The sequence below is a fragment of the Vibrio sp. B181a genome (assembly GCF_030248375.1).
GTDB classification, from domain to species: Bacteria; Pseudomonadota; Gammaproteobacteria; order Enterobacterales; family Vibrionaceae; genus Vibrio; species Vibrio campbellii.
This window is the reverse complement of sequence record NZ_JAHGAD010000002.1, coordinates 57,672-98,629: the sequence shown is the minus strand read 5'-3', so window position 1 is coordinate 98,629 and position 40,958 is coordinate 57,672. Positions and strand designations below refer to the sequence as shown.

Annotated in this window: 44 protein-coding genes and 1 tRNA gene (1 of these 45 only partly in view); 24 read left to right on the top strand and 21 right to left on the bottom strand. The window is 45.5% G+C overall.

All coding sequences use genetic code 11. From position 1 onward, the window contains the following. Positions 1-440: 440 nt before the first annotated feature. The 7 genes from KIO97_RS01085 to KIO97_RS01055 all read right to left on the bottom strand — a co-directional run bounded on the left by KIO97_RS01085 (position 441) and on the right by KIO97_RS01055 (position 7,130). The gene (locus tag KIO97_RS01085; protein WP_285380558.1) at positions 441-1,691 is read right to left on the bottom strand and encodes an HD-GYP domain-containing protein; all 1,251 of its coding nucleotides are present in this window, start codon (positions 1,689-1,691) and stop codon (positions 441-443) included. 141 nt (positions 1,692-1,832) lie between these two features. Next, a complete protein-coding gene (locus KIO97_RS01080) occupies positions 1,833-2,831 on the bottom strand; it encodes a LacI family DNA-binding transcriptional regulator (RefSeq protein ID WP_285380557.1) in 999 nt (332 codons plus the stop codon). A gap of 105 nt (positions 2,832-2,936) precedes the next feature. Then, entirely contained in the window at positions 2,937-3,692 is a 756-nt protein-coding gene (gene chbG, locus KIO97_RS01075; protein WP_050905274.1) for a chitin disaccharide deacetylase, read from the bottom strand. A gap of 17 nt (positions 3,693-3,709) precedes the next feature. Next, positions 3,710-5,032 carry a 6-phospho-beta-glucosidase gene (locus KIO97_RS01070; RefSeq protein ID WP_285380555.1) on the bottom strand — a complete coding sequence of 441 codons (1,323 nt, stop codon included), beginning with the start codon at positions 5,030-5,032 and terminating at the stop codon, positions 3,710-3,712. A gap of 10 nt (positions 5,033-5,042) precedes the next feature. Continuing rightward, entirely contained in the window at positions 5,043-5,354 is a 312-nt protein-coding gene (locus KIO97_RS01065; protein WP_005432874.1) for a PTS lactose/cellobiose transporter subunit IIA, read from the bottom strand. A 47-nt stretch (positions 5,355-5,401) separates the two neighbouring features. Further along, positions 5,402-6,736 (bottom strand): PTS sugar transporter subunit IIC, encoded by a 1,335-nt coding sequence (locus KIO97_RS01060; protein ID WP_010450374.1) that lies wholly within the window; start codon positions 6,734-6,736, stop codon positions 5,402-5,404. 88 nt (positions 6,737-6,824) lie between these two features. Then, the gene (locus KIO97_RS01055) at positions 6,825-7,130 is read right to left on the bottom strand and encodes a PTS sugar transporter subunit IIB (RefSeq protein ID WP_274290812.1); all 306 of its coding nucleotides are present in this window, start codon (positions 7,128-7,130) and stop codon (positions 6,825-6,827) included. A 248-nt stretch (positions 7,131-7,378) separates the two neighbouring features. Here KIO97_RS01055 and cod point away from each other — a divergent pair, with 248 nt between their 5' ends. Next, positions 7,379-8,662, top strand: a complete 1,284-nt coding sequence (cod, locus tag KIO97_RS01050) for a chitin oligosaccharide deacetylase (protein ID WP_285380551.1) — start codon at positions 7,379-7,381, stop codon at positions 8,660-8,662. A 465-nt stretch (positions 8,663-9,127) separates the two neighbouring features. Here the strand turns inward: cod and KIO97_RS01045 are convergent. Both KIO97_RS01045 and KIO97_RS01040 read right to left on the bottom strand, forming a co-directional pair. Continuing rightward, positions 9,128-9,212: transfer RNA gene (locus KIO97_RS01045), tRNA-Leu, on the bottom strand. Between the two features lie 177 nt (positions 9,213-9,389). Then, positions 9,390-10,055: an SDR family NAD(P)-dependent oxidoreductase gene (locus tag KIO97_RS01040; RefSeq protein ID WP_285380549.1), complete on the bottom strand. Its 666-nt coding sequence runs from the start codon at positions 10,053-10,055 to the stop codon at positions 9,390-9,392. 236 nt (positions 10,056-10,291) lie between these two features. On the opposite strand from KIO97_RS01040, the gene KIO97_RS01035 reads away from it, so the two are divergent. Beyond that, positions 10,292-10,771: an RDD family protein gene (locus KIO97_RS01035; protein ID WP_005432836.1), complete on the top strand. Its 480-nt coding sequence runs from the start codon at positions 10,292-10,294 to the stop codon at positions 10,769-10,771. 73 nt (positions 10,772-10,844) lie between these two features. On the opposite strand, the gene lptG is transcribed toward KIO97_RS01035, so the two are convergent. Together lptG and lptF are read right to left on the bottom strand one after the other, a co-directional pair. Further along, positions 10,845-11,915: an LPS export ABC transporter permease LptG gene (gene lptG / locus KIO97_RS01030; RefSeq protein WP_005432857.1), complete on the bottom strand. Its 1,071-nt coding sequence runs from the start codon at positions 11,913-11,915 to the stop codon at positions 10,845-10,847. A gap of 3 nt (positions 11,916-11,918) precedes the next feature. Further along, positions 11,919-13,019 carry an LPS export ABC transporter permease LptF gene (gene lptF / locus KIO97_RS01025; protein WP_005432848.1) on the bottom strand — a complete coding sequence of 367 codons (1,101 nt, stop codon included), beginning with the start codon at positions 13,017-13,019 and terminating at the stop codon, positions 11,919-11,921. A 200-nt stretch (positions 13,020-13,219) separates the two neighbouring features. Between lptF and pepA the strand changes: the two genes are divergently transcribed. From pepA to KIO97_RS01000, 5 genes are all read left to right on the top strand, one after another. Continuing rightward, the gene (gene pepA, locus KIO97_RS01020; protein ID WP_005432840.1) at positions 13,220-14,728 is read left to right on the top strand and encodes a leucyl aminopeptidase; all 1,509 of its coding nucleotides are present in this window, start codon (positions 13,220-13,222) and stop codon (positions 14,726-14,728) included. 115 nt (positions 14,729-14,843) lie between these two features. Then, entirely contained in the window at positions 14,844-15,293 is a 450-nt protein-coding gene (locus tag KIO97_RS01015) for a DNA polymerase III subunit chi (RefSeq protein ID WP_005432852.1), read from the top strand. 94 nt (positions 15,294-15,387) lie between these two features. Beyond that, a complete protein-coding gene (locus KIO97_RS01010; protein ID WP_005432830.1) occupies positions 15,388-18,246 on the top strand; it encodes a valine--tRNA ligase in 2,859 nt (952 codons plus the stop codon). 226 nt (positions 18,247-18,472) lie between these two features. Next, positions 18,473-18,871: a DUF2061 domain-containing protein gene (locus KIO97_RS01005; protein ID WP_005441986.1), complete on the top strand. Its 399-nt coding sequence runs from the start codon at positions 18,473-18,475 to the stop codon at positions 18,869-18,871. A gap of 115 nt (positions 18,872-18,986) precedes the next feature. Next, positions 18,987-19,892: a bifunctional helix-turn-helix transcriptional regulator/GNAT family N-acetyltransferase gene (locus tag KIO97_RS01000; protein WP_077262168.1), complete on the top strand. Its 906-nt coding sequence runs from the start codon at positions 18,987-18,989 to the stop codon at positions 19,890-19,892. Positions 19,893-19,908: 16 nt separating this feature from the next. Here the strand turns inward: KIO97_RS01000 and KIO97_RS00995 are convergent, their stop codons facing one another. Next, positions 19,909-20,709, bottom strand: a complete 801-nt coding sequence (locus KIO97_RS00995; protein WP_038891168.1) for a hypothetical protein — start codon at positions 20,707-20,709, stop codon at positions 19,909-19,911. A gap of 171 nt (positions 20,710-20,880) precedes the next feature. Continuing rightward, the gene (gene rraB / locus KIO97_RS00990; protein WP_005432867.1) at positions 20,881-21,297 is read right to left on the bottom strand and encodes a ribonuclease E inhibitor RraB; all 417 of its coding nucleotides are present in this window, start codon (positions 21,295-21,297) and stop codon (positions 20,881-20,883) included. Positions 21,298-21,881: 584 nt separating this feature from the next. Here rraB and arcA point away from each other — a divergent pair. The 6 genes from arcA (at position 21,882) to KIO97_RS00965 (ending at position 26,513) form a co-directional block, all read left to right on the top strand. After that, on the top strand, positions 21,882-23,102 hold the full coding sequence (gene arcA, locus KIO97_RS00985) for an arginine deiminase (protein WP_005432859.1): 1,221 nt from the start codon (positions 21,882-21,884) through the stop codon (positions 23,100-23,102). 157 nt (positions 23,103-23,259) lie between these two features. Further along, positions 23,260-24,264: an ornithine carbamoyltransferase gene (locus tag KIO97_RS00980; RefSeq protein ID WP_285380547.1), complete on the top strand. Its 1,005-nt coding sequence runs from the start codon at positions 23,260-23,262 to the stop codon at positions 24,262-24,264. A gap of 69 nt (positions 24,265-24,333) precedes the next feature. Then, positions 24,334-24,459, top strand: a complete 126-nt coding sequence (locus tag KIO97_RS26925; protein ID WP_005432831.1) for a hypothetical protein — start codon at positions 24,334-24,336, stop codon at positions 24,457-24,459. A gap of 90 nt (positions 24,460-24,549) precedes the next feature. Continuing rightward, a complete protein-coding gene (gene pyrB, locus KIO97_RS00975) occupies positions 24,550-25,479 on the top strand; it encodes an aspartate carbamoyltransferase (protein ID WP_285380545.1) in 930 nt (309 codons plus the stop codon). A gap of 17 nt (positions 25,480-25,496) precedes the next feature. Beyond that, on the top strand, positions 25,497-25,958 hold the full coding sequence (gene pyrI, locus KIO97_RS00970; RefSeq protein WP_005432849.1) for an aspartate carbamoyltransferase regulatory subunit: 462 nt from the start codon (positions 25,497-25,499) through the stop codon (positions 25,956-25,958). 165 nt (positions 25,959-26,123) lie between these two features. Then, positions 26,124-26,513: a RidA family protein gene (locus KIO97_RS00965; RefSeq protein ID WP_005432832.1), complete on the top strand. Its 390-nt coding sequence runs from the start codon at positions 26,124-26,126 to the stop codon at positions 26,511-26,513. Between the two features lie 86 nt (positions 26,514-26,599). Here KIO97_RS00965 and KIO97_RS00960 read toward each other — a convergent pair whose 3' ends face one another. The 8 genes from KIO97_RS00960 to mlaF form a co-directional block, all read right to left on the bottom strand. Next, complete coding sequence (locus tag KIO97_RS00960) at positions 26,600-27,325, bottom strand: 1-acylglycerol-3-phosphate O-acyltransferase (RefSeq protein WP_038891164.1); 726 nt, start codon at positions 27,323-27,325, stop codon at positions 26,600-26,602. Positions 27,326-27,472: 147 nt separating this feature from the next. Then, a complete protein-coding gene (murA, locus tag KIO97_RS00955) occupies positions 27,473-28,738 on the bottom strand; it encodes a UDP-N-acetylglucosamine 1-carboxyvinyltransferase (RefSeq protein WP_005432829.1) in 1,266 nt (421 codons plus the stop codon). 9 nt (positions 28,739-28,747) lie between these two features. Then, positions 28,748-29,002 (bottom strand): BolA family iron metabolism protein IbaG, encoded by a 255-nt coding sequence (ibaG, locus tag KIO97_RS00950; protein WP_005432865.1) that lies wholly within the window; start codon positions 29,000-29,002, stop codon positions 28,748-28,750. Positions 29,003-29,005: 3 nt separating this feature from the next. Further along, positions 29,006-29,326, bottom strand: coding sequence for a lipid asymmetry maintenance protein MlaB (locus tag KIO97_RS00945; RefSeq protein WP_005432856.1), 321 nt, complete (start codon positions 29,324-29,326; stop codon positions 29,006-29,008). Next, a complete protein-coding gene (gene mlaC / locus KIO97_RS00940; protein ID WP_005535407.1) occupies positions 29,326-29,964 on the bottom strand; it encodes a phospholipid-binding protein MlaC in 639 nt (212 codons plus the stop codon). The genes KIO97_RS00945 and mlaC overlap by 1 nt, the downstream gene beginning before the upstream one ends. A gap of 3 nt (positions 29,965-29,967) precedes the next feature. Continuing rightward, on the bottom strand, positions 29,968-30,465 hold the full coding sequence (gene mlaD / locus KIO97_RS00935) for an outer membrane lipid asymmetry maintenance protein MlaD (RefSeq protein WP_005432853.1): 498 nt from the start codon (positions 30,463-30,465) through the stop codon (positions 29,968-29,970). A gap of 2 nt (positions 30,466-30,467) precedes the next feature. Then, positions 30,468-31,259, bottom strand: coding sequence for a lipid asymmetry maintenance ABC transporter permease subunit MlaE (gene mlaE / locus KIO97_RS00930; RefSeq protein ID WP_005535409.1), 792 nt, complete (start codon positions 31,257-31,259; stop codon positions 30,468-30,470). After that, positions 31,249-32,052: a phospholipid ABC transporter ATP-binding protein MlaF gene (mlaF, locus tag KIO97_RS00925; protein WP_005432866.1), complete on the bottom strand. Its 804-nt coding sequence runs from the start codon at positions 32,050-32,052 to the stop codon at positions 31,249-31,251. The genes mlaE and mlaF overlap by 11 nt, the downstream gene beginning before the upstream one ends. 399 nt (positions 32,053-32,451) lie before the next feature. Here mlaF and KIO97_RS00920 point away from each other — a divergent pair, with 399 nt between their 5' ends. From KIO97_RS00920 to mgtE, 11 genes are all read left to right on the top strand, one after another. Beyond that, positions 32,452-33,417 carry a calcium/sodium antiporter gene (locus tag KIO97_RS00920; protein WP_005432864.1) on the top strand — a complete coding sequence of 322 codons (966 nt, stop codon included), beginning with the start codon at positions 32,452-32,454 and terminating at the stop codon, positions 33,415-33,417. Between the two features lie 35 nt (positions 33,418-33,452). Then, the gene (gene kdsD, locus KIO97_RS00915) at positions 33,453-34,424 is read left to right on the top strand and encodes an arabinose-5-phosphate isomerase KdsD (protein WP_005432837.1); all 972 of its coding nucleotides are present in this window, start codon (positions 33,453-33,455) and stop codon (positions 34,422-34,424) included. Between the two features lie 90 nt (positions 34,425-34,514). Further along, positions 34,515-35,078, top strand: a complete 564-nt coding sequence (gene lptC, locus KIO97_RS00910; protein WP_005535416.1) for an LPS export ABC transporter periplasmic protein LptC — start codon at positions 34,515-34,517, stop codon at positions 35,076-35,078. Further along, positions 35,059-35,553 (top strand): lipopolysaccharide transport periplasmic protein LptA, encoded by a 495-nt coding sequence (gene lptA / locus KIO97_RS00905; RefSeq protein ID WP_005432860.1) that lies wholly within the window; start codon positions 35,059-35,061, stop codon positions 35,551-35,553. Before lptC ends, lptA begins: the two co-directional genes overlap by 20 nt. A 1-nt stretch (position 35,554) precedes the next feature. Continuing rightward, positions 35,555-36,280, top strand: a complete 726-nt coding sequence (lptB, locus tag KIO97_RS00900; protein WP_005432855.1) for an LPS export ABC transporter ATP-binding protein — start codon at positions 35,555-35,557, stop codon at positions 36,278-36,280. Positions 36,281-36,330: 50 nt separating this feature from the next. Beyond that, positions 36,331-37,806: an RNA polymerase factor sigma-54 gene (locus KIO97_RS00895; RefSeq protein WP_285380540.1), complete on the top strand. Its 1,476-nt coding sequence runs from the start codon at positions 36,331-36,333 to the stop codon at positions 37,804-37,806. A gap of 23 nt (positions 37,807-37,829) precedes the next feature. Beyond that, positions 37,830-38,117, top strand: coding sequence for a ribosome hibernation promoting factor (hpf, locus tag KIO97_RS00890; protein ID WP_005432838.1), 288 nt, complete (start codon positions 37,830-37,832; stop codon positions 38,115-38,117). Between the two features lie 2 nt (positions 38,118-38,119). Continuing rightward, positions 38,120-38,566, top strand: a complete 447-nt coding sequence (gene ptsN / locus KIO97_RS00885) for a PTS IIA-like nitrogen regulatory protein PtsN (RefSeq protein ID WP_005432846.1) — start codon at positions 38,120-38,122, stop codon at positions 38,564-38,566. Between the two features lie 14 nt (positions 38,567-38,580). Then, positions 38,581-39,444: an RNase adapter RapZ gene (rapZ, locus tag KIO97_RS00880; protein ID WP_045403515.1), complete on the top strand. Its 864-nt coding sequence runs from the start codon at positions 38,581-38,583 to the stop codon at positions 39,442-39,444. A gap of 2 nt (positions 39,445-39,446) precedes the next feature. Then, entirely contained in the window at positions 39,447-39,722 is a 276-nt protein-coding gene (locus tag KIO97_RS00875; protein WP_005432843.1) for an HPr family phosphocarrier protein, read from the top strand. 166 nt (positions 39,723-39,888) lie between these two features. Then, positions 39,889-40,958: the 5' portion of a magnesium transporter gene (gene mgtE, locus KIO97_RS00870; protein ID WP_010450444.1), read on the top strand. The gene runs 286 nt beyond the window's last position; only the first 1,070 of its 1,356 coding nucleotides appear in the window; its start codon is at positions 39,889-39,891; its stop codon lies beyond the right edge, outside the window.

The following is a 40,958-nucleotide window of genomic DNA, read 5'->3' as shown; positions in this document are numbered from 1 at the left end:
TTTGAATTGACTGTGCTGAGTCTTTCGACTCAATGGTCACTTCGTATCATTGAAACCTAATTTGAAGCCGAAGCTTCTAATTGGATTATCATCAACGAGTGCCCACACAGATTGATAGGTCTATATTTTTAAAGAGCTTGCTTATCAAGAAGTTTTTCTCTCAAAGCGGAGGTGCATTCTAGCGAGATAATTGAGAGTGTCAAACACTTTTTTCAACTAATTTTTCGTAGAAGCTTTTTACCTCTCCGACTCTGCTGAAGCCTTATGGCGTCTGCCGTGTCGATGGATGCGCATTATAGGGAGAAGATTTTCTTTGGCAATACTAAAAATGCATTTTTTCTAAAAAAACATGCCAAATGGATACTTTCCATCCAACCTTAAAATTACCCAGAAATAACACTCAGGATCTCTACAATTTACCCACAAAAAGCTGTGGATAACTACTCGTCACTATCGAAGAAGTAAGAAATGCGTGAACGCGGATTGAGGTAATCTTTGATTTTTTCCGGCAATTTAGATGGATGAATCGCATTAACTATCTTTATATCCTTTGATGCAAGGTCGATAATTGGCGCTTGAGTTCTGGGAACCGCTGGATCGTAGACCAGCACATTCGGAAACAATAGATGAGATGCATTCACTGAGATAACCAAACCCACCATATTATTAGAAAGCTGAACCACAGTCCCTGGAGGGAACACCCCCATAAACTTAATTAAGATATTAAGGTTCTCTTCTTTATATAGGTGTTTGCAGTTCTTATATAAGTGGGAAAGTGCCGTATATGGGATTTTTTGCTCAGCAGCAACCGGGGTATGGCACAGATTATCAAAAGCGTTAGCTACAATAATCACTTGTGCAAGTTCATCAATCTCATCTCCTTTTAGGCCTTCAGGGTAACCCGAGCCATCACGAAGCTCGTGATGCTGCACTATTACCGTCTTTGCACTTTCTGGAAAGCCTTCAATCTGATTAGCCATATCTAAGCCATACTTGGTGTGCAGCTTTAGATAGTTGCTTTCAGGTTCACTGAGGGGAACTTGCTTCCTTAATATGGCTGTTGGAATTTTGATTTTGCCCATATCATGGAACAAAGCCGCAAAAGAAAGCGCTTTGAGTTGCTCTGCAGAGTAACCCTTCGCTCGCCCAATCATCATCGCAATGACAGCAACGTTGAGAGAATGGAAATAGATATCTTCAAATTCATTCTTTCCGTTCATCAAATGAAGAGTCACATTGTCATCACACATTAACTTCTCAACGATATCGTCGATGAGTTGCTTCGCTTCCCCTACTGCATCAGCAGGACGGTTGCGAATCTTGGTCATAACTGAACGCATGCGAGCAAGCGAGCGTTCGAATTCTTTTTCGCATTGGATGACGCGACGACGATAAGCACTCAACTTTTCAATTCGCTTTTGTTTTTCTTGCCATAGTTTTTGCGCTTCAAGATCTAACGCATGAACTTGCTTTACTTCTACTTGAGGTTGATTCGCCGGTAAAGGGGAGGCATCGCTTTGATCTGGATTAAAATATACGAACTTCACGCCAAGATGACGGATCATCTCCACTTGTTCTTGGTCTTTAATTTTGAAGCTGTTGAGTAGAAACGGGTGATCGTTCCACTTTAGCGGAAGACGGATATGTAATCCGGGCTGAATACGATCCACTGTAAGTTTAATTGCTGCCACTGTTCCACTGCTGATAAGACTTTGATGATAAGCATCTAATACTAGTAGATTTTGTAAATGAATTCATCAATAAGGGGAGTGAATAAAGCAGCTCTGTGCATGCCATCAACAAACTTGCACAGAGTGGAGTTAGAAATAGAGTTAGGAAAGTGTGCGGTCTGCTTTACGAAGTTTTAGTTCCGCTTCAAATACTGGCTTGGTATGTAATTGCTGGTCTTTAATTAAACTCATTAACGTTTGTACAGCGACTCTTGCCATATCACTGATAGGAAAATGAACAGCTGATACCGTAGGGTAGAGACTTTCACATAGGTCCACACTATCGAAACTTACTAATGAGATTTGCTCTGGTACTGATATGCGTTTTTCATGCAAGAACTGCATTGCTCCGACCGTCATCTCTTCACTACATGAAAACACAGCCGTCACTTCAGGATGTCGGTGATAAATAGCGGCCATTGCGTCGTAGCCACTTTGACGTCCGTAATTACCTTCTTCACACCAGCTCTCGTCTATATCAATACCAGCAGTTTTCATCGCATCAACATAGCCGAGCTTTCTCAATAAACTGTTATGACGCTGAGAGGGGCCTGTGATACAGGCAATATTTTTATGACCACCAGCGATTAAGTGCTCGACAGCAATTCGGCTAGCATGATGATGATTGAAGGTAACGCAGCGCTCTTCAATACCCTCGACATAACGATCGAGCAACACAAATGGCGTTGGTTGCTTTGCAAGTTCTCGCAAGTGATCATCAGATAGGTAACGACTGTGCAGCACGTAGCCATCGCAACGTAGGTCATTAAAGCGTTGGATAGCTTCTCGTTCCCCGTCAGCAGAGTGGTGACCTTGCGCAGTAATCAGAAATTTCTTATGCATGTCCAATTCGGTCTGCACTTGTTCCATCATCTCACCAAAGAATCCACCCGTGTAGTAAGTAACCAAGAGGCCGACCATGTTACTAGATGAAGTCGCCAGTGAACGAGCAATAGCGCTTGGGCGATAGTTAAGCTCCGCCATAGCAGCTTCAACTTTCTTTCTCGTCTCATCGCGGAACTTACCTTCCCCATTAATAATGCGAGACACGGTGGAACGGTTTACTCCCGCAAGTTCGGCTACATCTTTTATCCTTGCCATAATACAACTAGATCCAACTACTTATGTTTTATTCGTGGTGATAATACAAAAAAGTGGCTGCCAGCAAATCGTAAGGTGTATAGGGGTCGATGCTGACAGCCTTAATCATACACTGACGACTTTACTTGAAGAAATGAGAGCCGAGTAATCCGTGACTGTCATACCATGCTGAGCAAATTCTTGATTCAGTATTGGAGAAGTCAGCACTTGAAGTTCCAGCTCTCTTTGCAAGGCATAGCTACTTTTCAATAATAAGGATTGATCCGCCTCAGCCGGATGACACATCACTTCAACCACATCATATTTAGCTTTCAAGCTCAACAAATGCTTCATGATGCCATCCAAACTAACTCCTTGATCATAAAACTCATCGGTAAAGTAGTACTTCACCTTACTCTCTGTATGGCACAAGCCGCTGCCGCGCAAAGGCACTTTATATTTCTGAGCAACTTTGCGAATCACAGGAAGCAACTGTGGGTGTGTATGCGCATGGTGATGGCTATCTAAATGACTCAGAGACAATCCCAATTTTAGAAATGCCTCGACTTGAGCGATTGCCTCTTGGTAAACCACCTCTTCTTCGAAATCTTGTTTCTTCCATAGCTCATCGTAACTAACAAACTGCGTTTGACCATTGGTAAGATTCAGGTGCCCTGTTACCGGGGCACCTGCAGTAAAACGCAAATGCACGCCAATCTTTAAGTTCGGATTTTGCTTTGCTAATTCCACGGCATGTTCTTCAGCATCCATCCCCACCATCATAGTGGTTGAACGAACCACTCCTTGTTGATGGGCTTTAACAATGCCTTTATTCACACCGGGAGTTAAACCAAAATCATCGGCATTAAAAATTACTTTCATTGGCGTGTCTCCTCGCTCTATAACGTTGTTAATTTGAATTGAGGTAGATAAGGGGCGTTCACTGCTAAGATCTCATCCAATATGGACTTGGCTCGACCAATATCTGGAACAAGTGGGTTATTGGTTAACGCCATTAGTGCTTTGTCGTAGCTTCCTTCAACTGCTGCTTCGATAGCGAGTTGCTCATAAGCTTTAACTTGATGAAGTAAGCCTTTGATATTGCTTGATAGCTCACCAACCGCAAGTGGCTTCGCTCCCCAACTTCCAATTACAGCACTACACTCGATCACTGCATCATCAGGTAAGCCATTGATAGCCCCATTGTTTAACACGTTCACTACGTGGATACTGTTACGGTTGTTATAAATTGAGTCGACGAGGTTTAATGACGCATCTGAGTAATAGGCACCGCCTCGCTCTTCCAACTCTTTTGGTTTGTGGTCTAAATTCGGGTCTTGATACAGCTTAAATAGAGCACTCTCTGTCGCCATAACTTGCTCTGCTCGCGTGCCTTGCTCACCTGCACTCTGCTTTTCTTCTGCTAACATCGCATCGGTTTGATAGAAGTAACGATGATAAGGGCAAGGAATTGCTCCAAGCGCTTTAAGAAATGCCGGATCCCACGGTTCTTCCCAGATATTCTTCATACTGAAGTTAGCGCCATCCCCAACTTTCTCCAGTACGGTTTGAGTAATGTCTTTGCCTTTAAGCCACGCTTTCAATACCCAAACAAGATGATTTAAACCTGCAAACTCAAGTTGAAGCTCTTTCGGCTCGCAATCCATCATTTCAGCAATCATCATTTCCATAGACACCGGAACGTTACACAAACCAATGCTCTTTACGTTGGTGTATTTACTGACCGCTTCTGATACCAAACCTGCAGGGTTAGTAAAGTTGAGCATCCACGCATTAGGCGCTAGCTCTTCAATGTCTTTACAAATATCAAGAATAACCGGAATAGTACGCAGCGCTTTGGCAAAGCCACCCGGCCCTGTTGTTTCCTGACCTATAACGTCATATTTAATCGGAATGCGCTCATCATTCGATCGCGCAGCCAAGCCACCAACGCGGAACTGAGTCATAACAAAATCAGCGTCTTTAATCGCATCTCGGCGATCAAAGCTCGCTTTGATTTCAATATCCGCCCCTGCCTTGTCGACCATTCGTTGTGCTAAGCCTTTAATGATCTCCAATTTCTCTGCGCCAGACTCAATATCCACAAAGTGCATTTGCTTTACAGGCAAGAACTCCAAGCGTTTTATTACGCCCTCAACAAGCTCTGGAGTATAACTACTACCACCACCAATAATGGCGAGTTTGATTGCATTTCTTGGCATAGCGACGTCCTTATTTTTCTGCTAACTGCTTATTCAACGCGACAATTTCCACTGCCATTTCTTGCGCTAAGATGGTCGTCATCAAATGATCTTGAGCGTGTACCATCACCAAGGTCATTGGCACTTTGCCTTCACCCTGATCTTCTTCAATTAGTTGGGTTTGAATCAGGTGGGCTTTGTTGATGCACTCTCTTGCTTGAGAAAGCTTTTCCTCTGCGGCTGAAAAATCCTTCTCTCTCGATAAACGCAATGCCTCATAGCTCAAACTTCTGGCTTCACCTGCATTACAGATAATTTCCATTACGACTAATTCTTGTTCCATCTTTTCTCTCCAGAAACATGGGCTGCCATGTGACAGCCCAATTACTATTAAGCAGTCACGCCTTCGCCAGATGGCTGTTCAGCATCCTTACTTTCTTTGCTCGTAGGTAACTCTTGTTCCATCACCTGCTTCTCAAACATCTTGAAGAACGGCAGATAAATAAAGAGGTCAAGAATCAGTAGGCCAATCACCAACAGCACAGGTGAGAACGTCCAACCACTACCCCATGAAGCACCAATCAATGCAGGCGTTGTCCAAGGTGTAGTCGCAACCCCCATGCCCACAAAGCCAAGCTGTACTGCAAAGTAAGCAATAGTTGCGTTAACGATTGGCGCAAATACAAAGGGAATAAACAGGATTGGGTTCATTACTACTGGGCTACCAAAAATCACAGGTTCATTGATTTGGAAGAAACCCGGCACAGCACTCATTCGGCCGATACTCTTAAGGTGCGCGGAACGGCTAAATGACATCAGCATCACTAGCGCAAGTGTTGCGCCCGAACCACCAATAAAGATATAGAAATCCCAGAATGGTTGAGTAAATACGTTTGGAATTGGTTGACCCGCAACAAACGCATCAATGTTAGCGCTGATGTTGGTAAGGAAGATTGGCGATAGAAGACCCACCACAATCGCCGCACCGTGAATACCAGCAAACCAAAGTAGCTGACACACCAGCAATGCACCAATGATTGCAGGTAAGGTATTCGATGCACTGATCAGTGGCTTGAACATTGCCATCACCGCATCAGGGATCAGCATGTCATATTGAGTTTGAACAAAAATACTCAGCGGATACAAGGTTAGGAATATAGCGAGTACTGGCAAAAGGACCTCGAAAGAACGAGCGATTGCAGGTGGTACTTGCTCTGGCATGCGGATCGTAATGTTGTGCTTTTTCATAAAGCGGTAGAGCTCAACCGCAAAGAAGGCACACATTACCGCGGTAAAGATTCCGGTACCGCCCATGTGCTTCATAGCTAGTGCGCCATCTTTAGCTGGAGCAGCAACCAAAAGGAAGCTCATCAGTGATAATACCGCGCTGGTGATCCCATCCATTTTGTACGCTTTGGCTAAGCTATAGGCAACCCCAAGCGAGACAAATATAGTCATGATCCCCATCGACATATTAAAGGGCATCATAATGGTATCGAAATGTGTGGTGGCGAAGTCTAACCAGACTCGCCCGAGTGTAAATGTGGTGTCTTCAGCAAATGGTGGGAAAGCAAAAATTAAGATAAAACTACCAACAATAATAAACGGCATTGCCACAATAAATCCGTCTCTCATTGCTCTAACATGGGGTTGATTTCCCACTTTTGCCGCAATCGGGGCTATATGCTTTTCGACTATTCCTATAATCGCATCATAAAGCTTCATAGAGTCCATCCTTATTTTTAGACAAAAGAATCCCGCACCAAATATTTATATTTAGTGGATATTCTTCTTTCTATTTAAAGTTATTGAATTAGTTAATCAGTTCTAATGCTTGTTGTAATACTTCTTCCCCTTTCATCATTCCATAAGCTTGTGGAGAAATAGCATCAATATTTTTGCCGTGCTCTTGTGCGGTTTTACGCAGTTCTTCTAGTTGGAATCGCACCTGAGGACCAAGCAAACACACATCGTACTCTTTGATCGCTTCATCAAATGCGTTGACCGATAACGCATCAATCTTGCACTCAAGCCCTTGCTTTTCAGCAGCTTGCTCCATTTTCCTTACTAGCATACTGGTCGACATACCAGCACTACAGCATAAAAGGATTTTTTTCATAGCCTTACTCCCGTTGTGTAAATTTCAATCTACAAAAACTGTAGCAAAAATAACCAACGCAAAAAAGCGCAACCGGTTGCATTGTTCGTGAACCAAATCCCATTTTGGAAAATACGGCCTATTTTTTATTAATTAATTAGGTCTAGGATAAAAGCCAACAAAATAACAAAAATCATTTAATTACATTTATAACTATCAATATTTCACTACTGACAATGTCATAATTAATTTCAACAAAGGAATAGAAAATGAAATTAACAAAACTGGCTATGGTTACACTTTTAGGCTCTGCGCTATCTCAATTCTCTTATGCCCAAGAAGCACCCAAAGGCACCATTTATTTGACCTTTGATGACGGCCCGATTAATGCGTCTATCGACGTTATTAATGTGCTTAATCAACAAGGAGTTAAAGGTACTTTCTACTTTAACGCTTGGCACTTGGACGGCATTGGAGATGAGAATGAGGATCGTGCTTTAGAAGCACTTAAACTTGCTCTAGACACTGGGCATATCGTTGCTAACCATAGTTATGCCCACATGATCCATAACTGTGTCGAAGAATTTGGCCCAAACAGCGGTGCTGAGTGTAATGCAACCGGCGATCATCAAATCAACTCTTACCAAGATCCTGTTTATGATGCGGGGACGTTTGCCGAGAACTTAGCAGTGTTGGAAAGATACTTGCCGAATATCAACAGTTATCCAAACTATCGCGGTGAAGAGTTTGCACGATTGCCTTACACCAATGGTTGGCGTGTAACAAAGAACTTCAAAGCGGATGGCTTGTGTGCAACTTCTGACGATCTAAAGCCTTGGGAACCAGGCTATGTGTGTGACACCGATAATCCATCAAACAGTGTAAAAGCTTCCATTGAAGTACAAAATATTCTTGCGAATAAAGGCTATCAAACTCATGGGTGGGATCTCGACTGGGCACCGGAGAACTGGGGCATTGCAATGCCAGCAAACAGTTTGACGGAAGCAGAACCTTTCCTAGGCTATGTCGACGCCGCTCTTAACAGTTGTGCGCCAACAACGATCAATCCTATCAACTCCAAAGCGCAGGAATTCCCTTGTGGTACTCCGCTACACGCAGACAAAGTTATCGTGTTAACACATGAGTTCTTATTCGAAGATGGCAAACGCGGCATGGGAGCAACCAAAAACTTACCGAAGCTGGCTACGTTTATCCAAATCGCAAAAGAAGCAGGATACATTTTCGATACCATGGATAACTACACACCAGTTTGGCAAGTTGGCCAGGCATACGTTGCTGGTGATTACGTAACGCATTCAGGTACTGTTTATAAAGCGGTTACAACGCACGTCGCACAACAGGATTGGGCACCGTCTTCAACAACTAGCCTTTGGACAAATGCCGATCCTGCAACTAACTGGACACTAAACGTTGCTTATGAAGCTGGTGATGTCGTGACTTACCAAGGTATCCGCTACCTAGTCAACGTACCACACGTATCGCAAGCGGATTGGACTCCAAGCACTCAGAACACCTTGTTCACAGCTCTATAGGCTGTTCCTACTATCACCATGTAGTAGTTTGCGCGAGGCATACCCCTCGCGCTTTTTTTATTTTGAGAAATCATAACGTCGAGGATCTGCCTTAAACATATGATATCGGTAGGCTGATTTGATTGGACAGGCACTCCTGTCGCCACGCTGGATTTGAATTCACAAACCTCAGATACAACAAAGCCCCGACTTTCGTCGAGGCTCTGTCTTAAAATATGGTACCGGTGGGCGGACTTGATTGGACAGGCATTCCTGCCGCCACCGCGAAAGCAACGCTAACTAACATTCTTCTGCTATTTTCAAACGCCCAAAACGACGAAAGGCCGCTATAAAAGCGACCTTTCTATGTATGGTGCCGGTGGGCGACTTGATTGGACAGGCACTCCTGCCGCCACGCTGGATTTGAATTCACAAACCTCAGATACAACAAAGCCCCGACTTTCGTCGAGGCTTTGTCTTGGAATATGGTACCGGTGGGCGGACTTGAACCGCCACGCCCGAAGGCAACGGATTTTGAATCCGTCGTGTATACCAATTTCACCACACCGGCATCTCTGGGCTATTGCCCTTTGATGGTTGGCATTATACGGAAGCTTTTGACCTGCGCAAGCAGAAAAACCTTAAATAACTATCGTTTGCTGATAATTTCGCCACAAAGTGTGACAAAGGAGATCTCATCTTAGCTCAGTCTGCCATTTCACTTTGTTATAACACCAACCATTAAGCCCTATAAACGATTAACGGTAATATCCGAAACGTAACCATTACCAATATTAGATAGCGCACCATGGATCATTTGCGCCGCATCACCGGCACTCATAAAGCTGCTCGTATCTAATGACTTACCACTCGTTTCCCAAAACTCGGTTGCCATGCCACCTGGATATACGGCAATAATTTTCATTGGTTTACCTTTTAACTCCATACGAACGGACTCAATCAAACCTTTAACTGCCCACTTCACCGCACAATAAGTCGATTCTTGTGCCTTTGGCTGTTGTGCCGCTGTCGACATTACCATCACAACATTTACAGGCTGCTCTTGATAACGCTTTACCAACTCTTTTAGGACATGAATTGCGGAGGTGAGATTGTTTTCAATCAGCTTTTGAATCTCTTGCGGGTCTTGCTCGGTCAACAAACCAAAATAACCACTTCCCGCACAATGAATCACGGTAGTAGGCGCTTGAGGTAACTCATCAAATAAATTCTCCACTTGCGATGCGTCGATCAGATCACAACTTCGCACCTGAGCTTTACTTGAGAGGTGTTGAGCAAGCGTATTTAACTTCTTTTCGCTGCGGCCAGTTAACAGTGTTTCTTCGCCTTGGGCATCATACAACTTAGCGAGCTGTGCTCCTAAGCCACTGCTTGCGCCTGTAATTACTATCATCTTGCACCTCTATTACATCATTCGTAATCTTGTTTTCTAAGCAAGGTAACCCATGTTTGGGGCTTTCACAGGTTGCATGGTAGGAAGTTTGAACTCGATTGCTTTGTTGAGTGGCTGATTAGCGATAAAGCACTTGTGATTTGCCCGTAATTAGAGACTCTGTGCGTTAGCTCTCTTTTCACAAGCTGATGGAATCTATATTCTGACGCACAATTTTAAAGGTAAGTGATGGAACTATGACTACTTCTACAACTCTTCCACCAGCAGGCTTTTTCCGTCGACTCGCAGCGTTGTTTTACGACACACTGATTATCCTCGCGATTGAGATGATGGCTGCAGGCGTAGTAATGGCGATTGTTTTTGCGCTTAACGCGGCAGGCTTGTTGAGCTACGGAGAATATGTGGATGCAGCAGACATGCTAGGAAAGCATCCAGTATTAAGCCCACTATTTACACTGTATCTTGCAGTGGTGTGGATCTACTTCTTTGTGTTCTTCTGGACTCGCGCGGGCCAAACCTTGGGTATGCGAGCTTGGAAAATGCAGATTCGTAACAGTAAAGATGGCGCACCAATTACGATTACTCAGGCACTAATTCGCTTAGCGACATCTGGCTTCGGCTTGGCAAACTTAACGGTGCCAATTGACCCACAAAAACGTGGTTTCCACGATATTTGGGCAAAAACCGAAGTTGTTGTCTTACCGAAAGCAAAATAGCGAAGCAACAAAAGCAGAATAGAAAAAGGAAGGCACAGTGCCTTCCTTTTTTATGTTTTTCGCTTTTGAAAGCCTACAGTTTTCTTCTTAGCAAAGATACCGCGATTGCTAGGAACACCAAGCTAGGGGCTAATGCACCGAATACAGGCGGAATGCCGTATACCAAGGTTAGCGGCCCAAAGAACTCACTGGATATGTAGAAGGTAAAACCTGCAACTACCCCCGAAAGCACCCTTGCTCCCATGGTCACGCTACGCAATGGTCCGAATACAAAGGACAGCGCCATCAGCATCATTACCGCGATGGAAAGTGGCTGAGAAAGCTTGCGCCAAAATGCCAGCTCATAGCGTGAGGCGTCTTGCTCTGAAGCTTTCAAATAGGTCACGTAGTCATACAAACCGCTTAGAGAAAGCTCTTCTGGCTTCACCGTCACAACCGCAAGCTTATCTGGCGCGAGCGAGGTGTGCCATTCCATCTGCTCTACGTCACGCTTGGTAATGACGTTCTCATTCTCCATATCCGTGACTTGTACGTAACGCATCAACCAGTTGTTGTCTTGCTGGTAATCCACTTCTTCAGCAAAGATGACTTTATCTAGTTTCTTATCTTCATCGAAACGCCACATGTTCAAACCGTAGAGTTTGTCATCTTCCACTTTTCCGATAAAGATGAAGTCATTGGCATCACGAGCCCATACCCCTGCCCGCACAGATACGATACTACCACCAGACAAAGCAAACGCACGCAGGTCACGCGCCATCTTTTGCGCTTCAGGTGCGCCCCACTGACCCAACGTCATGACGATAAGCATCAATGGCACCGCGGTCTTAAGCACTGATAAACCGATATCCAACTTAGAGAAACCCGCCGCTTGCATAACCACAAGTTCAGAGCTTGATGCCAGCATGCCCAAGCCAATCAAGGCCCCCAGCAGCGCGGCCATTGGGAAGAACATTTCGATATCGCGAGGAATACTCAGCAATACAAAGTAAAGCGCATGCATTAAGTCGTAAGCACCACGGCCTACTTTACGCAACTGCTCTACGTATTTGATGATGCCCGACAAGCCAACGAAGGTCGCCAGAACTAAGGCAGTGGTAGAGATGATCGTTCTACCGATGTAAAGGTCTAAGAGTTTAAACACAGCTTACGCGAGCCTCTTCTTGCGGAATTTGTCTTTCATTCGTCGAACCGGAACACTGTCCATCATGTTTGCCAAGATAGCGACAATCAACAACATCGCATTGATTGGCCACATACCAATGGCAGCAGGAATCGCACCATCCTCTAACGCGGACTTCGTTGCACTGATGGCAAGGAAGTACGCTAAGTAAATCAAAATAGCCGGTCCCATTTTAGCGAAACGCCCCTGACGTGGGTTCACCGCCGACAATGGAATCACCAGCATGGTCAAAAGCGGGATACATACAAATAGCGAAATACGCCATTGCAGCTCAGCTTGCGCTTCTGGATCTGGATGACCAATCAAATCGGCCGTTGGATACGCTTCCCAGTCACGCCCTTTTTGCTTCACTTCACGTTGACCAATCAAACCTTCGTATTGATCGAACTTGGTGATCATGTATTCAACGCGAGTCGGCACACCTTCATAGCGCGTACCTTCGTGCATAGTGATGATCTGGCGACCATCCGACAGTTCTTTTACTTCACCAGAAGAAGAAAACATTACGCTTGGTAAGATAGAGTCACGAGGGCGCATCTGTGCGACAAACACATTACTTAGCGTGCTGTCTTTGATGTCATCAATGAACACAACTGAAGAACCGTCAGGTGTTCCTTGGAACTGACCTTTTTTAAGTAGGTCTACGCTATTTTCAGCAGCAACTTGTTCGTAAAGTTGCTCTACGCGGTCTTGCGACCAAGGTGATAGCCATAATGCGTTAAACGCCGCCACACCAGAGGTAATGATCGCTAAGTACAACGCAGCCTGCACCAAGAACTTGTTCCCGATGCCTGTCGCGTTCATCACCACGATTTCACTTTCCGCATATAGGCGACCAAATGTGATCAATATGCCGATGTACAAACTCAATGGCAGCATTAATAGTCCCATTGCTGGCATGTTTAAACCAACCACTGAGAAAATTAATCCAGCAGGAATATCCCCGTCCGAAGCATCAGCGAGAACACTGATAAACTTCTGGCTCAAAAACACCAAAAAAAGCACGAAGAAAATCGCAAATTGGCTCTTGAGTGTTTCGCGGATCAAATATCTAACAATAATCACGCTGAAATTACCTATACAAAACTTGTTTTTTTGGTCGAATCACTATAGTTTCCCGTTGAACCATTTATTTTTTTAAAAATTATAAACTAGATGTTAGCGCTTAAATCAGCTCTGTTGGTAAGACCTGAGCTTAAATTCAACAAGTAAGCGATCATTATCTAACATTTAGAGCAATTTGTCTTCAGGATGTAGGAGTACGCATGGAGTTCAGTGTTAAAAGTGGCAGTCCAGAGAAACAACGTAGCGCATGTATCGTTGTTGGTGTGTTTGAACCACGTCGCCTTTCTCCAGTAGCCGAGCAACTTGATAAAATCAGTGACGGTTACATCAGTTCACTACTTCGCCGTGGTGATCTAGAGGGTAAACCTGGTCAGATGCTGCTACTGCATCAAGTACCAGGTGTTTTGTCAGAGCGCGTTCTACTTGTAGGTTGTGGTAAAGAACGTGAGCTAGGCGAGCGCCAGTACAAGGAAATCATTCAAAAGACGATCAGCACACTTAACGAAACAGGTTCTATGGAAGCAGTATGTTTCCTAACTGAACTTCACGTTAAGGGTCGCGATACTTACTGGAAAGTTCGTCAGGCAGTAGAAGCGACTAAAGATGGTCTTTACACATTCGATCAGTTCAAGAGCGTTAAGCCAGAAACTCGTCGTCCACTGCGTAAGCTAGTATTCAACGTACCAACGCGTCGTGAACTAAACCTAGGTGAGAAAGCAATCACTCACGGTCTAGCTATCGCATCTGGTGTGAAAGCATCAAAAGATCTTGGCAACATGCCACCAAACATCGCAAACCCAGCGTACCTTGCTTCTCAAGCACGTCGCCTTGCTGACGATTACGAAACAGTAACCACCAAGATCATTGGTGAGCAAGAGATGGAAAAACTGGGCATGACATCTTACCTAGCAGTAGGTCGTGGTTCGAAGAACGAATCAATGATGTCTATTATCGAATACAAAGGTAACCCAGAGTCAGAAGCAAAACCTATCGTACTTGTCGGTAAAGGTCTGACGTTCGATTCAGGCGGTATCTCTCTAAAACCTGGTGAAGGTATGGATGAGATGAAGTACGACATGTGTGGTGCTGCGTCTGTATTCGGTACAATGAAAGCGCTAGCGAAGCTAAACCTACCAATCAACGTTATTGGTGTTCTAGCAGGCTGTGAAAACATGCCAGGCAGCAACGCTTACCGTCCAGGTGACATCCTAACAACCATGTCTGGTCAAACCGTAGAAGTTCTAAACACGGATGCAGAAGGTCGTCTTGTTCTTTGTGACGCACTGACTTACGTAGAGCGTTTCGAACCAGACTGCGTAGTAGATGTTGCAACGCTAACGGGTGCTTGTGTTATCGCACTAGGCCACCACATCAGCGGCGTAATCTCTAACCACAACCCACTTTCTCATGAGCTAGTAAACGCTTCTGAGCAAGCGAGTGACCGTGCATGGCGTCTACCAATGGCAGACGAGTACCACGAGCAGTTGAAGAGCCCATTTGCTGATATGGCAAACATCGGTGGTCGTCCTGCTGGTACTATCACTGCGGGTTGCTTCCTGTCTAAGTTTGCTAAAAAGTACAACTGGGCACACGTCGATATCGCAGGTACTGCGTGGAAATCAGGCGCAGCGAAAGGCTCAACGGGCCGTCCTGTCTCAATGCTTGTCCAATTCCTTTTGAACCGCAGCGGCCAAGAGACAGAAGAGTAATTTCTGAACGACATCTAAAAGGGCCGCAAGGCCCTTTTTTATTACCTCGATTTTCTAAAATGAAAATCGGATTTAATATGGTTTCAGGAAGAGACCAACGGCAAGTGAGAGAATGATGCAAACTGCAACCTTCTACATCATTAACGAAGAGAGCCCGCAAGCAACGGTGGCTGGCTTTGAAGAATACATTGTTTTTTTGGCTCAGCACTTTGCTCGCCAAGGGGCAAAAGTATATCTGAACTGCCAAGACAAACCACATGCCGAGCAGCTCGCTGAAGCCTTTTGGCAAATTGATGCAGACAAGTTCATGGCACATAATCTTGTAGGTGAAGGACCGAAATACGCCACCAATATTGAAATCGGCCATGAAGGTGTAAAACCTAACTGGAACCGTCAGCTGGTAATTAATTTGGCGGAAAATGAGACAACCTTTGCGAACAAGTTTGCTCAAGTGGTAGACTTCGTGCCTTGCGAAGAAAAAGCTAAACAGCTCGCAAGAGAAAGGTATAAAATTTACCGTCAGGCAGGTTATCAACTGCAAACGATCGAAATTCAATATCCTTAACGGTCAATCCTTATAGTTAAGCTCTCCACTCAGAGAGTTCACTTATAAAGATTGACTTAGATTCAACCATCAACGTATCCATTAAAAGAGCGCTATGGAAAAGACATACAACCCAACTTCAATCGAACAAGCTCTGTATCAGACTTGGGAAGAGAAAGGCTACTTTAAGCCACACGGTGACACTACTAAAGAATCATACAGCATCATGATCCCGCCACCGAACGTCACTGGTAGCCTACACATGGGCCACGCGTTCCAAGATACGATCATGGATACGCTTATCCGTTGTGAACGTATGAAGGGTAAAAACACTCTTTGGCAAGTAGGTACGGACCACGCAGGTATCGCAACTCAGATGGTTGTTGAGCGTAAGATCGCAGCAGAAGAAGGCAAAACAAAACACGATTACGGTCGTGAAGCTTTCATCGACAAAATCTGGGAATGGAAAGGCGAATCTGGCGGCACTATCACTAAACAGCTTCGTCGTCTTGGCGCATCTGTAGACTGGGATCGTGAGCGCTTTACGATGGACGATGGTCTATCTAACGCCGTTCAAGAAGTGTTCGTACGTCTATACGAAGACGACCTAATCTACCGCGGTAAGCGTCTAGTTAACTGGGATCCAAAGCTACACACAGCGATTTCAGATCTAGAAGTAGAGAACAAAGACACTAAAGGCAACATGTGGCACTTCCGCTACCCACTAGCAGATGGCGTTAAAACAGCGGATGGCAAAGACTACATCGTTGTTGCAACGACTCGTCCAGAGACCATGCTAGGCGATACTGGTGTTGCAGTTAACCCAGAAGATCCACGTTACAAAGATCTTATCGGTAAAGAAATCATCCTTCCTATCGTTGATCGTCGCATCCCAATCGTGGGCGATGAGCACGCAGATATGGAAAAAGGTACTGGCTGTGTGAAAATCACACCTGCGCACGACTTCAACGACTACGAAGTTGGTAAGCGCCACCAGCTACCAATGATCAACATTCTGACTTTCGACGCGAACATCCGTGACGCTTCTGAAGTATTCAACACCAACGGCGAAGCAAGCGACGCTTACAGCACTGAGCTGCCAGCTAAGTACCACGGTATGGAGCGTTTTGCCGCTCGTAAAGCTATCGTTGCAGAATTCGACGAGCTAGGTCTACTTGAAGAAGTGAAAGATCACGATCTACAAGTTCCTTACGGCGACCGTGGTGGCGTGGTTATCGAACCAATGCTAACTGACCAATGGTACGTACGTACTGCGCCTCTAGCGAAAACAGCGGTTGAAGCAGTTGAAAACGGCGACATCCAATTCGTTCCTAAGCAATACGAAAACATGTACTTCTCTTGGATGCGTGACGTTCAAGACTGGTGTATCTCTCGTCAACTATGGTGGGGTCACCGCATCCCAGCTTGGTACGACAACCAAGGTAATGTTTACGTAGGTCGTGACGAAGAAGAAGTTCGTAAGAACAACAACCTAGAGTCAGTCATTGAACTTCACCAAGACGAAGACGTACTGGATACATGGTTCTCTTCTGCACTATGGACATTCGGTACTCAAGGTTGGCCAGAGCAAACTGACGATCTGAAAGTATTCCACCCTTCAGACGTACTAGTAACTGGTTTCGACATCATCTTCTTCTGGGTTGCGCGCATGATCATGATGACCATGCACTTCGTGAAAGACGAAAATGGCAAACCACAAGTACCATTTAAGACAGTTTACGTTACTGGTCTAATCCGTGACGAAAACGGCGACAAGATGTCTAAGTCGAAAGGTAACGTACTTGACCCAATCGACATGATCGATGGTATCGACCTAGAGTCTCTAGTAGAGAAGCGTTGTGGCAACATGATGCAGCCTCAGCTAGCGAAGAAAATCGAGAAGAACACTCGTAAGACGTTTGAAAACGGTATCGAAGCATACGGTACAGACGCACTGCGTTTCACTCTTGCAGCAATGGCATCAACAGGTCGCGATATCAACTGGGATATGAAGCGTCTTGAGGGTTACCGTAACTTCTGTAACAAACTATGGAACGCAAGCCGTTACGTAATGATGAACACAGAAGAGCAAGATTGTGGCTTCAACGGTGGTGAGATTGAATACTCACTAGCGGACAAGTGGATCGAGTCTCAGTTTGAACTTGCAGCGAAAGCGTTCAACAACCATATCGACAACTTCCGTCTAGATATGGCGTCTAACACGCTTTACGAATTCATCTGGAACCAATTCTGTGACTGGTACCTAGAGCTAACTAAACCAGTTCTATGGAAAGGTACTGAAGCGCAACAGCGTGGTACTCGCCGTACACTAATCACGGTTCTTGAGAAGACGCTACGTCTGGCTCACCCAGTGATTCCTTACATCACTGAAACTATCTGGCAAAGCATCAAGCCACTAGTTGAAGGTGTAGAAGGTGAGACAATCATGCTTCAAGCACTGCCTCAATTCGACGAAGCAAACTTCAACCAAGAAGCGCTAGACGATATTGAATGGGTAAAAGCGTTCATTACCAGCATCCGTAACCTACGCGCTGAATACGACATCAACCCAGGTAAGCCGCTTGACGTTATGCTGAAAGCTGCAAACGCAGAAGACGCAGCGCGTCTAGAAGCAAACAAACAAGTACTGATGTCTCTAGCGAAACTAGAATCTGTACGCGTACTTGCTGCTGACGAAGAAACGCCAGCGTGTGCAACAGCATTGGTTGCTAAGTCTGAGCTGATGATCCCAATGGCGGGTCTGATCGACAAAGACGCAGAGCTTGCTCGTCTAGATGGCGAAATCAAGAAAACTCACGGCGAAATCAAGCGTATCGAAGGCAAACTAGGTAACGAAGGCTTCGTAGCGAAAGCACCTGAAGCGGTTGTTGCTAAAGAGCGTGAGAAGCTTGAAGGCTACAAAGAGACACTAGCTAAGCTAGAAGAGCAGAAGACAACGATCGCTGCACTTTAATCGCTAAAAGCTAGAGTAAAAGAATCAAAGGGTTGATGTGAAAGCATCAACCCTTTTTGCATTTTATTGCTCGGAAAGCTTTCAAAGATATTCACTCTTCTCTCCTACTCTCCCTCCTATTTAATAGCTTTTACCTATCAAACTAATCTTAACTGCCTATTAGATTTAATGATAATAATTCTCAATAATAGACCTATCGAAACAACACAACGATTGAGTAATTATCATGAAAAAGACACTAACCTTTGCAGCACTCCATTTTACTATCGCGTTTAGTGTCGCTTACGTGCTTACTGGCGACATTCTAATTGGTAGTTTAATTGCCATGATTGAGCCTTCAGTGAACACCGTCGCTTTCTACTTTCATGAAAAGGCATGGGCAAAAGTCCCAGCGCTTAAAGCTCGTCAGTGGATGACCAAATTAAAAACCGCAAGCTTTGCCACTATCCACTTCAGTGTTGCCTTTAGCGTGGTTTACTTACTAACAGGTGATGCGTTTGTCGGCGGTATCATGGCGATGCTAGAGCCAAGCTTGAACACAGTGGCTTACTACTTCCATGAGAAAGTATGGATGCGTAAATCAGATAGCCAAGCACCACAGTTCTGCTTACACCAACACGCTTAAGCATGGAGGCTCAATACGCCTCCTTACGAGCAAAATAACATTTACCATTGACAAAGTTGCGCACCGCAATTAATTTAATTGCGATGCGCAACTTTGTTTTTAGAGGTAAGTGATAATGAATGCTCGTCAACTCCGACACTATTCCCGTCAAGCCGTCCGATTGCTTGGTATGCTCGATAAACAATGCGGCGATGTCGCTCTCACTCCAGTACAAGCGCACGCATTAGGTGAAATCCAATTGCAGCCGTTGACCATCAATCAACTGGCACAGCAACTCAATGTCGACAAATCCAATGCAAGCCGCACCGTTACCGGTTTGATTAAATTAGGTCTGGTTGAGAGCATCGAAAACCCAAAAGACAAACGTAGCCAACTCGTAGCGCTTACAGAGCAAGGCCAACAAGCGTTATCACAGCTAGACCAACAGCAAAACAACTTCTTTGAACAACTGCTTACCCAACTCGATGACAGCGAGCAAGATCAACTCAAACTTGGTCTAGAGACTTACCTAAAAGGGCTAACAAAAGTGTGTCAGGCTGAGGAGTACGTTCTTCGACCTCTTACCAAAGCAGATAACTCGCAAGTCGCAGACGTGATTCGTAAAGTCTCTGCAGAATACGGTTTAACCGCAGACAAAGGTTATGGTGTGGCCGATCCAACGCTTGATGACATGTACTCGGTTTACGACCAACAAGGTGCGGCTTATTGGGTGGTCGAATACCAAGGCGAGATTGTGGGTGGCGGCGGCTTTGCACCATTAGCTGGTGAGCCAAATGTGTGTGAGCTGCAAAAGATGTACTTCTTACCTCAAACACGAGGGCACGGTTTAGCCAAACGCATCGTCGCATTGAGCTTACAACTGGCGAAACAGTTTGGGTATCAGCAGTGTTATTTAGAAACGACAGAATGTCTAAGAGAAGCGGTAGGCTTGTATGAAAAACTAGGCTTTGAGCATCTCGATGCCCCGCTAGGACAAACAGGGCATGATGCATGTGAAGTCGTGATGCTTAAGACGCTATAGCGCTTTATCCCCAAACTTAAAGTACAAGGTGGGTAACACAGAGCTCTTGGCTAAGTGCCACAGTAAACGCTTGGCGTTGCCCATCCAACTCCACTGCGAGTTCGTAGAGATCTTTTGGATCGGGATCATTAAGATCGGCATACTTTGGCGCTTCGATCTGGAATAAAGCGCTCGCATGATCCACTCGGACATCAATAGGAATATGATAAGTCATGCCATTAAACTTAACCGATGCCGATACTAGACCCGGCGCAAAAGTTTGATAGTACAAGTCTACTTTAAACTCACAACCACCACCGTGGTGCCAAATCTGTTCGGTAGCCACGCGGTCTAAACGCACATTGCGAATAAACTGCAGATACGGCTCTTGCCATACTCCTAAGCGCTCGTCACTCTTTTGGTATTCATGATCCGCAAGTGAGCACAACTCTGGTTTATCCTCATCCAACAGAAGATCTTCTTCTTCCTCAAGGAACAGGATCTCAAAACGGTTACGCCCCATCTGCATGAACGGGCGAATGTCTTTTTTGTACACGCTTTGTGAACCGTCACAGTCGAACAATGCTACTCCGTTCAAACGCACTTCAGCATGGTAATCCACACCACCCAACACCATTTCTACCGCTGGGAATGCCATCATGGATTCGTCCACTTCAATGTCGTGCATCAGGTGCCACTCTTGCTGACGAATCGCTTCTTCAGTCAGTTCAGTAGGCAATACCTGACTCAAAGGAGCAGGGAAAGTAATGTCATCCTGTGGGATAGAAAGGTCCGTCAGTGGAGAGACTTGCCATAAACCGGCGAGTGAGAGTTGCATATACACCTTGAGCTAGATCAATTTTCACGCATTATATACTCAAGTTGCTTAGGGTTATAGGCAATATGCCTGGAAACTCAATGAGAATTATTTATCGTTAGCCACAGTTATCATTTTTAAGGCACAAAAAAGCCAGCGATAAACGCTGGCTTCTTAGATTGAGTAAGAGGATTACTCTTCGTCTTCATCATCTTCTTCAGGGTAAAGCGCATCTTCGCCTTCGTAGTAAGTACCCCAACCGTCGTAAATGATGTCGTATTTTTCTGCAAGATGAACCAGTTTCTCAACCTGAGCATCAATCGCTTCTGCGTTTAGTGCAGATTCCATTGTTGCATCACAGCAAAGTAGCTTGTTGCCGTCTTCATCTTCTGTTTCTTCAGCTTCAAGAACTTCAAAGCCCATCTTGAACGCTTCTACAACCGCTTTTTCTAGCGTGTCGAAGTCTTCAGCAAATAGGTGGTGCTCGATTTCGTATAGTGAATCTGGATCGCTGCCGTCTTCTAGCAATGCTGCAATGATATCGCGAGTCTCTTCCTTTTGAATCTCAATTAATTCTTCTACTGATAGATATTCATCTTCGTGAGACATGTTTTGGCTCCAGATTAGTTACTTGATGGAAACACTATACTCTAAACTGAGTACGTTAATGCGGTGAAATATGGCACGGATTGCGATGAAAAGCCACAAACAAACACCAAACTGCGGTGATTCTTGATGATAATTTTTACTCGTAAATCTAAACCTCGCTCACAGAAACAAAAAATTAACAAAAACGGCTAATCTTTAATATTCAGAAGATCCTAATTGAACCTAAGACGAGTAATTTTAGGCTTGTTTGCGTGTTTATGATCTTGGAGTGAATACAGCAACGGCTCGGTAATTCTGACCTAACGAATAAAAGAAAGCCAAAAACTGCATATTTCAGAATGGTTATGCACGTTTTATGCACTTTTGATGTATGACTTCTTTCTCAAACGAAAAAGAATAAAAACGCACTTTTTAAAACTCATGAACAAACAACAAAATATAGAATTAAAATACACCAAGGAAGCATTTACAAAATATAACGCCAAAAAATTATATTTTTGCAATATATAAGCAAAGTTCTAAGACTTGCATCTTTGCACCAAGCTTGTCATAACTAACGGCTGGAATATTTGTAAGGATGCAAAATGAGTAAGCTGTACGTTGGATCAGAAGTTGGTCAACTAAGACGAGTTCTATTAAACCGCCCAGAGCGCGCCCTCACCCACCTAACGCCATCGAACTGCCATGAGCTACTGTTTGATGACGTATTAGCGGTAGAAGCGGCAGGTGAAGAACACGACGCTTTTGCGCGAACACTGCGTGAACAAGATGTCGAAGTACTACTACTTCATGATCTACTGGTTGAAACCCTTGCGGTTCCAGAAGCAAAACAATGGTTGTTGAATACTCAGATCTCTGACTTCCGTTACGGTCCGACTTTCGCTCGTGACTTACGCCAGTACTTCGCAGAGATGGACGATGAGCATCTAGCAAGCATTCTCCTTGGCGGCTTGGCTTACTCGGAACTGCCAATCAAATCTTCATCAATGTTGCCGAAGATGAAGCGCCCACTGGACTTCGTGATCGAACCTCTGCCTAACCACCTCTTTACCCGTGACACGTCATGCTGGGTATACGGCGGCGTTTCTCTTAACCCAATGATGATGCCTGCGCGTCAACGCGAGACCAACCATCTGCGTGCGATTTATCGCTGGCACCCAACCTTCGCTGGTCAAGACTTCATTAACTACTTTGGTGATGAAGACCAGCACTACGACAATGCCAACGTTGAAGGTGGTGATGTACTGGTTATCGGTAAAGGTGCGGTTCTGATTGGTATGTCTGAGCGTACAACCCCACAAGGTGTAGAAAACTTAGCGGCAAGCCTGTTTAAATCTGGTCAGGCGAAAGAAGTGATTGCTATCGACCTACCAAAACACCGCTCGTGTATGCACCTTGATACGGTCATGACGCATATGGATGTGGATACTTTCTCGGTATACCCAGAGATCATGCGTAAAGACTTAGACACTTGGCGCCTAACACCTAAAGGCAACGGTGAAATGCATGTCGAAGCGTCACACAACTATCTGCACGCCATTGAATCGGCACTTGGCTTAGACCAATTGAAGATCATCACAACAGGTGGTGACAGCTACGAAGCGGAGCGAGAGCAATGGAACGATGCCAACAACGTACTGACAGTGAAACCCGGTGTTGTGATTGGTTACGAACGTAACGTCTACACTAACGAGAAGTACGACAAAGCTGGCATTGAAGTCCTGACCATTCCGGGTAACGAGCTTGGTCGCGGTCGTGGTGGTGCACGTTGTATGAGCTGCCCAATCGAACGTGACGATATTTGAGAAACCTCTCCCACCAAATAAAACCAATTGAGACTAAGGTTGATGTGAATGCATCAACCTTTTTTTGTTTTTATTTAAAATAATTATTCACAATAAAAGCATTTATATGTTTTAATGCTTTTATTCTTTATCAACCAAACGACCTAAGGGACGAGCTATGGCTTTCAATCTACGTAATCGCAACTTTTTGAAGCTATTGGACTTCTCAACTAAAGAGATCCAGTTTTTGCTCGAACTGTCTGCAGAGCTGAAAAAAGCTAAATATGCAGGAACAGAGCAGAAGAAACTTCAAGGTAAAAACATCGCACTAATCTTTGAGAAATCTTCTACTCGTACCCGATGTGCGTTTGAAGTCGCGGCCTTTGACCAAGGCGCTCAAGTCTCTTACATCGGTCCTTCTGGCTCGCAGATCGGTCATAAAGAGTCGATGAAAGACACCGCTCGCGTTCTTGGTCGCATGTACGATGGCATCGAATACCGTGGCTTTGGTCAATCCATTGTTGAAGAGCTTGGTACTTATGCTGGCGTACCAGTCTGGAATGGTTTAACGGATGAGTTCCACCCTACCCAAATCCTTGCAGATTTCCTGACCATGCAAGAGCACGGACGTGGGAAACAACTGCATGAGATGACGTTTGCTTACCTTGGTGATGCTCGCAATAACATGGGTAATTCACTCATGGTTGGCGCAGCAAAAATGGGCATGGACATCCGCCTTGTAGCGCCAAAAGCGTTCTGGCCAGAAGAAGCATTAGTGACAACTTGCCAAGAAATTGCCCAACAAACCGGCGCGAAAATCACGCTCACTGAAAACGTTGAAGAAGGCGTCAAAGGCTGTGACTTCTTATACACCGACGTTTGGGTGTCGATGGGTGAGTCGGCTGAAGCTTGGGATGAGCGTGTTGCGCTGATGACACCTTACCAAATCAATATGGATGTGATTAAGCAAACGGGTAACCCTCATGTGAAGTTCATGCACTGCCTGCCAGCCTTCCACAACGATGAAACGACTGTAGGTAAAGAGGTAGCAGAGAAATACGGAATGAAAGGGCTTGAAGTCACCGAAGAGGTGTTTGAGTCTGAATACTCTATCGTATTCGACGAAGCCGAGAACCGCATGCATACCATCAAATCCGTGATGGTTGCGACATTAGGCAGCTAAACCAAAGCATTAAAAATGGTAACAAAAACCATGATGTAATCGCTTGCGCTCACGAAAGTTAAGCGTATAATGCTCGGCAATTTGTCTGAGGATTACGAAATGACCACGCCGATTGCTGACGTAAAAACGCGATTTGCTCTAGCTAAGCGACTACGCTTACGTGCTGTTATTTTCGTTAATTCTATTGAATTTTAAAACCTCCCCAATTGGGGAGGTTTTTTTATGCCTAAAATTCCATCGCGGTGAATTTTGGGGATAGTCACCACTGTTATAGGGAAGAAGATCATGGCGAACTCGCTTTACCAGAAGCACATCATCTCTATTCCAGAGCTTTCACGTGAAGAACTGGAACTGATTGTAGAAACTGCAGGTCAGCTAAAAAAAGAACCTCGTCCAGAACTGATTAAAAACAAGGTTGTAGCGAGCTGTTTCTTTGAGCCATCCACGCGTACTCGTCTGTCGTTCGAGACAGCAATTCAACGTATCGGTGGTGATGTTATTGGTTTTGATAACGGTGGTAACACCTCTCTGGCGAAAAAAGGCGAGACGCTGTCTGACTCAGTTCAAGTTATCTCTTCTTACGTCGATGCATTCGTGATGCGCCACCCTCAAGAAGGCGCAGCGCGCTTAGCCTCTGAGTTCTCTAACGGCGTACCCGTTATCAACGCAGGTGATGGCGCAAACCAACACCCAACGCAAACGCTACTCGACCTATACACCATCGCGGAAACGCAAGGTCGTCTAGACAACCTAAACGTTGCGTTTGTTGGTGACCTAAAATACGGTCGCACCGTACACTCATTGACGCAAGCATTGGCGAAGTTCAATAACATCCGTTTCTTCTTCGTTGCACCAGAAGCACTTGCGATGCCAGATTACATCTGCGAAGAGCTCGACGAAGCTGGCATTCAATACAGCCTACACACAGACATGGAAAGCGTGATTCCTGAGCTAGACATTCTGTACATGACTCGCGTACAGAAAGAGCGCTTTGATGAATCTGAATACGCACACATCAAGTCAGCTTACATCCTAACAGCGGCACTACTAGGAGGCGCGCGTGAGAACTTGAAAGTACTTCACCCACTGCCACGCGTGGATGAAATCACCACAGACGTCGACGTCACACCACACGCTTACTACTTCCAACAAGCAGAAAACGGCGTTTACGCGCGCCAAGCATTGTTGGCACTGGTTCTTAACGAAACACTGTAATCGAGGGAGAAAAAGACATGGCTAAAGAAACTCAATTGCAGGTAGAAGCAATCAAAAACGGCACGGTAATCGACCACATTCCAGCACAAATTGGTATCAAGGTGCTGAAGCTGTTCGATATGCACAACTCTTCTCAACGCGTAACCATCGGTCTGAACCTGCCTTCGTCTGCACTCGGTCATAAAGACTTGCTGAAGATTGAGAACGTGTTCATCAACGAAGAGCAGGCAAGCAAGCTAGCACTTTACGCACCACATGCGACAGTAAACCAAATCGAAAACTACGAAGTAGTGAAGAAGTTGGCGCTGGAGTTACCAGAGAAAGTTAACAACGTGTTTGAATGTCCGAACAGCAACTGTATTACACACAACGAGCCGGTTGCGAGCAGCTTCCAAGTGTTCGAGAAGAAGGAAGAAATCCGTCTGAAGTGTAAATACTGTGAGAAAGTCTTCGCGCGTGAGATCGTGACTGAGCGTTAATTTCCCGCTTCGAATCTTGCTAACGATAAATTAACTGATACCCCGCTAATGCGGGGTATTTTGCTCTTTACGTGCTTCATGTTTAAAGGCAAACTGATTCTTCTTAAGAACACTCAAGATGCTTGAGTAAACTCTTTATTCCCCTAAACAGATGGAACAATTCAAATGACGAAAGTACTTCACACTGAGTCTGCACCAGCAGCAATCGGTCCTTACGTTCAAGGCGTAGATCTAGGCAACATGGTTCTAACTTCTGGCCAAATCCCAGTAAACCCAGCGACAGGTGAAGTGTCTGCAGACATCGCAGAGCAAGCTCGTCAATCTCTAGAGAACGTAAAAGCTGTTGTTGAAGCATCAGGCCTTAAAGTGACTGACATCGTTAAAATGACAGTATTCGTGAAAGACCTAAACGACTTCGGCACAGTAAACGAAGTTTACGGTAAGTTCTTCGATGAGCACGAAGTAGCAAACTACCCTGCACGTTCTTGTGTAGAAGTCGCTCGTCTGCCTAAAGATGTTGGCATCGAGATTGAAGCAATCGCAGTTCGCAAATAATTGCGCAGGCTGACAAACATAAAAAAACGGGTAGCTCAGGCTACCCGTTTTTTTATTGTCTTTTGGCGGTGATGTCGCTGTAAAACTTAAGCTGCGTTGCGCTGCTTTACTTCTTCATCTAAGGCTTCTAGTTTTGCTTTCATCTCTTCACGACAAACATTCGCTAGCTCACGTACGCCTTCTTTGCCGTAACCTTCTGTGCTCACAGGAGGCAGCATCTCAATGATCACGTGACCATTGTTCCAGCGGTTCAGTTTGATGTGGTCAGTAGAGCTACACACGATTGGAATGATTGGCACTTCTGCACCGATAGCGGCATGGAAAGCGCCCGTTTTAAATGGCAGTAAACCACGGCCACGTGAACGTGTACCTTCAGGGAACATCCACACTGAAACATCACTATTTTTAATGCTGTCTACGACTTGGTCGATAGTGCCTTTTGCTTTAGAGCGGTTTGCACGGTCGATCAAAATGTTACCTGTTAGCCAGTAAAGCTGACCAAACAACGGCATCCACGCTAGGCTCTTCTTACCTACTGTTACGACCTTGGGTGTAACAGCTGAAGAGACAGTGAAAAGGTCCCAGTTGTTCTGGTGGTTAGCAATGTAAACATGCTGACCACGAGAGTACGCATCTTCCGGAATACGCAGCTCTAGCTTGATACCAAACACACGCGACATTTTGCCGAATAGACGACCGAAGGTGAAAACGTGCTTAGGGTTTCGAGGGCTTAGTAGGCAGTAACCGCAACCACCAATAAACATCACAATTGCGAAAATTGCGACAGCAAATACACGTAACAGTGCAATCATTGTTGTTCTCCAGGAACCGGCTTTGCGCCAGCTACAGCTATTATTGTCTCTTTGAACATAGTCATGGACTATGACAGAAAGCGCGATATAAAAAAGCCGAAACCTGAGTTTCGGCTCTCTTCATATCTAGGTCAACTGCGGTGCAGTTTAACCTGCCTCACTCACGCGCTCAATATTTGCGCCAAGTGCAGACAGTTTATTTTCGATTTTGTCGTAACCGCGGTCGATATGGTAGATACGGTCAACGATGGTTTCGCCTTTTGCGATACAACCGGCAATCACCAAACTTGCCGAAGCTCGTAGGTCGGTTGCCATCACTTGTGCGCCACTTAGAGAATCTACGTCACCACAGATAACCGTGTTACCTTCGATTTCCGCTTTCGCGCCCATGCGCATCAATTCTGGTACGTGCATGAAACGGTTTTCGAAGATCGTTTCCGTGATCACGCCGCCGCCTTTTGCCATCATGTTCAAGAGCGTGAATTGCGCCTGCATGTCAGTAGGGAAGCCAGGGTGCGGAGCAGTGCGGATGCTTACCGCTTTCAGCTCACGGTCAGTCATATCAACAGAAATCCAGTCTTCACCAGTTTCTACTAATGCGCCTGCCTCTTCTAGCTTCGCCAATACCGCTTCTAGAAGGTGTGCATTGGTGTTGCGACATACTACTTTGCCACCAGAAACCGCTGCTGCAACTAGGAAGGTACCTGTCTCAATACGGTCAGCCACAACGTTGTGCTTACCGCCACCTAGACGCTCAACCCCCTCGATGGTGATGGTATCAGTACCTGCACCAGAGATTTTTGCGCCAAGTGTGTTTAGGAAGTCCGCCGTATCAACGATTTCAGGCTCGCGCGCTGCGTTGTCTAGCGTTGTCGTGCCTTCAGCAAGCGCTGCTGCACACATGATAGTGATCGTTGCACCAACACTCACTTTGTCCATCACAATGTGCGCGCCTTTTAGGCGACCATCAACTTCTGCTTTCACGTAACCATCTTCTAGTGTGATGGTTGCGCCAAGCTGTTCTAGACCAGTAATGTGTAGATCAACAGGACGAGCACCGATAGCACAACCGCCAGGTAGAGAAACCTGACCTTGGCCAAATCGAGCTACAAGAGGACCAAGCGCCCAAATAGATGCACGCATGGTTTTTACTAAATCGTAAGGAGCACAGTATTCGTTGATACTGCTTGGATCGACATGAACGGAACCATTACGGCTTACCTTTGCGCCAAGACGCTTAAGCAGTTCCATGGTGGTGTCGATATCACGAAGGTGTGGCACATTCGCCACTTCTACAGGCTCTTCCGCCAAGATAGACGCAAATAAAATCGGTAGTGCTGCGTTTTTTGCACCTGAAATGGTCACTTCACCAACCAGTGGTTTATCTGACCCAATAACTCGAAACTTTTCCATCAATAAACCTTAAAGCGACATTAGCTTCTTATCACGAGCCCACTCTTCTGGAGTGAACGCTTTGATCGATAACGCGTGAATGTCGTTACGCTGGATATAATCCATCAGAGGACCGTAAATTAACTGCTGCTTCTTAACGCGGCTCATTCCATCGAAACAAGCATCAACAGCAACCACCTCATAGTGGCTACCTTCACCTTTTACATGCACTTCTTGAAGGTTTAGTGCTTCTTCTAGTAACTGTTGTACTTTTGCGCTATCCACAATTTACCCCTGATAATTCTGTATATGTTTGGCCACTAAAGATTCAACATTGCTCAATTGAAACAAAGTGCGCAATTGCGCCGGCACGAAACTGAGCATTATATGACAGTTTTGTTTTTTTGCATGCTCTAATAAGTGGATTAACATCACCATTCCCGCAGAGTCAATGCGTTCAATCTCTTCTAACGAGCATTCTAGCTCGGTTTGAGAAGGTTGCCATTGCTGTGCCACCGCCCACAATGCTGGCACTGAATCACGATCCAGCGCCCCTGTAAGCTTAAGAATGTCTGCTTGTAATTGCCACTGAGAATGAGACTGCGCCATTACTTTGCCGCCTCGAAACGAATTGGCTGTGCTGCCAGTTTCTCTAAATCTTTCGCGACCGCTAGAATGCCTTCTTGGCGAATCTGAGTATTCCACTCTGATTGCTTGCTTGATAGTAGGCTGATGCCTTCTGCAACCATGTCGAATGCTAACCATTCACCTGTTTTCTTATCTTTACGCAGCTTAAACTCAAGTTTGATGTTTGGACGCGGTGCGTCGATGATATCAACTTTGATGCTCGTAATGCGTTTAGAAGGATCCAGCTTTGGCTCAGGGCCAAATTCAATTTGTTGATCCGAGTATTGCGTTAACACTTGCGCATATGAGGTCACCAGATAAGCACGGAATGCTGTGATGAACTCACCCACATCTTCACGCTTCGCACCTTTTAAGTTTGGACCAAGCAGTTTCAATGCCGCATAGCGATCGTTAACGTAAGGCATCAGTTCTTCTTCAACGATGGTCTTAAGCAAATTTGGATCTTGCTTAATTTGTGGCTGTTCAGCTTTCAAACGATCAAATGTCACTTCCGCAACTTGTCTCATCATTTGATAAGGCTGAGTTTTATCCACTTCTGCAGCCACTGCACCAAAAGCAGTAAACGCTGCTACGAATGAAAGTAATAGTCTCGAAAGCATGGGTTATTCCTTACTTGTATCACCAGAATCGCCTGACCCACCAATGCTGTATAGGACTTGGCCGATAAGGTCTTCCAGTACTAATGCAGATTTGGTGTCTTCGATGGTGTCACCATCAACAAGCATTTCTTCATCGTCAAAAACAAAGCCCGGTACCAAACCAATGTACTGTTCACCAATCAATCCCGATGTCAAAATTTGCACACTAGAGGTTTCTGGGAACTGGTTGTATTGGCTGTTAATCGACAAGCTAACTACTGGTAATAGGCTATCAGGGTTAAGTGTAATGCTACTTACACGACCGATAACAACGCCGCCAACTTTCACTGGAGAGCGAACTTTCAAACTACCAATATTGTCGAACTCGGCTTTCAAGGTGTAAGTATTGCCAGAGCCAATGCTTTTTACGTCAGCAACCTGAAAAATCATCACAAGAATCGCGCAAATTCCTGCTAATACAAAGCTGCCAACCCATAATTCTGTTTTACGTGTTTGTTGCATGATTAATTCCCAAACATCAATGCGGTCAGTACAAAGTCTAGTCCCAGTACTGCTAAAGAAGAATGCACAACAGTGCGCGTCGTTGCTCGGCTGATCCCTTCCGAAGTAGGAATAGCGTCATAGCCATTAAATAGAGCGATCCAAGTAACGGTAATCGCAAACACGATACATTTGATCATGCTGTTACCGATGTCTTGGCCTAATTCAACCGAAGATTGCATTGCAGCCCAGAAGCTGCCGTGGTCTACGCCTTTCCAATCCACGCCAACAAGCTGTGCGCCCCAAATACCCACAGCCATGAAGATCATCGCAAGTAGCGGCATTGAAATAGCACCCGCCCAAAAACGTGGTGCAATAACGCGTTTTAGCGGATCCACAGCCATCATTTCTAAGCTTGAAAGCTGCTCTGTAGCTTTCATCAATCCGATTTCTGCTGTCAGCGCAGAACCAGCACGACCAGCAAACAATAACGCAGTTACTACTGGCCCCAACTCACGTAGTAGCGAAAGAGCGACCATTTGACCAAGGCTGCCTTCTGCCCCGTAATCCACCAGCACGACATAACCTTGCAAGCTAAGCACCATACCGATGAACAAACCAGAAACGACAATGATCGCTAGCGATTGAACGCCTACGGAATACAGCTGCTTAATCAGTAAAGGAAGGTTTTTGATTGGCTGTGGTCGAGTCACTAACGCACCAACGAGCATCAATGTTGCGCGACCGAACGCCTCACAAATAGCCAATGTGCGTCTGCCTAGTGAAGCGACAAATTGAATAAAGCTATCGACCATCAAATAAATCCTTTTCGATACTTTGAGCTGGGAAACGGAACGGTACTGGTCCATCCGCTTCGCCTTGTAAGAATTGCTGAACGCGAGGGTCTTGGTTGTCTCTCAGCTCTTGAGGGGAACCAAAGGCAATCACTTTGCCATCAGCCATCAAGTAAACCCAATCCGCAATACTCATCACTTCAGGCACATCATGAGAAACGACGATAGAAGTCACGCCCAATGCTCGGTTAAGGTTACTGATCAACTCAACCAACACACCCATGGTAATTGGGTCCTGCCCCACAAACGGCTCGTCGTACATGATGAGGTCTGGATCAAGCGCAATCGCTCGAGCCAGTGCAGCACGACGCGCCATACCACCTGACAGTTCACTTGGCATCAACTCTGCCGCACCACGAAGGCCTACCGCTTCAAGCTTTAGCAGCACCATGGTGCGGATGAGTTCTTCGGAAAGCTCGGTGTGTTCACGTAAAGGAAATGCCACATTGTCGAACACATTCAGGTCGGTAAATAGCGCCCCTGACTGGAACAACATGCTCATTTTTTTACGTGCGTGATACAGTTTTTTGCGTGACAACGCAGGAATGTTGTCACCATCAAACCAAATCTCACCCTGTTCAGGGTATATCTGACCGCCAATTAGGCGCAGCAGTGTCGTTTTACCGATACCCGACGGCCCCATAATGGCCGTCACCTTCCCTTTTGGTACGTGCAAATCAATACCATCAAAGATCTTGCGCTCGCCGCGTGAAAAGGTGAGATTGTTAACGGTAACTAAATCGTTGTTCGACATACTATCTCTTCTACTATTTGTGAGCGGTTCTCACAGAGTTGTAATCCAACTCAACCCCGATTGTTTTCAAGATATTACGTCGAGAATATCCTAAAGTGACTTCGGTACACTTATAAGGCTGCAATCATAAGCACATTGAACGTTAATTAAAAGCACTGTTCAATTAAATAGAGCCGACGAAATTCAAGCAAATCTTCATAAAATATGACGAAATGAAAGGAAGGTGTTTACATCTCACTCCAGATTAACCGCATTAAGAACGACGATTGAATGAGCAACAATTAAACACAATTTCGTTACTAACCTTTAATTTATTTGTTGTTTATCTTCCATTTTTGGCCGCAAAAGGTCAAAATTAGCGGTTACTCATTTCACTTATTTTATTACTTAGGAATCATCATGCTCGAAGCCGTAGCATTGCTTATCGTCGGTCTTGTCTTACTTGTTTGGAGTGCAGATAAACTTGTTTTTGGCTCTGCTGCTCTGGCCCGCAACGTCGGTATTTCACCTCTAGTGATCGGTATGACCATTCTTGCGATGGGCTCATCTGCACCAGAGATGATGGTTTCGGCAACCGCTGCATGGGATGGCAAAACCGATACCGCGGTTGGCAACGTGCTCGGTTCGAACATTGCTAACATTGCTTTGATCCTAGGTATTACTGCGATCATCAAACCACTTTCTATCAGCTCTGCCGTGATTCGCCGCGAACTGCCTTTGATGATAGCAGTTACTGTACTTGCTGGCATTTTACTGTGGGATAGCCACTTAGGCTTCTATGAAGGTATCTTGCTGTTTGTTTTATTCGGTGGTTTCCTATTTGCCATGCTGCAAATTAGCCGCAAAGAGCAGAAAGCTGGTGATGCGTTTGTGGATGAGCAAGAATCTGAAGTCCCAGAAGGCGTAACTAACCCGAAAGCAATCATGTGGGTTGTGATTGGCTTGATACTGCTTCCTTTGGCAGCAAGTATGCTGGTAGATAACGCCGTCATTATTGCGAAACACTTTGGCATGAGTGACCTAGTGATTGGCCTCACTATTATCGCTATCGGCACTAGCCTTCCAGAACTCGCTGCATCTCTTGCTGGCGTTCTAAAAGGCGAAGACGACATGGCCGTAGGTAACATCATCGGCTCAAACGTATTCAACATTCTTGCGGTTATGGGTCTACCTGGCATCATCAATCCATCGATGCTGAGCGAATACGCCATGGGTCGTGATTTCTGGGTGATGCTAGGGGTTTCTCTCCTTCTTGTGGCAATGTGTCTTGGTAAGTCACGCAGTATCAACCGCCTTGAGGGTGGCATCCTGTTTGTGTGTTTCTTAGGTTACCAAGTGTACCTATTCGCAAACATGGCCGCTTAATAACATAATAAGTAAAGACAAATTGGAGCACTGATATGTCCACTCAATTTGATTTTCGCGCTGCAGCTAAACAAGTTCTTGATATTGAGGTCTCAGCTTTACAACAGCTAGACCAATACTTTGATGATCAGTTTGAGCAAGCGTGCGAATTGATTCTTTCCAACAACGGCAAAGTTGTCGTGATGGGCATGGGCAAATCAGGCCATATTGGCAACAAGATTGCCGCAACGCTTGCCAGCACAGGTACCTCTGCGTTTTTTGTTCACCCAGGTGAAGCAGCACATGGTGACCTTGGCATGATCAGTGCGGGTGACATCGTTATCGCGATTTCAAACTCGGGTGAGTCTCATGAGATTCTGTCTCTATTCCCAGTTTTGAAACGCCTTAACATCAAAATCATCAGCATGACTGGCAAGCCAGAGTCGAACATGGCGAAGTTGTCTGATCTGCATTTGCAAATCACTGTGCCAAAAGAAGCTTGCCCACTTGGTCTCGCGCCAACCAGCAGTACAACGGCGACTTTGGTTATGGGTGATGCACTGGCTGTTGCGCTTCTGCAAGCTCGTGGCTTCTCAGCGGAGGACTTTGCGTTATCACACCCTGGTGGTGCGCTGGGAAGAAAATTGCTGCTTAAGCTGTCTGATATAATGCACTTCGGTAATGCACTACCAAAAGTATCACCTGATGCGCTTATTCGTGACGCCTTGCTCGAGATTTCTGAAAAAGGCTTGGGCATGACAGCCATCGTCGATGAGCACGATGCTATGCTTGGTATATTCACCGATGGCGATTTACGTCGTACTTTGGATAAGCGCATTGATATCCACACCACAGCAATTGGTGAAGTGATGACGCAAAACCCAACTACAGCACATCCGGAGATGTTAGCGGTAGAAGGTTTGAATCTAATGCAAGACAAGAACATCAATGCTCTGATCTTGTGCGATAACAATAAGATTGTTGGCGCACTGAATATGCATGATTTATTGAAAGCTGGCGTGATGTAGTATTGCATCACCCAAAAGACTTAACGATTGATTTAACAGATTAAGGCAATGGTCAGGGAAGTACTGAGCTAAGATAAAGGCCTTTATTTTATGAGTTTTACTCGCCTTATTTATTTGCTCTTGATCTTTGTTGTCGCGTGGTGCGGTTATTACCTCATGACACCAAAAGGCAATGAAGATATTCAAGTAGCACCAAATTTAGAACTGCCTATGTTCAGTGGTACTGGACTAGAAAACATCACCTATGGTGAAGATGGTGTCCGCAGTTACATCATCCGTTCCACTAACTTGGATCACTATGCCAAGAGTGGAGACACGATTTTTAAGAGCCCAACACTGATGGTTTACCGTGAAGGTAGCGTCGTGGAGTGGAAAGTCACTGCGACAAAAGCAGTACTTGATGAAGACCAGATTCTGACCTTGTACGACAAAGTACTGATGCAGAATCTATTGCCTGGCGCGAGTTTCGATACCATGGCGACAGATAAATTGGTCATCAATCTCACCAATCGTGATTTTAAAGCCGATCAACAAGTAATGTTGGTTGGACCGCAATTTGAAACTACCGGAGGCGCAATGCAGGGCAACTTGAAAGCTCACACAGCGACTCTGACAGATGAAGTTCAAGGTCGATATGAAACCGTTACACCTTAGCCTACTGGCATTGGTTTTAGCAGCGCCACAAGCGTTAGCACTTAAGTCGGATACTCAACAACCGGTTTACATCAATTCAGACACCCAACAGGTGGACATGAAGAGTAACCAGGTCATCTTTAAAGGTGATGTATCGCTTAAGCAAGGTAGCATCAATATCGATGCTGATAGAATCGTTGTGACTCGCGATCCTAAGACCGAGTCTATTAAGCAGATCCAAGCATTTGGTAAACCTGCTACGTTTTCTCAGTTGATGGACGATGGCAAAACGCTAAGCGGCCAAGCAACTGAGTTAGACTACCGCATCTCTACTGATGAATTGACCATGAAAGGTCAAGCGCAACTGGCACAAGACGGCAATACCATCAAAGGTTCGTCGATTCGTTACCAAATTGGTCAACAGAAGCTAGTCGCCGACAGCTCGAAGGATGAGCGCGTAACCACCATCCTGCAACCGAATCAAATCGAGAACTAATATGGCAGTACTGAGTGCAAAGAACCTTGCGAAAAGCTACAAAAAGCGCAAGGTAGTTACCGATGTAAGTCTCGAAGTAGAATCTGGCCAAATCGTTGGTCTACTGGGCCCAAATGGTGCGGGTAAGACCACTTCGTTTTACATGATCGTAGGCTTGGTTCCGCGTGATGAAGGTACCATCACCATCGACAACCAAGACATCAGTATTTTACCGATGCACAGTCGTTCGCGCTTGGGTATCGGCTACCTGCCGCAAGAAGCGTCGATCTTCCGTAAGCTATCTGTTGAAGACAACATCATGGCCGTTCTCGAGACTCGCCAAGAACTGACTCGCGAAGAACGCCAAGACAAACTAGAAGATTTGTTGGAAGAATTCCACATACAGCACATACGCACCAGTGCGGGTATGGCACTATCAGGTGGTGAACGCCGCCGTGTAGAAATCGCTCGTGCATTGGCAGCAAACCCTCAGTTCATTTTGTTGGATGAACCGTTCGCGGGTGTTGACCCAATTTCGGTTAACGACATCAAAAAAATCATTGAACACTTGCGCGATCGCGGCCTTGGCGTGTTAATCACAGACCATAACGTACGCGAAACCTTGGACGTTTGTGAAAAAGCCTATATCGTAAGTCAAGGACACCTCATCGCATCGGGAACTCCGGATGAAGTTCTCAATAACGAGCAAGTGAAACAAGTTTATCTCGGCGAACAATTCCGTCTATGATTACATTAGGAACGGTAAGATTCTGAGCATTACAAGGTAAGTAACACTGAATGAAACCTTCATTACAACTCAAGCTAGGTCAACAGTTAGCCATGACGCCACAGCTGCAGCAAGCGATTCGTTTGTTGCAATTGTCGACGCTCGATCTTCAACAAGAAATCCAAGAAGCGTTGGACTCCAACCCGCTACTGGAAGTTGAAGAAGGCCACGATGAGCCTCAAGCAAACGGTGAAGACAAATCAGCGTCTGAATCTGCTGATAACAGTGCGAACGAAGCTAACGATGCCTCAGAACCCGACCTTCCAGACAGCTCAGACGTGATTGAAAAATCTGAAATCAGCTCTGAGCTAGAAATTGATACCACTTGGGATGACGTATACAGCGCAAACACGGGCAGCACAGGCCTAGCGCTGGATGATGACATGCCCGTCTACCAAGGTGAGACCACTGAATCGCTGCATGATTACCTTATGTGGCAGTTAGACTTAACGCCTTTCAGTGAAACCGACCGCACCATCGCCCTCGCGATTATCGATGCCATCGACGACTACGGCTACCTAACCCTATCCCCTGAAGAAATTCACGAGAGCTTCAACAACGAAGAAGTGGAATTGGATGAAGTAGAAGCGGTACGTAAGCGTATTCAGCAATTTGACCCGCTCGGTGTAGCCTCTCGCAATCTGCAAGAGTGCCTACTGCTACAACTGGCAACTTTCCCTGAAGACACGCCGTGGCTTGCTGAGGCGAAAATGGTGTTGAGCGATCACATCGACCACCTTGGCAATCGTGACTACAAGCTGGTCATCAAAGAGACTAAGCTTAAAGAAGCGGACTTGCGTGAAGTATTGAAGTTGATTCAACAACTTGACCCACGTCCAGGTAGTCGTATCACACCCGATGACACTGAATACGTCATTCCGGATGTGTCCGTATTTAAAGATCATGGTAAGTGGACCGTCTCCATAAACCCTGACAGCATTCCGAAACTAAAAGTAAATCAACAATATGCGCAACTAGGCAAAGGCAACAGTGCGGATAGCCAGTACATTCGCAGCAATTTGCAAGAGGCAAAATGGCTGATTAAGAGCCTAGAAAGCAGAAACGAGACGCTTCTCAAAGTTGCAAGATGTATTGTTGAACATCAACAAGATTTCTTCGAGTATGGTGAAGAAGCCATGAAACCAATGGTGCTAAACGACGTAGCATTGGATGTGGACATGCATGAATCGACAATTTCTCGTGTAACAACACAGAAGTTTATGCATACCCCACGTGGCATTTTTGAATTGAAGTACTTCTTCTCTAGCCATGTTAGTACAGACAATGGTGGAGAGTGTTCGTCCACAGCAATTCGCGCACTCATCAAAAAGTTGGTCGCAGCGGAGAATACCGCTAAGCCATTGAGTGATAGCAAAATTGCTGCTCTTCTGGCTGACCAGGGGATTCAAGTCGCGAGACGTACGATAGCGAAATATCGTGAATCCTTGGGTATCGCCCCTTCGAGTCAGCGCAAACGCCTACTTTAGGCACCAACTGAAAAGGAAAGTCTATGCAAATCAATATTCAAGGCCATCACGTTGATCTTACCGATTCAATGCAAGACTATGTTCAATCTAAGTTTCAGAAGCTCGAAAGGTTCTTCGACCACATTAACCAAGTCCAAGTCGTACTAAAAGTTGAAAAACTCAACCAAATAGCGGAAGCTACGCTCCACATCAATCAAGGCGAAATCCACGCGTCATCGAACGACGAAAGTATGTATGCAGCAATTGATTCGCTGGTGGATAAATTAGTTCGTCAACTTAATAAGCACAAAGAAAAACTAAACAGTCATTAATCATGCAACTGAGCGAAATACTGTCACTGGACTGCACCAAAAGTGCAGTCCATTGTACAAGTAAGAAACGTGCCCTTGAAATGATCAGCCAAATTGTCGCTGAAAACACGGGCCAAGATTCTACAGAACTGTTTGAGTGTATGCTCAGCAGAGAAAAAATGGGTAGTACTGGTATCGGCAACGGTATTGCTATCCCTCACGCAAGAATGCAATCAAGCGACAAAGCCATCGCAGTGTTACTTCAGTGTGACGAAGCGATTGAATTTGACGCCATCGACAACCGACCTGTCGACCTTCTTTTTGCTCTCCTTGTACCTGAAGAACAGTGCAAAGAGCACCTCAAAACACTATCCTCTATGGCAGAGCGTCTAAGTGACAAGCAAGTGCTTAAAAGCTTACGTAACGCTCAGAGCGATGAAGAGCTCTACGACATTATGATTCATAAGTAATCAGGACGATCACCATGCGATTAATCGTTGTTAGCGGGCACTCTGGTGCCGGGAAAAGTGTTGCCCTGCGCGTACTTGAGGACTTAGGTTACTACTGCGTAGACAACCTACCGGTAAACTTACTTGACGCGTTTGTTCAGTCAGTCTCTGAGAGCAAACAAAATGTCGCAGTAAGCATCGATATTCGAAATATCCCTAAGAAGCTCAAAGAACTGAATACCACGCTAGAGAAGCTAAAGGCTGAACTGGATGTGACAGTACTGTTCTTAGACGCGAATAAAGAAACGCTTCTCACCCGCTACAGCGAAACCCGTCGGATTCATCCGCTATCACTTGGCAGTCAATCATTATCACTTGATCAGGCGATTGAGCTTGAACAAGAGATCTTAATGCCTCTGAAAGCACACGCAGACTTAGTTCTGAACAGTAGCGGTCAATCTCTGCATGATCTCAGTGAAACCGTACGTATGCGTGTGGAAGGCCGAGAACGCAAAGACTTAGTCATGGTGTTTGAGTCGTTTGGTTTCAAATACGGTTTACCATCAGATGCCGATTACGTGTTTGATGTGCGTTTCTTGCCAAACCCACACTGGGAGCCAGCACTGCGCCCTCTCACTGGTTTAGATGGCCCGATCGGCGCCTTCTTAGAGCAACACCAGTCGGTACTTGATCTGAAATACCAAATTGAAAGCTTTATTGAGACTTGGTTACCACTATTAGAGAAAAACAACCGTAGTTACCTGACCGTTGCGATCGGTTGTACTGGTGGTAAACACCGCTCGGTTTATCTTACTCAAAAAATTGGTGAGTTCTTTGCGGACAAAGGACACCAAGTACAAATTCGCCACACTTCATTGGAAAAGAACGTTAAGGAATAACGGTGGAATTAAGTCGTAAAGTACTGATCCAAAACCGCCTAGGCTTGCACGCTCGTGCGGCAGTTAAACTGGTAGAACTAGCACAAAGCTTCGACGCGGTGATCACCATCGACAACGAAGAAGACAAAACCGCGACCGCAGACAGCGTCATGGGATTGTTGATGCTGGAATCAGCCCAAGGACAATACGTGACCATCCACGCCACTGGCGATCAATCTGAGCAAGCTCTTGATGCGGTTTGCCATTTGATTGAAGATAAGTTTGACGAAGGCGAGTGATTCACTCGCTTTTTTATTATCTCTAGCCAGATATCCCACATAAGTTTCACCTCCTGCTTAAATTCCGATAAATAATTTTGTCGACTTTCATAAGTTGTTATTAAAAGGTGCCTAGAATTAAGTTATTATTCAAAGCATTGTAAATATCAGGAATTGGGAGGAATGAATGGCAGAGCAAATAGAATTCGACCAAGCTCACCAAGCCCTCCAAGAAGTCACTGAAGCGCTGGAAAACGGCCGCTTCGTCCATGTTCGTCGACAACTTCAGGACATGGAGCCTGAGGATATTGCCCACCTTTTAGAAGCCTCCCCACGTAAAAGTCGTGAGGTTCTTTGGCAACTCACCGACCCAGAAGATTACGGTGAGATTCTTGACGAGCTAAACGAAGACGTTAAAGACAGTCTTGTGTCCAAAATGGCTCCTGAAGCGCTTGCAGAAGCGACAGAAGGCATGGACACCGATGACGTGGCTTACGTACTGCGTAGCTTGCCTGATGACGTCTCACGTGAAGTTCTCTCTCAGATGGACTCTGCCGATCGTCTGCGCGTGGAAACCGCCCTATCCTACCCTGAGGATACCGCGGGTGGACTGATGAACACCGACGTAATCACCATTCGTGGTGACGTTGATGTGGATGTAGTCCTGCGTTATCTACGTATGAAAGGCGAACTGCCTGAAGCAACTGATGCGCTGTACGTCATTGATGATGAGAGCAAACTGATTGGTGAACTACCGATCACGACGCTGATCACCACACAACCTGATGTCAAAGTCAGTGAAGTGATGGAAGACGCCGACGATGCAATTACAGTGGATACCAGTGACTCTGATGTCGCTAGCCTGTTTGAACGTCGTAACTGGGTATCTGCTCCGGTTGTCGATGAAAACCAGCATCTTGTAGGTCGTATCACCATCGATGACGTGGTCGACGTTATCCGTGAAGATGCCGAACACTCAATGATGAGTATGGCGGGTATGGATGACGACGAAGATACCTTCGCGCCTGTAGTAAAGTCTGCTCGTAAACGTAGTATTTGGCTTGGTGCCAACGTACTTGCTGCACTAGCCGCTGCTTCTGTCTCCAACATGTTTGAAGCGACTCTAGACCAAATGGCTGCGATTGCCGTTTTGATGACCATTGTACCTTCAATGGGTGGTGTGGCAGGTAACCAAACCGTTGCACTTGTTATCCGTGGCTTAGCGCTTGGTCATATCGGTGATTCAAACAAACGCGA

Coding starts and splice junctions, on each gene's coding strand:
- KIO97_RS01080 (WP_285380557.1), bottom strand. CDS start 2,831: ATGGCAAGGATAAAAGATGTAGCCGAACTTGCGGGAGTAAACCGTTCC.
- chbG (WP_050905274.1), bottom strand. CDS start 3,692: ATGAAAGTAATTTTTAATGCCGATGATTTTGGTTTAACTCCCGGTGTG.
- KIO97_RS01070 (WP_285380555.1), bottom strand. CDS start 5,032: ATGCCAAGAAATGCAATCAAACTCGCCATTATTGGTGGTGGTAGTAGT.
- KIO97_RS01065 (WP_005432874.1), bottom strand. CDS start 5,354: ATGGAACAAGAATTAGTCGTAATGGAAATTATCTGTAATGCAGGTGAA.
- KIO97_RS01060 (WP_010450374.1), bottom strand. CDS start 6,736: ATGAAGCTTTATGATGCGATTATAGGAATAGTCGAAAAGCATATAGCC.
- KIO97_RS01055 (WP_274290812.1), bottom strand. CDS start 7,130: ATGAAAAAAATCCTTTTATGCTGTAGTGCTGGTATGTCGACCAGTATG.
- cod (WP_285380551.1), top strand. CDS start 7,379: ATGAAATTAACAAAACTGGCTATGGTTACACTTTTAGGCTCTGCGCTA.
- KIO97_RS01040 (WP_285380549.1), bottom strand. CDS start 10,055: ATGATAGTAATTACAGGCGCAAGCAGTGGCTTAGGAGCACAGCTCGCT.
- KIO97_RS01035 (WP_005432836.1), top strand. CDS start 10,292: ATGACTACTTCTACAACTCTTCCACCAGCAGGCTTTTTCCGTCGACTC.
- pepA (WP_005432840.1), top strand. CDS start 13,220: ATGGAGTTCAGTGTTAAAAGTGGCAGTCCAGAGAAACAACGTAGCGCA.
- KIO97_RS01015 (WP_005432852.1), top strand. CDS start 14,844: ATGCAAACTGCAACCTTCTACATCATTAACGAAGAGAGCCCGCAAGCA.
- KIO97_RS01010 (WP_005432830.1), top strand. CDS start 15,388: ATGGAAAAGACATACAACCCAACTTCAATCGAACAAGCTCTGTATCAG.
- KIO97_RS01005 (WP_005441986.1), top strand. CDS start 18,473: ATGAAAAAGACACTAACCTTTGCAGCACTCCATTTTACTATCGCGTTT.
- KIO97_RS01000 (WP_077262168.1), top strand. CDS start 18,987: ATGAATGCTCGTCAACTCCGACACTATTCCCGTCAAGCCGTCCGATTG.
- KIO97_RS00995 (WP_038891168.1), bottom strand. CDS start 20,709: ATGCAACTCTCACTCGCCGGTTTATGGCAAGTCTCTCCACTGACGGAC.
- rraB (WP_005432867.1), bottom strand. CDS start 21,297: ATGTCTCACGAAGATGAATATCTATCAGTAGAAGAATTAATTGAGATT.
- arcA (WP_005432859.1), top strand. CDS start 21,882: ATGAGTAAGCTGTACGTTGGATCAGAAGTTGGTCAACTAAGACGAGTT.
- KIO97_RS00980 (WP_285380547.1), top strand. CDS start 23,260: ATGGCTTTCAATCTACGTAATCGCAACTTTTTGAAGCTATTGGACTTC.
- KIO97_RS26925 (WP_005432831.1), top strand. CDS start 24,334: ATGCTCGGCAATTTGTCTGAGGATTACGAAATGACCACGCCGATTGCT.
- pyrB (WP_285380545.1), top strand. CDS start 24,550: ATGGCGAACTCGCTTTACCAGAAGCACATCATCTCTATTCCAGAGCTT.
- pyrI (WP_005432849.1), top strand. CDS start 25,497: ATGGCTAAAGAAACTCAATTGCAGGTAGAAGCAATCAAAAACGGCACG.
- KIO97_RS00965 (WP_005432832.1), top strand. CDS start 26,124: ATGACGAAAGTACTTCACACTGAGTCTGCACCAGCAGCAATCGGTCCT.
- KIO97_RS00960 (WP_038891164.1), bottom strand. CDS start 27,325: ATGATTGCACTGTTACGTGTATTTGCTGTCGCAATTTTCGCAATTGTG.
- murA (WP_005432829.1), bottom strand. CDS start 28,738: ATGGAAAAGTTTCGAGTTATTGGGTCAGATAAACCACTGGTTGGTGAA.
- KIO97_RS00945 (WP_005432856.1), bottom strand. CDS start 29,326: ATGGCGCAGTCTCATTCTCAGTGGCAATTACAAGCAGACATTCTTAAG.
- mlaC (WP_005535407.1), bottom strand. CDS start 29,964: ATGCTTTCGAGACTATTACTTTCATTCGTAGCAGCGTTTACTGCTTTT.
- mlaD (WP_005432853.1), bottom strand. CDS start 30,465: ATGCAACAAACACGTAAAACAGAATTATGGGTTGGCAGCTTTGTATTA.
- mlaE (WP_005535409.1), bottom strand. CDS start 31,259: ATGGTCGATAGCTTTATTCAATTTGTCGCTTCACTAGGCAGACGCACA.
- mlaF (WP_005432866.1), bottom strand. CDS start 32,052: ATGTCGAACAACGATTTAGTTACCGTTAACAATCTCACCTTTTCACGC.
- KIO97_RS00920 (WP_005432864.1), top strand. CDS start 32,452: ATGCTCGAAGCCGTAGCATTGCTTATCGTCGGTCTTGTCTTACTTGTT.
- kdsD (WP_005432837.1), top strand. CDS start 33,453: ATGTCCACTCAATTTGATTTTCGCGCTGCAGCTAAACAAGTTCTTGAT.
- lptC (WP_005535416.1), top strand. CDS start 34,515: ATGAGTTTTACTCGCCTTATTTATTTGCTCTTGATCTTTGTTGTCGCG.
- lptA (WP_005432860.1), top strand. CDS start 35,059: ATGAAACCGTTACACCTTAGCCTACTGGCATTGGTTTTAGCAGCGCCA.
- lptB (WP_005432855.1), top strand. CDS start 35,555: ATGGCAGTACTGAGTGCAAAGAACCTTGCGAAAAGCTACAAAAAGCGC.
- KIO97_RS00895 (WP_285380540.1), top strand. CDS start 36,331: ATGAAACCTTCATTACAACTCAAGCTAGGTCAACAGTTAGCCATGACG.
- hpf (WP_005432838.1), top strand. CDS start 37,830: ATGCAAATCAATATTCAAGGCCATCACGTTGATCTTACCGATTCAATG.
- ptsN (WP_005432846.1), top strand. CDS start 38,120: ATGCAACTGAGCGAAATACTGTCACTGGACTGCACCAAAAGTGCAGTC.
- rapZ (WP_045403515.1), top strand. CDS start 38,581: ATGCGATTAATCGTTGTTAGCGGGCACTCTGGTGCCGGGAAAAGTGTT.